Genomic DNA, 57671 nt, shown 5'->3' with positions numbered 1-57671 from the left:
TGGCCGCTCAAAAACGGCGGAATAGAGAGACGGATACTCCGGTGCTGTATGTGCCATAAGTTTCTAGGGGATATGTGGATGAATATGCAATGTGAGTGCAGCGTTGGGTTAGCGCAGAGATAAAACCGAGAGTGAGAATCCCCGTGCTTTGTTCCAGCAGATATATGACTAACGCTTAACGTCAAAGTGTCTGGGATTAGAGGTTGTAAACCCGTTTAATGTAAGCGCCGTAGAGCCTGCGGTAGAGCGCCGGGCTGACCTTGAGGAGCAGGCCCGCAGCGCCAAAGACGGGGCGGCGGCGCAGGGCGAGGAGCGTATCGCCGAAGCTGAAACCGGCACGGCAACCCGCCAGCACAGCCGGCGCGCTTTCACCGCCCACAATCAGCGCCTGCTGCGCGTTATTCAGGTACGCAATAACCCGGGCAATCGTCAGCGCCTCCTGACCGGCAGACAGATGATACGTACTCGTACGCTGAAGGGATTTCGCGAAGTAGTCAAGAAGGCGACGGGTCTCAGACAGAGGAGTAATACGGCTCCAGGTCAGGCTTCCCGCGCTCACCGCGTACGCGTACAGCGGCTCATCAATGACGGTCACGCTCTGCGCTCGCAGGTAGCAGTCCAGTAGCGCGCATTCGTCCTCAGCACGTTCAATCTGGGGGTACCTGACGTTCTCAAATAGTTCGCGGCGAATAATCTTATCCCAGGCGTAAGGAGACAGCTGGTCCTTGAGCAGGGCGAATGCCGCTTCCTGGCCGGTCAGCGTGCCGGGGGTGCCCTTGAGGCGCTGGGTGGTCGAACCGTCGGTCGCCACCATGTTGTGGGCGCAATTGACCACCTGCGCCCCCGTACGCTCCGCGTGGTGGTGCAGGCGCTCCAGGAAAGTCGGGTAGAGAGCATCATCAGAATCGGGGAACGTCACCCACTCGCCGCGCGCCTCGTCCAGGCCCTGGTTACGCATCGCGGACAGGCCCTGATTCTTGGGGTTATTGAACACGCGCACGCGCTCATCCGGGTTCTGCTGCAGATACTCTGCAATCAGTTGCGCCGAATGATCCGGGGAGCCGTCAATCATGACCAGAAGCTCAAAATTGGGGTCGGTCTGCGCCAGCACCGACTCAATCGCCGCAATGACGGTGGAGGCGGTGTTGTAGACCGGCATGATAACGCTAGTGCGGGGGACAGAAGTCATCAAGAGCTAAGACCTTTTGAGAGAACGATAAGAGAACGAGTATTACATTCCGTAGGTGCGTTTAATATAGGCCCGATAAATGGGGTAATAGATTGCGGGTAGGTACTTGAAGAGTGCTCCCGCAATCCCAAAAACAGACCCGGAGGAAATCGCCAAATACAGGGTGCGGGGCGTGATTTCTTGACGGCATTGACGTAGGAATTCCTGACCGCCTGAAGGGTTCTGACGTAGAACGCTATTGCCGCTATTGACAAAATTAATGATGCGCGAAATCGCGAGGGCGGACTGGACCTTCCTACTAACGTGGGGGAAGCCTACCGTTGCATCCACGTAATCCATGAAGGCGACTAAATCTTCGAAGGGAGGAGTTGAACCCCAGGTGATAGATTCGGGGTTCACAGAGTAGAGGTTGAGGGAATCGGGGATAACCTTCAATGCGCGGGCTACGGTACAGGCTGCAATGCTGTATCCGGCGTCTTCCACTCGGTTAAAGAGAGGAAATTGGATGTCTTTGAGAGGGGCACGACGAAAAATTTTGTCCCATGCAAAGGGCGCGATGCGGCTGCTAAGAACCCGTGCTAGCGCGTCATCACCGCTAAAGGTGCCTACCTCGCCCATGAGACGGTACTGGGTTGATCCGTCAGGGTAGTAGATGTCGTGGGCACAACCGACGACATCGACATCGTCGGTAGCTGCAGCGTGCATGACTTCTAGGAAGTTGGGCTTGTATGCGTCGTCAGAGTCGAGGTAAGCGAGCCATTCGCCGGTCGCATGGCTAATTCCAACGTTGCGTGCACCGGCCAGCCCAAGATTTTTTTCATTAAGGTGGTACGAGATGCGTGGGTCCTGGAGTTTCTGGAGATACTCCTGAATTACACGGTGAGAATCATCTGGGCTTTGATCGTTGATGATGATGAGTTCAAAATCCGGGTCGGTTTGAGAGAGTACGGAGTCGATAGCCCGAACTACAGTGTTTGCGGTGTTGTAGACCGGCATGATAATGCTGGTGCGGGGTGACGGCATAGTACCTCTTCGAAATGCGGCGGATGGAACTACATACAGGTACATCATACGGTGGGGGTGGTGGGTAATCGAAATATGTTCCACCACCCCCACGATATATGACGGACCTACTGGTGGGGAGGAATATGCGTAGTATTGTGGGGCTTGCGAGTATGGTCGGTGTTAGCCCAAGCCATCCACAAACCCCAGAGGGCTATCGCGAGACCAGCCCACACACTTGCCTGCTCCTGCGTAAGGATTCCGTATGTCTGCAGGACGGCAGTGGTAGCCGGAATAACCGCGTATAGTTGCTTACGCCATCCTGGACGGTGTCTAAGCACGGCGCTTTGACTTTGCGAGCTTCTCGATATCTTCAATACGCTTAGCAATGAGAATCATCTGATGATCGAACCATTCCACAACGGTTCGAGTGTTGACAGTAGCGTTGCCAAATTTAGCAACCGCAAGATTACCTTCTCGAACAAAGGGCTCGTTATACACATCGGTTAGGGCTCGATGTGCTGCGCGGTAGGCGGATGCTTCAGAAATAGGTGCCATGATAATCTCCTTGGCGGTTGGGCAGCTATGATAGCTGCGGTTTAACAGATAACCCCGCCAGGATAAAACTGACGGGGTGAACTACAGCAGTGAAATAACAGCTTCCTACGGTAGCTTTATCTGCCCGGGAAAATGATGTAATCCTACTGGAACGGTTACCTATTTTCACAGGCAGAAGTTTAATGGGGACGATATTAGTCCTGGCTATGAAGTAGCAGGGCTAGGGCCTTCATGCCTTCTAGCCCTTCCCACACAGCAGAGCAAGAACGACAAGATGCCCTTTCAGTGGTGTAATACAGTGCGGATCGGCGTATTGATGTTGAACCGTCGCAGCTTGTTTTCATGACTTCCTGCTCCCCGCAGTTAGGACAAAATCCCTGCAAATCATGACTGGGATGGCGCAACGCAACAATGGCCCGAATCCAACTGGTCGTCGTAGCCAACGCCTCATCATGAAGCTCCTGATGTAGGTGATTGCGAATCCATGCAGAAACCTGATTTTTCAGCGGTGCACCTGGGAATGAGGGCATAACAACGGAACGAATAGACTCTTGAACTTCTAACGCATTAGCAGAAATAGGTATGCGACATCCAAAGCGGCTGGCGCTAGATGCTCCTCCAGTACGTGAACCACCGGCGACATAATCTGCCAACTCGTCCAATAATGCCTGGTGGCGTGGAATACGGAACTTTGCGCGGTGCAGACATTGACGGTCTGCGTCCTTCACTGGCGTGCCCACGGTTAGAGCGATCAGATGCTGTTGTAGCTGATCGCTAGACGAAATGGTAGCCATAATGATGTAGCCTCTCTGCTAAATGAGTGAATTATTGATATCCGCTACAGTGCGGAAGGTGTGTGGACCATAGTGTTGGTCATACATGGATTTGCCCTGCTTCTGCTTCGTGGCAGCGAAGTTGAAGCATGCGACAGACGCTTTCTCCGTGTGTGTAGGAATGATGCTAGGCTGGCATCATGGACGACCAATTCATCTTGTTCGCTCTTCTTACCGATTGGAGCTACTCCAGTGTCCTGGTGCTCGTTCTGTCGCTTCAATTGCCGGTAGTGCTTGCGGCACAAAGGATACCCAGCATGTCGAGAATCCTCATCTATTGGCTTCTCACAACGCGTGCAATGAGAAAGCGGAAGAAAAAGAACCGGATTTGCTCGCGAAGGGTAAATTCGCTGCTTTGAAGTTCGTCGAGCTCTAGGATTGACAGGAAGATAGACCCGCGGTGAATCAAGAGGGACAGTGCCTCGTGGAGCGTGAATACATGCACGACAGATGGAATAGATAGGATTCCACTGATTCTCTATTACGAGCGGTTGCCCGTAGTTCTCCGGGCGTACACTACTTGCCGGTAGAGAGAGACCTGCCGTACGCCAACACCGAGGGCATATTGAACGCCCCTGCATTAGATAGGGACTATCGTGCGTCTGTATAGCACGGCGCCGCGCCTGGCAGGTGCGGCAGTCCTCTCTATAGGAACTGGTTGGCTCCCTGCATCCTGCGCAGGGACGGGGTAGGTGTTTCATGGTTTCTCCTGAATACTATGCCTAGTCAAAAGAGTAAACAGATACTTTTCAATGTTCTAAATCGCCCTTTAATATTTAGGTTAGGGGGGGGGGTGTACTTGAAGGTAGATGAGGCTATTTAATCCGTAAATCAACTTATATTGGTTTATTTATCGATAAATATTCATTAGGTGAAATTTTGTGATTTATTGAATGCGTTATATTTAAAGTTTTGTAGGTGTTTGGGGTAGGGCCTAGAGACCCTACCCCAAACACCCTGATGGTTATCTCTTTTGTTCCAGTAGATAAATCTAACTAGAGCGCACGCACAGCTTTTTCTGCCTCGTCGAGACGCTGCTGAAGGTACAACATGGAGTTGTCGAACCAGTGAATCACGCCGCGCAGGCCAGTGAGGCGGTTGCCGAATGCCTTTTCTGCGAGCTCTCCCTTGCGGATGAAACCTTCATCATAGATTGCATTCATCGCATTCTTAGCTGCGCGATAGATAACCTCTTCTTCGTTCACTTCTGCAGGGGGACGATAAATCGTGATTGCAGGAGAACCGTTATACACCCAAATCGTGTCGTGCGGATTGATGGAAATGCCATTGTGGCCAGCGTTGCAATGGATAATCGTGTCGTGGTCATCATAGAAAATGCCGGTGTGACCAGCTGCGCCGTTGGTGTATCCACGGCGACCCCAAATAAACACGTCGCCACGTCGTGCCGGGTAATTACCCGATGCATCCGGTCGAACCTGAGTCCAGCCGTTACTCTCCAAATCGTGGAAAAGCGTTTCGGTATTACCGATGGCAATATTCTGCGGGAGCAGGCCAGCATCTCGCAGTGCAAAGTAAACTGCAGATGAGCAGTCATAAGAATGCGGGCCAGTTCGATAATTCATCGAATAGGTCACCTTGCCCTTACGCTGCTCCATCCATGCAATCGCCTGATCAATCTTGGACATAATAAAATCCTTTCGGATAGGCAGTAGCCCCGCACTATGAACCTCCCGGGAAGTCCATAGTTCGGGGCTACCGCAAATGAATTGGACACTAAAAACGCCGACCAGCTTTATCTTGGTCGGCGTGACTGCTCGGTAGGCACACTCCTGCCGAGGTGATATTCACTTTACGTGGGTTGGGATGCGAAAGTCCTGTCGCGCATTTTTGAAATTACAAATTTCTTTATCGCTTATGAACTGACTGGGGTTGGAGCTGGAGGTGTCCGTCCGCTATTACTACTTCAAACCTTGGGAACTTAGGTAACCCTATGGAAAACAGGCGGTGCGCTCCCTACACTGGAAGGGCACATTGACAGACCGCACAGGCCGCCTACACCGCGGCCCCACCCCTCCCAACGGGTATATCACCGAAGGAGCCACCCCATGAGCCGACGCACCGACGCGCCCGCCCGATCACCACGACGAGCCGCCCTCGCCAGCTGGATAGGCTCCGCACTCGAATACTACGACTTCGCCGTCTACGGCACCGCCGCGGCCATCGTGCTCAACCGCATCTTCTTCCCCGAAGACACCGCCGCCATCGGCATCCTCAAGTCCATGGTGGTTGTGGGCGTCGCCTACGTTGTGCGCCCCTTCGGCGCCATGATCGTTGGACCCCTCGGTGACCGCTACGGCCGCCGATTCGTCCTGATGCTCACGCTCTTCCTGATGGGCTTTGCCACCTTCGCAATCGGTTGCCTGCCGACCTACAGCGAGGCGGGTATCCTCGCCCCCACCCTGCTGGTCATCTGCCGCATGATTCAGGGCCTCTCCGCCGCCGGTGAGCAGGCAAGCTCCATCTCCATCTCCCTGGAGCACGCCAATGAGCATCAGCGCGCCTTCACGACCAGCTGGACCCTGCAAGGCACCCAGTTCGGCTCGCTGCTGGCAACCGCCGTGTTCATTCCCTTCGCCGCTCTGCCGGACGAGCACCTGCTCAGCTGGGGCTGGCGCGTGCCCTTCTGGCTCTCCGCCTTCGTGGTGGTGACCGCTTGGCTGATTCGCCGCACCCTCTCCGAACCGCCCGCCTACCTGCAGCGTGAAAAGCTCACCGAATCCCCGCTCATGCTGGTCTTCAGGCACTACAAGCGCGTCGTGCTCACCATCGCCGTGTGCGCCATGGTCAACACTGTGAACATGGTCTTCACGACCTTCGCGCTGTCTTTCGCCACCAAGGGTTACGGCCTTGACCGCAGCACCATGCTGCTGGTGCCGGTCGCCTCCAACACTCTCGGCCTGATTGCGATTCCGCTCGCTGCCATGCTTGCCGACCGGATTGGTCGTAAGCCCGTGTTCATTACCGGTGCGGTTGCTTCGTCCCTGGTGATGTTCCCGTACCTCGGCGCGATTACCGAGGGTAACTGGGTGGGTATCTTCACCTACGGCGTGCTCATGCACGGTGCGCTGTACTCCATGGCGAACGGCGTGTGGCCCGCCTTCTACGCGGAGATGTTCCCGACCCGCGTGCGCGTGACCGGCCTGGCGTTGGGTACCCAGATTGGCTTCGCAATTTCTGGAGGCGTGGCGCCCGCCGTGGCGACGAGCCTCGCCGGTGCCGACCTGCATAACGCGGTGCTGCCCGCCGTGTTCACGGTCGCCATGTGTGTGCTCGTGGCGTTGGGTGCGCTGACGGCTCGTGAGGGGTACAAGAAGTCCCTGGCTGAGCTGGATGCATAACCCGAACAATATATTCCGTATATAGAATAAATACAGGTGGGATTGGATAGTTAGCTATCCAACCCCACCTGTATGTTTAACCTTCTAAGCCCCCTGCTGAGCCGCAATCAGCGCCTCAAAATGCGCCGCCATACGCTCAGCGTTCGGTTCCAGCCCGGTGAAGAGACGGAACGCATCCACCGCCTGACCCACCGCCATATAGCCGCCCGTCAGCACCTCGCACCCGGCGGCACACGCCGCGCGCACCAGCTGCGTCTGTTGCGGCAGGTAGATGACGTCCGCAACCCACAAACCCTCATGCAACACCCCGGCGCTCAGCGCCGACTCGCTCAACGGCATACCCGGATGCACGTGCATACCCACCGGGGTTGCGTTCACCAAACCCTGAGCTTGTAGTAGAGCTTCAATCAAGCGTTCATCGTCGCTCAGCACCTCGATTCGGGTCTGCGGGAAGAGCCCACCCAGCTGCTCCGCAAGCCCCTGCGCCTTCGCCGCGTCACGCTCAAAGAGACTCAGGCAGCGCACCCCCAGGCGGCACAGGGCGTACGCCGTGGCGCTACCGGCACCGCCAGCGCCCAGCTGCACCACGTGCTCCAGGCGCGCCGGATTCTCCGCCACCTGCGGCAGGCCGCGCTTCAATCCCGCAATGAACCCGGAGTAGTCCGTGTTATCGCCGTAGAAGCTGCCGTCCTCGCCAATCACCACGCAATTGACCGCGCCCAGGGCGCGTGCCGCATCCGACAGCTCGTGCAGGTGCTCCATGACCGACTGCTTGCACGGGTGCGTGATATTGAAAGCGTTAAAGCCGAGCAGTGCCGCCGCATCCAGAAGCGCCGGGGCGGAGGAGCCATCCAGGTTCAGGGCGTCCAGGTCGACGGGGCGGTACAGGTAGCGCACCCCGTGCGCGTCCGCTTCCGCCTCATGCATGGGAGGGGTCAGGGAGGAGGTGATGCCGTCACCAATGAGACCCACCAGGAAAGATTCAGTACGCAAACTCATAGTTTCACTGTACGTGTCCATCCCTCAAGATGCACCTACTTTCTTGAACCCGTACCAAATGCGTGCTGGATTTGGGAAGAAGATAAAAATAATTTCTACGCCCACAAGAGCGATATGTCTGACAGAAACATCTCGAAGGTATAAGCTTGGTATAAGTGCTCGCGCGCCACGGCGCGCACATGAGACCACACAGACACCGTCACAGTGAAGTGATACCGATATTCGGAGGATAGATTGTCAATGACTGACAAGGCTATGGCACACTTCGCTGGCGCCGATGCATGGGTCGAGCAGTATTTCCTGAACAGCCCCGAAGATGAGCGTGAAGAGTTCACCCCGGCAGAGTTAGAGGATTTGGCTCGCACCCACCGTGCGCTGGCTCAAATCCGTCTGCCCAAGACCGCTGTCGTTGCCGCACGCAACGACGAGTACAACACCACCCTGTACGTCGCGACCGACGACATGCCGCACATCGTCAGCTCCCTAACCGCATGCCTTGCCGCGCACTTTGGTGGTTTCGTCACCATTCTTCACCCCACCTTCCTCGCTGAACGCGGCCCGGACGGTACCCTCCTGAGCCTGCGCGGCACCGGCATGCGCGGCAACCTCGCCAGCGGCGACCCCGCCACTCTTGGCGTGCCCTCCCTGAAGCTCAGCGAGAACGCCCCGGCGGATACCACTGTCGCTATTGAATCCTGGATTGCGGTTCGTCTGACCCGCTACCTCACAGAGGAAGAGCAGCGCCGCTGCGAGAAGGAAGTTGAGCGCGTCCTCGCTGACGTTCGCGCCTGCCACACCGACCTGGATGCCATGGTCACCCGCGTTTTCGACCTGGCGCAGTCCATGTACGACCTGCGCGGCGCAACCCTGGGTCACGGCGAGGAATCCTACGCCGCCAACCCGCGCGGTGTGGAGCCTGCCTCCCGTGTGGAGGTGGCACAGGACTTCCTGCGCTGGCTGACCCGCGGCAACTTCGTGTTCATGGGCGTTAAGGAGCGTGTGCTGGACGGCACCTCCGGCGCTATTTCGCTGGTGGACCGCCCCGGTTCGGCGCTCGGTATTCTGCGCACCACGGAGGGTAAGAGCCGCATCCCCCTTTCGGGCGAGACCCTGGAGCGCGCCCTGTTCCCGCGCCCCCTGTACATCACGAAGGCGAATTCCCGCTCCACCGTCGCACGGAACGACTACCTGGACTACATTGGTGTGCGCCGCTTCGACCTGAACGGCCGCGTGATTGGTGAGTACGTCATTCTGGGTCTGTTCACCCGTCAGTCGTACGCGCTGCCCGCCATTGAGACTCCGCTGGTGCGTGAGCGTATCGCGATGGTGCGCCGCCGCCTCGGCTACCACCCCGGTTCTTACTCTGACAAGGCGCTTCTGGGTGCCTTGGAGGATTACCCGCGCCTGGAGCTGCTGCACGCTTCTGCTAATGATCTGACCGATACGTTCGGCGGCATCATGGGCCTGGAGGAGCGCCGCAAGACCCGCCTGTTCCTGCGTGCCGACCAGTTCAACCGGTTTATTTCCGCCGTGGTGTATCTGCCTCGGGACCGCTACAACACGAACGTGTGCTCCCGTATCCAGCAGGTGTTCCAACAGGAATTTGATCTTAGTGCCATCGACCATGAGGTGTACCTGTCCTCCTCATCGTTGGCGCGTCTATTTTTCCGCATTCGGCTCACCAACCCTAATGATGTGCCGAAGACGGATCATCAAGCTCTCGAAAAGCGACTGCAAGAAGCCGCCCGCTCCTGGGTGGAAGCAACCGCAGCTGCTATTGAGGCATGGAAACCCGGAGCGGCAGGCCGCCGACTCGCATCAGCCTGGGCAGATGCGACTAGTGCAGCCTACCGAGCCGATTACACAGTAGAACAAGCAATCGAGGATATCGTGATTCTTGAATCTCTCTCGGGCCAGAAGCCCGCCGCAATCAAGGTTGAAGCCGGCGAAGCCAACACTACCCGACTGAAGACCTACCTGTCCGCACCTCACACCCTCACCGAGCTTCTGCCGGTTATGCAGAATATGGGTCTGGTCGTTGTTGATCAGAAGCCCTACGAGTTCAAGCCTGAGGATGGCGAAGACTACGGCTACCTCTATGACTTCGGAGTTGAATTCCCCGAGGGCGTGGACGCAAACACTGTGGCTTCCCTTTACGAGGATGCCCTGAACGCCTACCTGCTCGGTGAGCGCGAGTCCGATACCCTGGACCGCCTGATCCTGGCTGAGGGCCTGACCTGGCAGGAAGTACGCCTGTTCCGTGCCCTGAACCACTACCTGATTCAGCTGGGCCTGGGCTACACCCCGTCCTTCATGTCGAACACCCTGCTCGCTAACCCGGCCATCACCAAGCACCTGGTCGAGTTCTTCGAGATCAGCTTCGACCCGAACAACGGCCTGAACGACGAGCAGCGCAACGCACGCCGCGAGGAAATCGAAGCAGCACTGGCTGAGGAACTGAACCAGATCCCCACCCTGGACGCTGACCGCTACCTGCGCTCCCTCGGCAAGGTTATCCGTGCTATCCTGCGCACCAATGCATACCTTACTGACCGCCCCGCACTCGCATTCAAGGTGGCACCGCAGGAGATTGACTTCGCACCCCTGCCCCGCCCCAAGTTCGAAATCTTCGTCTACTCCCCGCGCGTTGAGGGTGTTCACCTGCGCTTCGGTAGCGTCGCACGTGGTGGCCTGCGCTGGTCCGACCGCCGAGACGACTTCCGCACCGAGGTTCTGGGCCTGGTCAAGGCACAGATGGTGAAGAACTCCGTCATTATCCCCACCGGCGCGAAGGGTGGCTTCTTCCCCAAGCAGTTGCCCGACCCCGCTGTGGATCGTGACGCATGGATTACCGAGGGCCGCGAGTCCTACAAGGTCTTCATCGGCTCCCTGCTGGACGTCACCGACAACCTTTCCGTTGGCGCTGACGGCTCCGAGACTGTTGTCCGCCCCGAGGGCGTTGTAGCACGCGACGCTGACGACTACTACCTGGTGGTTGCAGCGGATAAGGGCACTGCAGCATTCTCCGACACCGCAAACGCAATCAGCCTGGAGCGCGGCTTCTGGCTGGGCGACGCCTTCGCATCCGGCGGCTCCGTCGGCTACGACCACAAGGCAATGGGCATCACCGCACGCGGTGCATGGGAGTCCGTCAAGCGTCACTTCGCTGAGCTTGGCCACGACGCTCAGACCGAAGAGTTCACCGCAGTCGGCATTGGCGACATGTCCGGTGACGTGTTCGGTAACGGTCTGCTCCGGTCCAAGGCAACCCGCCTGGTCGCAGCATTCGACCACCGCGACATCTTCCTGGACCCGAACCCGAACGCGGCAGTGTCCTTCGATGAGCGTCAGCGCCTGTACAACCTGCCCCGTTCCTCCTGGCAGGACTACAACCGCGACCTGATTTCCGCCGGTGGTGGCGTGTACTCTCGCGGCCTGAAGTCCATCGAGATCACCCCCGAGGTGCGCGAGGTTCTGGACCTGGACGAATCCGTCACCGAGCTGGCACCGACCGAGCTGATCTCTGCCATCCTCAAGGCACCGGTCGACCTGATCTACAACGGCGGTATCGGCACCTACGTGAAGGGCTCCACCGAGACCAATGCACAGGTAGGCGACAAGGCTAACGACGCACTGCGCGTCAACGGCAAGGACCTGCGCGCCAAGATTGTTGGCGAGGGCGGTAACCTCGGCTTCACCCAGCTGGGTCGTATTGAGGCTGCACTCAACGGCGTTATCCTCAACACCGACGCAATCGACAACTCCGCAGGTGTGGAAACCAGTGACCGTGAGGTCAACATCAAGATTCTGGTGGACCGCCTCGTTGCACACGGCGAACTGCCCGTTGAAGAGCGTGCTTCCTTCATTGAGTCCCTGCAGGACGAGGTCGGCGGCAAGGTCCTCGAGACCAACGTTGAGCAGAACGTGCTACTGCAGGGTGAGTTCCACGGTTCCTTCCTGGGCCTCAACCTGTACAAGCGCCTCATGCACGACCTGGAAGAGCACGCCGGCCTGAACCGCGCCGTCGAGTTCCTGCCCACCGACGAGGAGCTGGATGCACGCCTGGAGAACACCGGTGAGCGTCTGACCCGCCCCGAGCTGTCCGTACTGGCTGCGTACGTGAAGATTTACCTCACCCACGCACTGGAGCAGACCGACTTCGCGGACGACCCCTACCTGGAAGGCGTTCTGCGCAGCTACTTCCCGGCAGCACTGGTTGAGCGTTTCGGTCAGCACCTGGACTCGCACCCGCTGCGTAAGGAAATCATCTGTACCCGCGTCGCTAACGAGCTGGTCAACATCGGCGGTATCACCTTCGCATACCGCGTGATGGAGGAGTTCAACGTCGGTATCGATTCCGTCGCACGCGCCTTCATCGTCGCACGCGAGCTCTTCGAGCTGGGCACCGCAGCTAAGCTGCACCGCGAACTGCCCCCGAAGACCCCGCTGGATGCATGGTTCACCGTTCTGCGCGACAACCAGCGCATTATGGACCGTGCAGTCCGCTGGTTCATCACCGAGCGTGGCGTGGTTGCTGGCACCAGCATCTCTGAGCTGCTGGAGATCTTCGGCTCCGTTGTCGAGATGCGCCGTAACTTGCCCGAGTACCTCTCCGGCGCCTCCCGCGACCGTGTTCGTGCAAAGCGCGACGCAGGCGAGGCATGGGGCCTGCCCGAGGAACTCATCGTTATCTGGATCCGCGGCTTTGAGGGCTACGCCCTGCTGGACGTTATCCGTGCGGCACGCGACCATGACTTCGAAGCAACCTCGCTGGCACCGGTCTACTTCGCAACCTACAACCGCTTCACCGTGGACGAGCTGCTCGGCCTCATCTCCGACCTGCCCCGCAACGACCGCTGGGAGATCCTGGCACGTCAGGCACTGCGCGGCAGCCTCTACGAGACCGCAGCAGAGCTGGCACTGTCCGTAGCAGAGGGCGCCAAGGGCGACTTCTCCACCGTGGAAGGTGCACAGCAGGCTCTGGAAACCTGGGTTGAGGAGCACCCGACCCGCGTCGGCAACATCGACCGCGTTCTGAAGGAGATTCGCGAAGCTGCTCCCGACGCATCCGGTCACCCGCGCCTGGCTGTAGTGTCTGTGGCACTGCGTACTCTCTCGAGCGCATCCTAATCAGCTAAGACCCTTACGGGTCGCCGCTTAGAGCATCCCGGTTCCCTCCAATCGGAGGGGCCGGGATGCTTTTGTGCAGGGGGGAAGATGCCGCAAACTCTGTGCAGAAAAACCTCCTCTGACAAGGAGCGATACGTTTTTACACTAAATGCAGTGTGGGAATGTGCTCTAAATTCCGCCAAATATCAAGTAGAGGGTTAAGGAAACCAAAGGTTTTAGTTGATATATGCCGTATATTGATTCACGGCGGCATCAGCGCAAGCCATGGGGACCCGGCACTTCTTGGCATGACGAGTCTTCCCCTGGCGTGTCACACGGTGCTGTTCAAACACACTGCCCCTAATCTTTACGATTATCGACTGAAAGTCTGCAAGATTGTCTACCAACCACGGTACTGAGGAAAAAAGCAACAGCGCATGGCGCCTCCTCATTAACTTTCTGCTTTACGTCTCTCCGGTCGTCCTGCTGACCACCGTCTTCCCCATGGTCACCCCGACCATTAACCGGTACAACCTCGACGGCGTGCCCCTAATCCAGGTGATTCTGGCAGCGTCCATTACCGTTCCTTGGCTCAGTCAGGCAGCCTACCTGCCCCTTTACCGTGCTATCCAGATGGAGCACAAGAAGATTGCGGACGCCCGCGAAGGCCTGCGTATTCATGCTGAAACCTTTGAGCACCAGCTCAAGCGCGCCGAAGCACGAGCCGTACGCGCACGCATGTCCGAACCGCAGTTCCAGGACATTACCGACCTGACCGGGTTCACCCGCAACTGGCTCTACCTCTTCTTCATGACCATGCCGCTGGTGCTGCTCTTCGCCGTGCCGGTCGCCCTCGTCCTCCACTGGACCCCGACTGCATTCGGTGCGTTCTTCGTCCTGGGCGTTCTCAACATTGCGTTCGCGCAGCTGCTGGTCATCCCGAACCTCGCGAAGAACCGCATCATCTGGTTCATCGCGTGGCTTGGCTACACTCTTGCGCTGTTCTTCTTCCCGAAGGAATGGTTCCTTCCGCCGCTGGTTGGTTCGCTCATTCTGCTGGTGAGCCTCGGTAAGGACCTGGTGCACCTGTTGCACTTCGCGCGCATCCCGCTCAAGGACATTGCGCTCGATGCCCTGCGCGGCTTCTTCACCGGCTCCATCATCTGGGCTGATAAGTACATGCTCTTCCTGGTCACCGGCGGCGAAATCAACGTCGTGGCAATCTATCTGAGCCTGATCCCCTGCGTTATCGCCTACAACTACTTCTTCGTGGTGGAGGCAGACCGCGTCAACGCAAGCATCCAGCACCTGTGGACCATCTTCGACCGTCTACCCTACAAGGGCGTTCAGGAGGAGTCCTCCAAGGCTCTGCGCGCCTCCAACCACGCTATCCGCAACTCCCTGCTGATTTACATCGCCAGCGCTATCGTCACCGGCATCCTGATGTACATCTTCCTGCCGCAGTCCTACCCGCTGGCGCTCTCCGGCCTGGTCGTGGCGTTCCTCTTCGTTGCTGTGGCAGTGCTGATCTACCAGATCGAGTACATGACCATGTACGTCACCGTGCAGCTGTTCTCCGTAGTGCACCTGGTGCTGCTCTTCATCTCCTTCATGATTCTGCCCAACGAGACCGGCTACCTGCCCGTCATCGTGGGTGAGGCAGTGCTCGCCTTCGCATGCTACCGCGTCTACCGTCAGGCGTGGGCAGCCCCCGAGTACTCCCTCTTCTGGCGTCGAGCCCTCGCCTGGTAAGAACCGCACGGTCCGCGAAAGATACATACGACAATGACTGAACAGATGTACCGAAACCACTACGCGCCGCTGCAGCTTCCGGCTCCTGGCCCCCACTACAGCGACCCCGAATACCCGGACGTTGACGTCGCCATCATCATGGAATCCACCTACCCCTACCTCAAGGGTGGTGTTTCCGCGGTGGTGCACGATATTGTCTGCGAAAACCCGGATCTGACCTACGGCATTATTCACATCGCCTGGGATAAGAACTCCCCCCACGAAGACCTCTACGGCATGCCCGAGAACGTCAAGTGGGTCAAGGTGCTGTACCTGAGCCTGGAAGTCAACCGCGACGCCTTCGCGGAAGCCTGCGACCCCTCCGCACTGCGCATGAACTTTGCGCAGCGTCAGCAGCTCACCCAGCGCCTCATGGACGGCTTCAGCGCCCTCATCGCCGGTGACGTGAACCCCCTCTGGAAGCTCTACGACGAGGGCATCAACCCCGCAACCCGCAGCTACAACCTCTTCGGCCTCTTCGGAACCCGCGAGTTCATGCAGGCGATTGCAGGCCTGGGCTTCTTGTCCGAGGTGCCCTTCGGTGAGCTCTTCTGGAAGGTACGCGACTTCGTCTCCATCCTCTTTGCGCTCTTGCGCGAGCGGATGCCGCACGCCCGCGTCTACCACGCCCACACCACCGGCTACGCGTCACTCATCGCCGCCGCAGCCGCACGTGACCACGGCACCAGCTTCCTGCTGACCGAGCACAACCTGTACATTCGCGACACCGTGAACACCAAGCTCGAACGCAACATGGCGAAGCCCGTCACCACCGACTACGCCTTCCTCAACGAGGAGCGTGAGCACCCCGGCCTGGGTCCGGTCACCCTCGACGAGCGTGCCTGGTCCGTCTGGTTCGTCGAACTGGGACGCTTCTGCTACCCCAGCGCCGACATGGCAACCTACCTGTACCCCAAGGCTCTGGAAGAGGCACGCGGTATTGGCGCGCCCATCGACCAGATGAACGAGGGCGAGAAGGACCGCGCAATCATCCTGCCCAACGGCATGCTCATCGAGTCCGTGGCTGAAGCCTACTACGCCCGCCAGACGGCGCGTGCCCGCATCCTCGCTGAGGGCCGCGGCCACGTGTGGCGCTTCGTGTTCATCGCCCGCGTGGTGCCCATTAAGGGCCTGACTGACCTGATTCGCTCCCTCGCGGTGCTGCGCGATCAGGGTCTGGTGAACTTCCATCTGGATGTGCTCGGCCCCAAGGATCACCTGCCCGAGTACTACGAACTGTGCCTGCGCACCATCGAAGAGCTCAACATGGGTGAGTACATCACCTTCCACGGCACCGTGAACGTGCGTGCGATGCTCGACCGCTTCGACCTGCTGCTCATGCCCAGCTACAATGAGGGTCAGCCGATTGTGGCGCTCGAGGCGATGGCTGCGTCCATCCCGCTGGTCAGCACCGACGTGGGCGGCATGTCCCAGCTTATCGACGATGTGCTGGTCGCCCCCGATGGCCACGAAATCGGTAACTGCGGTATCTTGACCATCCCCGGCGATATTCACGGCTTCGCGGCGGCACTGCGCATCCTCATGGAGGAGCCCAGCATCTACGAACGCTACTGTGTGAACGCCTACGACCGTATCGTCAGCTTATTCCAGCTGCGACTGGTCATGGACCGCTACAACACGATCTACCGCGAGCTGGGTAAGCTGCCCCTCGCAGAAGAAGGTGACGATTCTGCGTACCCCGCTCAGCGACCGCAAGGCTCCGACTACCGGCACGGATGAGAATTTCCTCTACGGTTTGGTGGGCTTCTGGGTGTTCGGTGGAGGCGCCTTCACCGGCATCAGCGCAACCCACCACGACGCCTACGACGAGATTCCGCACGCCCCGGAGCTCTCCTATTACCTGGGGGATCCGGTCGGCGGCATTATCGCGCAGAAGACGCTCAGACTCGTGCCTTTACGCGTGGCTGGGCTGCTCTGAACACCGGCTCGAAGGATGTGACCGTGAAGGTTCCCTCCGGCCTGGTGGATGCGGCAAATCGCCCGGTGCCCTCGAGCTTCACGCTGCGGGCGCATCAGGGTGTGGTGTACCGCCGTAAGGCGTAATTTACTGCTCGCGTAGCTCTTCTGAGCTTCTGCGCGGCACCGCTCATCTGCGTATATAACCTTATAAACAAACCCACCGGAAATATAGCCAAATGGCTATATATACCGGTGGGTTTGTTATATGTGTGCTAGATGAGCTGGGGTAGCTTACTTAGCGGGGTAGGAGGGCACTTCGTAGCCGCCCATGCGCTCCAGAACGCGAATCACCTGGCAGGAGTAACCGAACTCGTTGTCGTACCAGACGTAGACAATTGCGGAGTCATCGGTCACCACGGTAGCCAGCGAGTCCACAACACCTGCGGTGCGGGAACCCACGAAGTCGGTGGAAACAGCCTCGGGGGAATCCGAGTAGCCCACCTGGCGGCGCAACTCGCCGTCGATGGACTCGCGGCGGAACATCTCGTTCAGTTCCTCAGCGGAACCTGCGGGCTTGGTCAGCTTCACGTTCAGGATTGCCATGGAGACGTCCGGGGTGGGAACGCGGATAGCGTTACCGGTCAGCTTGCCTTCCAGCTGCGGCAGAGCCTTAGAAACAGCCTTAGCTGCACCGGTCTCGGTGATGACCATGTTCAGCACAGCGGAGCGACCGCGGCGGTCACCCTTGTGGAAGTTGTCGATCAGGTTCTGATCGTTGGTGAATGCGTGAACGGTCTCAACGTGGCCGCGCTCAACACCGTATGCGTCATCCAGAACCTTCAGTGCCGGAGTAATCGCGTTGGTGGTGCAGGATGCTGCGGAAACAATCTTGTCCTCATCGGTGATGACGTTGTCGTTCACGCCGAACACGATGTTCTTCATGTCGCCCTTACCGGGAGCGGTCAGCAGAACACGAGAAATGCCGGGGCAGTTCAGGTGCTGCTCAAGGCCCGGAACGTCGCGCCAGCGGCCGGTGTTGTCCACCAGCAGAGCGTCCTTGATGCCGTACTCGGTGTAGTCGACAGTGGTCGGGTCAGAGGAGTAGATGAAGCGAACCGGAACACCGTTAGCGATGATGGTGCTGTTCTCTTCGTCCACCTCAATAACGCCCTTGAAGGGACCGTGAACCGAGTCGCGCTCCAGCAGGGATGCACGCTTGACCAGGTCCTGATCTCCGTTCTTACGGACCACAACAGCGCGCAGGTTCAGGCCGGAACCCAGCGGCGAGGAGGAGCGCTCCAGCAGAATACGAGCCAGCAGGCGACCAATACGACCGAAGCCGTACAGCACAACGTCCTGCTCCTTGGGCTGGTCGCCCTGGTGGTTCACGGAGGAACCCAGCTGCTCGGGCAGCCACATGGACAGCTCGGGGGAGCCAGCCTCGTGGTGTGCCTTGTGCAGGGCAGCAATGTTGATCGAGCACGCGCCCAGGTTCAGCTCAACCAGAGCACGAACGAGCTCCAGGGAGTGCGCGGGGTTCAGGGGTGCACCATCAATCTGGGATACGAAATCGTGCAGCTTCAGCAGCTCAATGACAGACTTGTTGACCAGGCTGCGGCCGTGAATGCTCAGCACCACACCGTTTTCGCGGTGCAGCTTACCGATGAGGGGAATCAGCTCCTCTGCGGTAGCCTCACGGTTAACCCAGGTAGCGGTTGCAGTCGTCACGTATGACCTTCTTCCTAACTTCGTCGTTGGAGGGTAGGCGCGACGGTGCTGTCGCGTCAATACCGTGCCGGGCGTTAAAGACCCGGCGTCGGTTTAAGTCTAACCCGTGTGAACCCCTCCGGAGCCTCAAAATTAGTGTTATTGGGGCTAAAACTCAGAAGAGGTAGAAGTCAGTTCCCGCACCCGCCTGGCAAGCCAACACAAGCCCTCAAAAAGAAAAGTAAAACCACTTTAAATACCCACAAAAACACACTCCATGCCCCGGAAAACATAGGTAGAATTGAAACCATGTTGACTGTAATCGGTGAAGCACTCGTAGACGTCGTCCACCAGCACGACGGAGAAACCCGCGCCTACCCCGGCGGATCGCCCATGAACGTAGCCGTGGGTGCACGCCGCCTCGGCCACCTCACCAACTTCGTCGGCCACTACGGCCCCGACGCCTACGGCAAGAGCATTGACGCGCACCTGGAAGCATCTCAGGTGACTCTGCCCTTCGAGCACAGTGCTGAACGCACCTCCGTCGCTCAGGCAACCATCGGTGCCGACGGCGCAGCAGAGTACGAATTCGACATCACCTGGTCCCTCGACTCCATCGCCGAGAAGCTCACCGAACTGGCACGCACCTCCGATGCAGTGCACACCGGCTCCATCGCCGCTATGCTCGAACCCGGCGCGCACGTGGTCGCCGCAGCCTTCGAAGCAGCCCGTGACAGCGCCCTGCTCAGCTACGACCCAAACTGCCGCCCCACCCTCATCCACAACGTTGACGAGGGCCGCGCCTGGGCGGAAAAGTTCGTGTCCCTCTCCACCGTCGTGAAGGCATCCGACGAGGATCTGCAGTGGCTCTACCCCGACCGTTCCCTCGACGACAGCGCACGCGCATGGCTTGACCTCGGCGCCGAGCTGATGGTCATCACCCGCGGCGAGGACGGCCCCATCGCCTTCACCAAGAAGTACCCCGAGGGCATCAGCCAGCTCGCACACCGCGTTGAGGTTGCGGATACCGTCGGTGCCGGCGACTCACTCATGGCGGCACTCATCGCGGGTCTGCTCGACCGCGGTATCGCTGGTGCTGAGGCGCGCACCAAGGTCGCCGCACTGACCGCCGAAGACATCGCCGACCTGCTGCGTTTCTCTGCAACCGCAGCCGGCATCACCGTCTCCCGCGCGGGCGCTAACCCGCCCACCCGCGAAGAACTCGACGCCGTACTCAACGGCTAAATAATCTACGCCTCGCCGGCGGATAGCTCACTCTGTCCGCCGGCGTCGCCATATCCACCCGCACCCCAACGCTGAGGAACATCATGACCAACATCGGTACCGCACCCCTGCCCCGCGAACCCTACGCGGGCCTGCCCGAACTGCCCGAATTCACCCTGACCTCCACCGACATTCAGGACGGCGGCACCGCCCCCAAATGGATGCTCTCCTCCCTCTTCGGCGTGGCGGGCGGTCAGGACCGCTCCCCGCAGCTGTCCTGGAGCGGATTCCCCGAGGGCACCAAGTCCTTCGTGCTGACCTGCTTCGATCCGGATGCGCCGGTCCCCAGCGGCTTCTGGCACTGGACTGTCTCCAATATTCCCGCCACTGTGACCAGCATTGACACTGACGCAGATGCACCCGCCGGCGCCCTGACGCACCGCAATGACGCCGGTGTGGCGGGCTTCCTGGGTGCTGCCCCTCCGGCTGGTCACGGCCCGCACCGCTACATCTTCTGCGTCACCGCAGTGGATGTGGAGAAGCTCGACATTGACGAGAACGCCAGCCCCGCCGTCGTGAACTTTAACCTGCTCGGCCACGGTCTGGGTCGTGCGTTCCTGACCGTCACCTACGCGGAACCGGCGGCATAGCGGTACACCGGCACAGTCTCACCAGACCCGCACCCTGCCAGCCCTGCACCCTGACCAGCACCGATACACCCCACCACTGAAGGCATATCTGCATGATTAAACTCATCGCCAGCGACCTGGACGGCACCCTCATCGGGCACGACTTCCGGTTCCGTCCGCGTACCTTGCGCGCCCTTGAGGCCGCCCGTGCCGCCGGGATTGATATCGTCTTTGTCACCGGCCGCCCGAGCCGCTGGCTCACGCCCCTGCGCGAGCAGACCGACTTCGACTCCTACGCCATCTGTTCCAATGGTGCCGTGGTGTACCACCTGGGCGCGAACGAGGTGGAAGAAGTCAACGGCGCTGATCCCGCGGTGATTGCCCGTACTCACGAGCTGCTGGAGCCCATGTTCCCCGACGCCACCTACACCCTCGAAACCGTGGACACTGTCTACGTTCAGGGCCCTCACGAGGGCGGTGAGGTGCTTGAGGGTGCCCGCGTGGTGGAGGCGAAAATCGCCGATGCGCTCGAACGTATTGGTTCAACCCCGGTCATTAAGTACCTGATTCGTGTGCCCGACATGGACCCGGATATTCTGCAGGCGCGCGTGCATCAGGCGGTGGGTTCGCTGGTGTCGGTGACCCGCGGCGTGGTCGGTGAGCCGCTCATCGAGATGGGCTCTAAGACCGTGAATAAGGGGCGGATTTTGGAGAAGTTCGCGGCACGCCACGGCATTGAGGCGCACGAGGTGATGGCGTTTGGTGACATGCCGAATGACGCGGAGATGCTCTGCTGGGCGGGAGAGGGCTTCGCCATGGCCTCGGGTCAGCCGGCGCTCATTGCGAAGGTGGGCCGTACCTGCCCGCCCTTCCATGAGGACGGTGTAGCGCAGACGATTGAGGCGATGCTCGCCGAACGGTCCTAGCCGCCTAGCCCTAGCTATCCAGCACGAGCCATCCGGTGCTAGCTATCCAGCGCTAGCGGCTGGGTGAGCCTCCGCAGACATAACTCAGACATAAACTTTTATGTCTACACATAAAAAATTTGAGTCTGATTTATATCTGATTTGTGTTTAAGCAGGGTGGCAGTTGTATGTAACGTCCAGAAGAGGCAAAAGCGGCCCGGATGGAAACCAATCCATCCGGGCCGCTTTTTTACACCCTACGCCTCAGGAGAGAATCACTCCCAACGGACGTAAGCGTGAGGAGCTAAAACCTAGTGTCCTTCAGACTTCGACGGGTCAAAAGGCTCCAACGGATCGCCAGCAGCCTTCGTGTACTTCGCGATGAAGGTCATCAAGTGGAAAACAATCAGAGTCGTTGCGGTACCCAGAGCAATACCTGCGAAGGACAGTTCTTCAAAGACCCAGGTGTAGTCCGCAATACCAACAATCAGTGCCACAGCAGCGGTGGTCAGGTTGATCTGGTTCGAGAAATCAACACGGTTCTCGCTCCAAATACGAACACCGAGCATACCGATCATGCCGTACAGAACGGTTGCGGCACCGCCCAGAACGCCCGCCGGGACGGTAGCAATAGCGGCACCGAACGCGGGGAACATGGACAGGCCAATTGCGAAGATAGCCGCCACCCAGTACGCCGCAGTGGAGTACACCTTAGTCGCTGCCATCACGCCGATGTTCTCAGCGTAGGTGGTGGTACCCGAACCGCCACCGAAACCGGCGATGGTGGTTGCCAGGCCGTCCGCCATGAGGGCACGGCCGGAGTAGTCGTCCAGGTTGGTGTCAGTCATCAACGCAACGGACTTCACGTGGCCAATGTTCTCAGCCACAAGCACCAGAATCACGGGGATGAACAGGCCAGCGAGCTCCCAGTGGAACTCGGGGGTCTGGAAGTGCGGCAGACCAATGATGCCCTGAGTCTCAACGGTCTTGTGGATGGTGGAGAAGTCCACCTCGCCGCGAATCACAGCGGTGATGTAGCCGATGCCCACACCCAGCAGGATGGACAGGCGACCAATGATGCCCTTGAACAGCACCGAAATCAGCACGATAGAGCACAGGGTCACCAGTGCGGTAATCGGTGCCTTCATGAAGTTGTCCTTAGCGCTGGGTGCCAGGTTGAAGCCAATCAGCGCCACAATTGAACCGGTCACAACCGGGGGCATGAGCTTGGTCAGCCAGCCGGTGCCAGCGAACTGAACAATCAGACCGACCAGGAACAGGGCGATACCTGCCATGACAATGCCGCCGAGCGAACCCGCCGGGCCGTGCGAGGAGCCCGCAGCGGCGAGGGGTGCAATGAACGCGAAGGAAGAACCCAGGTAGGAGGGGACGCGCCCGCGAGTAATGAGCAGGAACAGGACCGTGCCGATACCCGAGAAGAACAGGGTGGTTGCCGGCGGGAAACCGGTCAGTAGCGGCACGAGGAAGGTTGCGCCGAACATAGCAACCACGTGCTGCGCGCCGATACCGATGGTGATCGGCCATGCGAGGCGTTCGCTCGGTGCCACAACAGAACCGGGCTTGACGGTGCAGCCATCACCGTGAATCAACCAGTCAAAGCCGAGAAGTTTAGAGATGCTCAAAGGGAGCTCCTGAGGTGAATGTGGTGGTGTATAAAATTCCACATAATTCTACGCGTATGCGGGTGTGGGTCACAGCTAAACGGCTATAAATATGAGCAGGGATACGTTGAGTGGGGCATATATTCTCTTATAATGAGCCCCAAACCCCTAATATATAGCCCAGAATGCATTAATACCCCGTATATGCAGTTCTAGGCATATACGGGGTATTGATGCAAAGAGCGAATAAAAACACTCGCTACACACAGCTCAATGGCTTAGAGAGCGTCACGCAGGTTATCCAGGTGATCGTAACGCGCCAGCTCATAACGCAGGTGACCCTCAGTCGGGGAATCAGCCACGTAACCGGCGCCTCCAACAACCTGCAGCTCAAAGTGAGTAGCAGGAGTGCTAGGAGGGTCGTGAATTGTGCTGGGGTCAGGCAGGTAGTACGGTGAGAAGGCAACGGTTCCTACCTGTGCGTGTATGGTTGGTGGTTGGTTTTTTGTATTTCACCATCATACGTGGACAAGAGGTGAGGGGCCGTTGTTTTTCGGTGTGGTGAAGAGTGGTTAGGCGGTTGGGGTGTTATACCCCTAATGAATAACCCTCCTTAATCCTCCTTTGACCTATTGGCGTTACGTATAGTCTCGTACGCTCGTGAGCTATCTGAGTTTTTATTGAAGAGAGCCCAGATAAGCGAAATGAGGCCGATTACTGCGAATACGAAACCGACTTTCGCAGGGTCTACTACACCCCATGAAATATTCTGCATGGTTAGCCAGGCTACTCCGCCTACGAGAATTGAGATGATGCTCCAGAAAATTTCTTTCGATTTTTCGGTTTTCATGATGCCTACCTTCCTTATGAAAAAGCTTTCATTCTTAAATATATATAGGGGTAAAAGTATGCGAGTTTCAAATTAAATAGGCGGGGAGAATCAGCTAGAAGAATTTACTGCCTTCGGCACTGGCGTAGCAGGCGGGAGGCAAGCGCATCCAGAATAATGTCGAGCAGTCCGATCACCAGGGTCGCTGTGAGCATTTCAGCGGGCGTTGAGAATCTCGTAGCCCAGGCCGGTGGAAATACCGAGCATTTCAACCCGGACAATAATAACCCAGCCGATACCCAGCGCTAGACTCGCCGGGTTCAAGGGTCAGGTTTACCCCGTGCCGAACCCGGGATGCTCCTACTGGATATATCTTCACAGCATTGCGAATAGGTAAAGCAAAGAATTCATGATGTATACACGTGTGTAAAAAATGGATAAATAGGCTCTTGGTGTGAATAAACGGATTTTCACCGCTTTATTCACACCAAGAGCCTATTTAGCAAAGGGGAACCGCTACAGCGCTGCCTGCAAATCCTCTAAGTGGTCGTACTTTGAGAGCTCATAACGCAGGTGACCCTCAGTCGGGGACTGAACCGGCAGGAACGACGCCTCACGCAGGCGACGAGCAGTCGGGGAGTCAGCCACGTAACCGGCGCCTCCAACAACCTGCAGCTCAAAGTGAGTAGCAATGGTCGCAAAGTGCGAAACACCCAGACGCAGGCTCAGCAGGTCACGACGCTCAGCACGCTCCGGCTCAGAGGCCAGGCGAACCAGTTCCTCACGCAGGCTCTGGTACTCCGCCAGAATCAGCGGGAACTCAGGACGGAACACGCCCTGCGAGACGTCCAGGTGCTTAGCAGCCTCCTGCAGAGCACCAGCAGCAAGACCCAGGCAGAACGACGACTGAACCAGCAGGAACGGTGCGGTCACATCGTGCAGGAACGCCTCAATGTTGTCGCTCAGAATGTCCTCGCTCGGAACGAAAACGTCCTCGAACTTCAGGGTGCCGGACTCGGTGCCGTTCAGCGCCAGCAGGTTGCGGTGGTAGTCAATGCTCAGGCCCTCGACGTCCTGGCGGACAGTCACAATGTAGCGGTTCGGGTGGTTCTCCGGGGCGTTCTGCACAGCCACCGGAAGAACAATCACGCCGCCCGGGTACAGGTTCGACGCCCACGACACGGAACCGTTCAGCTTCAGACCGCCCTCAACGAGGGTACCCTCCACCTTGATCGGTGCCAGGCCCGAAGCCTCCTTGTACGCCGCCGCCATGGCGGTGGTGCCGCTGACGGTCGCATCCGCCAGACCGGCGGGCAACTCGCGGCCCACAGCGTCAAAGAACGCGATGGTCGAGCGGTGAGCCCACAGGGAGAACGCCGTGGAGGCGTCCTCGGTGGCAAGGTCGAAAGCCACCGAAACCTGGGGGACCAGGGAACCGCCGTCGCGGCCCAGGGTAATCAGGTCGTCCTTGGCGATTTCGTGCAGGTTTTCGAAGGGGGAACGCTCGCCGCGGTCAACAGCATCTGCGTGGGTTCGGGCGAGTGCGAGCACCTGCTCGCGCTGGGGGTAATCGTAGAGGGGTTCGAGAGTGAACTCGGACATGGGGTTTCTCCTAAGCGGGGAGCATCGCGTCTATGCGTGCAGCTTGAACAGTCGGTCAATGGGGGTGCTGACGGCCTTACGGGCGCGAACAACAGCTTCTTCGTCGGGTGCGTCGTAGAAGCAGAGGCACTTTGCGGTGTCTTCGCGAACGTAGGTGCGCAGGAAGGAAACCTCGGGTACTTCCGCGTACTTGGGGGAGTTCGCCTTCTTGCGGGTCAGGTACTGTTCCATAGTAATCTCTGCAGGGATGTCCCACTCAACCAGGTAGTCTGCGTCCTTCTTGAGCTTCTTGATGTCTTCGAGCTCTGCGCCGACCAGGCGGACTGCGTCGGGGCCTGCGACGGTTGCGCGCTCACCGATTGCTGCGGCGAGGTCGGGGCCGAATGCGGTGTTCTCGGATTCGACGATGACGAAGACAATCTTGTGGTCTGCGGAGACCTGGGTTTCGATGAGCTCGGCGCCGTTGGTCAGGGACGAGCTGACGGTCTCGATGAGTGCGGTTGCTTCGTCCTTGGACGGCTGTGCGGGGGTCAGTTCTACCAGGTAAAGTGCCATGATTTTCTCCTCGGCTAAGGGTTGAAGGGGCGTGCCGGAAGGTTTTCCGGCTCGTTATGGATTCACCTTAGACCTGTGGTTGAGGGCTGTCTAGTAGATTTCTGTTCGTGGCTTAATGCGTCCCTTTTTGACCCTGTGTTTCGTCACGCGCGTTCACGCGGAGACATAAATCGTCACAGTTCCGCGCGCGGCAACCCGCCTGCGGCCGCAGAATTTTCGCGGGGGTTATCGAACCCGATGGCGCATCTATCCGCGTCGTCCTGCTCGTGCCGCAAAGTCGTCGAGGGCGCGGTTGAGAGCGGGGACAGTCCACACTTTTTGCCCCTGAATTTTGGCGCGTTCTTCACGCAGAATCTGCAACTCCACCATGCGGTTGAGGAGGCGATACACACTAGCTCTGGACCCCTGCGTGTGCTCCTCCACCATGTGCGCGGTGAAGGCGGGCTCGGTACAGCAAAGGCCGGTGAGGGAACGCAGGAGAGGGGTTTTACGCTGGGCAATGGACAGGACCTTATCGCACAGGGTTTCAATGTCGTGCGCCAGGATTTCTGCGTTGATGATTGCCTTCTGTGTGGCGTCGATGAAGAGCTCGATGATGGGCTCGGCATCGCCTGCACGGTAGTCGGTGAGCGCCTGAATGTACCCATCGGTATCGTGCAACAGCCCGGAGGAGACGGGCAGAATCACGTGGCGGGTGACGCCGCAGGCGAGCAGGAGCGCGGAGATGAGGGCTCGCCCGGTTCTGCCGTTGCCGTCAGTGAAAGGGTGAATCGTTTCAAATTGGGCGTGCGCGATAGCCGCCTGCGCGAGGGGGTCAATATCGCGGCGGTTCATGAAGGCTACAAGGTCTTCGAGGGCGGCAGGAACCCTCTCGTGATGCGGCGCCACATAGTCGGCGGTTACCGGCGAATCGCCCTTAATCCACACCCACTGGGTGCGGAGTACGCCGGAGTCCTGCTGTAGGCCGCGGGTCAGTTCGCGGTGCATCGCGAGGATGTTATCGACGCTAATGTTTTCTGCGGTGTTCAAGGCTGCACGCATGGCGTGAACGTTGCGTGCCACCAGCTCGGCGTTAACGCCAACTTTCGACCCGCTTGCACCCAGGACAGCCAGTGAGAGCTTGCGGGCACTAACGGTGAGGTTTTCGATCTGCGAGCTGGAGGCGGATTCGCCACGCAGAAGAACCGCAGAGAAGGGGATGCCGCCGATGTGGTGGAGCCGCTCATCGAAGCGGGTCATTGCGGTGGCGTTCTCCTGGAGGCGCGCTCGCAGTGCGGGGCTGAGTTCGACGTTGAGTGCGGCAATGGAAGCGGGTACGGCGCTGGAGAAGGTGCCGGAGTTGCGGCGCGTTGCGCGTCGGGAGGCGAGGGCGTCCCGGTGAACCCAGGGGGTTTGCGGCTCCCATGTGAGGGCGGGCCAGGTGGTGGCTGAGGGCATGGTTCCTCCTCCTGGGTGTCGTTAATGCTGGTCGTGCTTGAGGGGTCTTAATAAGACAATACACTTCAATTTTCTTATTAAGGCGCTTAATAAGAAAATCTGCGCGGATTGTCTCATTAAGGAACATGCTCCGAACGCCCCTCCTGAACCCCCCTCGACATTCCGGGGCTCCGACTGCCGGGAGCATACACCGGGGCATACACTGGAGCATGTACCAGGGCGTACAGCAAGGGCCCTGAACCCTTGGTAATTCAAGGATTTGGGGCCCTCACATCTACACGCTCACGCTGCCCGAAGCAGCGAGTTGGCAGTGTAGATAAGCAACTTTGTGGCTACTTCACGCCGCGCATCATCTTCTGAACCGGCTTGTGCACCAGGAACAGCAGCACACCGGTCGCGATGGTGATAATACCCATCCAGGTGAAGTAGGGAACTTCAGTTTCCATGCTGTAGAACTGAGCCAACCAACCCGACAGCACGGTACCCATTGCCACGGAGGTGAAGTACAGCGCCATCATGTTCACGCGGTGCGCCTTCGGTGCGAGCTTGGTCGCCAGCGAAATGCCCACCGGGGAAATAATCAGCTCAGCGATGGTGCAGACGAATAGAATCAGCACAATCCAGCCGACGTTCACGCTCTGAACGCCCGCCTGAGCGAGGAAGATCCAGAACGCCAGGCCAATAATAATCAGCGCTGCGGAGAACTTCAGGGTGGTGACCGGCTGGCGGTCACCCCACTTGGTCCACAGGGCGGAGAACATCATGCCGAAGACGATGATGAAAATCGGGTTGATGGAGTTGACCAGGTTCGGGCTCAGTTCCATGCCCAGGATGTTCCAGTTGAGGCGCTCATCCGAGTACACCGCCATGACGGTGAACTGCTGCTGGTACAGTGCCCAGAACACGGCGTTTGCAATCCACAGGGGAATGAATGCGGTGACGCGGGAACGCTCATCAGCGGTGACGTCCTTAGCGGTCAGCAGCTGAGCGAACAGGGCGATAGCGCCGATGAAGATGAAGCCCATGACCCAGTTCTTGAGGTTGTCTGCGGTCATCAGGCCGGTTGCCAGCAGGATACCGAGAACGACCACGATACCCACCAGTGCCAGGAAGAAGTTACGCTTCTGAGCGCTGGTGAAGGGGGTGCCCACGTGGTGTACGGAGGCGGGCAGGTTCTTGCGGGTCAGCGAGTACTGAATCAGACCTGCTGCCATACCGATAGCAGCCAGGCCAAAGCCGAGGTGGAAACCGCCGGTGCTCCAGCCCCAACCGGTCAGAATCGGGCCGATGAGTGCACCGGTGTTCACGCCGATGTAGAAGATGGTGAAGCCCGCGTCGCGGCGGTGGTCGTTGTCCGAGTAGAGGGAGCCGACCAGCACGGAGGCATTACTCTTCAGACCACCGGAGCCGATAGCGACCAGCAGCAGACCAATCACCACACCCGGAATGCCGGGGATGAGGGAGAGGGAGATGTGGCCCGCCATGATGCCGATAGCGGAGTAGAAGAGGGTACGCTCGGGGCCGAGGAGGCGGTCACCGAGGATGCCGCCAAGAATTGCCATGAGGTACACGACTGCACCGTACGCGCCGATAACGCCGGTGGCGAGGGCCTGGTCGAGACCCAGGCCGCCCTTGTCGGCGGTGTAGTACAGGTAGTAGATCATGATGCCCTGCATGCCGTAGAAGGAGAAGCGCTCCCACATTTCTACGGTGAACAGGTTTGCGAGCATACGCGGGTGGCCGAAGAAGGTCTTGGTTTCCTTGGGTTCGGCACCTGTGATGGTGTGAGACATGGCGGAAATCTTTTCTGTGTAAGCCTGGGGTTCTGTGTGACCCGGACAATATGTATTTAAGTCTATACCCTTATAGGTGTATATGTATACATGAATGTTCTTGTATTACGTATGATTACCTCCTAAGTAGTGCATGAAAAACCATTTCGATTTTTTCGTATGCACCACTTCCGAATCTCACACACCCCCACATACCGGGCTAGATGCGCCACGCACCCCCAAAGCGCTAGAGTAGAACCACAACTATGCCCACCCGGCACCCCGCCGTGCCGACCGGCTCGTTCTAGTTCAATTCAAAGGAGAAAATCATGACTGCTGTACCCCAGGTTGACCCCCGCGACGTTCCCGAAGGCGCAACCATCATCGACGTGCGTGAAGACTACGAGTGGGAGGGTGGCCACGCGACCGGCGCCAAGCACATCACCCTCGGCACCATTACTGAGCGTCTGGCTGAGCTGCCCGCACCCGGTGAGGACTTCTACGTCATCTGCCACGGTGGCGGCCGTTCGAACCGCGCGGCAACCTTCCTGCGTGAGCACGGCTACGCCGCACACAACATTGCAGGCGGCACCAGTGCGTGGTTTGCTGCCGGCCTGCCGATGACCAGCGAAAACGGCGAAGCACCCGCAGTCGTTCACTAAACCGCCAATTCGTCTGCACGCCATACAATGGAGTCCGTGACTGAAACTTCCGCGGACCGTATTTTTTCTACCCCGAACGCTCCCGCTTCTGCGTCCCCTCATGCCCTGCCGAGTATTCTGCAGAGCATCCCGTGGGATGCGCAGACGCGGGAGCTTGTCGTGCGCCCGCTTCCTTTCGCGGTGAACTGCGAGGAGGCGTACCCGCTGCTGAGCGGTGGTGCCGAGTATTCCTTCTGGCTGGATTCGGCGCGCGAGGAGTCGCCCATGTCGGTCGCCTCGTATGTGGGTGTGGTTCCGGCGCAGCTGTCGCCCCTGCGCGTGGATTCGGCGCGTGCGGCGGCTGAGTCTGGTGGGGAAGACCCCTTCGCCCAGTTGGAGGCGGCGCTCGCCTGCGCACCGCGCGTGCACCCGGATACCGCGGCGGCAACCGGTCTGCCCGAGGGTTTGCGCGGCGGTTACGTGGGCTATTTCGGCTATGAGGCGCGTGCCGCCATGGGCATGGAGCACGGCCACCCGGTGCCCGGCTACCTGCCGGCGCATGAGGCGCTGACCCCGGATTCTCTGTGGTTGCCGGCGGTCCGCTACCTGGTGCATGAGCATGCCCGCCCAGGGATTGCGGCGCGTAGCTGGCTGGTGGGCGATGAGTCGTGGTGTGAGGCGGCGGAGCGGCTGCTGAGCGCGGCGGGGGAGTGCGCCTCCGAAAATGCCCCTGAGCTCGCTGAGCTCCTGCTCTTCCCGGCACCCGCCGCGGAAGCCTACATGGACTCCGTTCGCGCTAGTCAGCACGAAATCTACGAGGGTAACAGCTACGAGGTGTGCCTGACCGCGCAGACGGTCGCGCGCATCCCCAATCCGAGCCCGGAGCTTTTCTTTGAGCTGTACCGCCGCCAGCGCGCCCACAATTCGGCGCCGTATGCGGCGTATTTGCGGTGCGGTGATTTTTCGGTGCTTTCTTCTTCGCCGGAGCGTTTTTTGAGCGTGGATACGCACCGCAACGCGCAAACCAAGCCGATTAAGGGCACGATTGCGCGCGGCGCCACCCCGGAAGAAGACGCCGCAGCAGCGGCATGGTTGCGTACCGATGAGAAGACCCGCGCTGAGAACCTCATGATCGTGGATTTGCTGCGTAATGACCTGTCTACGGTGTCTGACCCGGCGTCCGTGCGCGTGCCCGTGCTCATGGGCGTGGAGAGCTATTCGACGGTGCATCAGCTGGTGTCTACGGTCAGTTCGCGTCTACGTGAGGGCGTGAGCGCGGTGGCTGCCGCGCGGGCGTGCTTCCCGGGCGGTTCGATGACGGGTGCCCCGAAGCCTTCGACCATGCAGATTATTGAGGGCCTGGAGGGTCGCGCTCGCGGCGTGTATTCGGGTGCTCTGGGCTTTGTGTCGGCGGATGGTTCGGCGAACCTGTCGATTGTGATTCGCACGCTTGTGGCGCACGATGACGGCGCGGTGACTCTTGCCGCCGGTGGTGCGGTGGTTGCCGATTCGGATCCTGCCGCCGAGTATGAGGAGATGCTGACGAAGCTGCGCGCCGCGTTGCCGCCGTCGGTGGGCCGCGTGGTGGAATAGCCTAGCGCTGGAATAGCACAGGGAATAGCCTGCGCCGCCTGCACGTGAGCCGCTACACTTGAACTATGACTAAGCTTTCTGAAAACCTCCCCATTGAAGAAGCCCGTGAACGCCTGCGCCAGCTGATTATGGAGCTGGCTGTGGTGCGCGGGCACGTGGTCCTCGCCTCCGGCAAGGAAGCCGACTACTACGTTGACCTGCGCCGCATCACTCTGCACCACGAGGCTTCTCGCCTGGTGGGTCAGGTCATGCTGGACCTGCTGGATAAGAACGGCATCGAGTTTGAGGCTGCTGGCGGCCTGACCATGGGTGCTGACCCGGTGGGTACCGCGATTATGCGTGCCGCTGGCGATCAGGACCGTGCGATTGACGCGTTTGTGGTGCGTAAGGCTCAGAAGTCTTACGGCATGGGTCGTCAGGTGGAGGGCCCGAGCGTTGAGGGTCGCCGCGTGGTTGCTGTTGAGGACACCTCCACGACCGGTGGTTCTGCGCTGACCGCTGTTGAGGCGCTGCGTAAGGCTGGCGCTGAGGTTGTGGCGGTTGCTGTGATTGTTGACCGTGCGACCGGCGCTAAGGAGCATGTGGAAGAGGTTGCGGGCGTTCCGTGCCTGTACGCGTACTCGAAGGATGAGCTGGGCCTGGACTAGTCTCTACTGGTTTGGACTAGGACCTCGTGAATTTTTAAGACGTTCCCGTTGCGGCGGGTGAACCCGTGCCGCTGGCTACTGTGTGTGGCTGGTGGTGCGGGTTTTTGTCTGTAAGATGGCTCTGTGGGCGCCGGAGTGGTGCTGGTTGTTGGCGTGAAGGTGGTTGTGATGGTTGAGAATCGTGAGGCGGCTGAGGCTGTACCTGCGGAGGCGGCTGTAGCTGAGGCTGTTGAGGGTACTGAGCAGGGTACTGCCCGTTTTGAGGTGGGTGTGGGCCCGTGGGAGGGCCCGTGGCCTGAGGGCGACCACTGGGATGAGGAGCTGCTGCGTGAGGGCGACCGCCGTAACGTGGTGGATAAGTACCGTTACTGGTCGATGGACGCGATTATTGCTGACCTGGATACGCGCCGCCATGATTTTCATGTGGCGATTGAGAATTGGCAGCATGATTTGAATATTGGCACGGTGGTGCGTACTGCGAATGCGATGTTGGCGAAGGAGGTCCATATTATTGGGCGTCGCCGCTGGAATCGTCGTGGTGCGATGGTGACGGATCGTTATCAGCATGTGCGTCATCATCCGACGATTGGGGATTTTGTGGCGTGGGCGCAGGCTGAGGGCCTGGAGATTATTGGTATTGATATTTTTCCGGATTCGGTGCCCCTGGAGACCTATGACCTGCCGAAGAAGTGTGTGCTGGTCTTTGGTCAGGAGGGCCCGGGCTTGTCGGAGGAGTTGCATGCAGCGGCTAGGGATACTCTGTCGATTGAGCAGTTTGGGTCAACGCGTTCGATGAATGCGGCGACGGCTGCGGGTATTGCGATGCATGCGTGGGTTCGCCGCCATGTGTTTGGCCAGATTCCGTCGTAGCCTGGCGGCTGTTTATGAGGTGTTTAAAGGTTCCGATGCGTTGTGTGCGCGTCGGAACCTTTTTTGTTGGGGGTTGGGGTGGCTTAAACCACGCATGGAATTACCTAGGCGTGTTAGTGTTAACGCAAATCACAGGAGATGTGAGAATCGCACTCTCAATTTCGGTTTAGGGTATGCGATGGATTTCCTGGCTTCGGCTCGCCAATGGTTGCGGGTTGTGCATATGAATGACCGCGACGTCATTCCCCTGAAAGGAGTCGGTAACAATGAAGAAATCTGCTGCTCTGTTCGCCTGCTTTGCTTTAGCTTTAAGTTCTTGCGCCGCTGCGCCTAAAGATACTAGCCTCAAAGCCCAGCTGGATTTTGAAAATAACTATATTACTCTTCCGCTCGACGAATACGACATGAGTGACCAGGCCCAAGATATAACATATAGAGCGCATTTGTTGATTCGTAAAGAGTGCTACGCGAAAAAAGGATACGATTTTGAAATTCTAGAAAACGGCTGGGTTTCTGGCAAGGCCGCCCAGTACGGCCTCTGGAATGTGAAGCATGTGGCGAATCATTTTACGTTCCTCAAAGTCGGAGAAGAGCAGGATAGGATTTATAAGAGCATCCCTGAAGACGTCAGGGCCAGCTGCCGCGAAGAGCATCGGGAAGAGCTGGATATGCTCTATTTTGATGTGGCTGATGAGGAAAAGTACCGCCCTGTCGGTCGTATCCGTAGTGAAGCGTACCTGCGTGCGCAGGGTGACCCTGAATGGAAGAAAGCCCGCTCAGATTGGTGGGACTGTCAGCGTGAGGAAGGGTTGACGCCTCGCACCGGGGACGGTGAATGGACGAGTAAAGAATTGGCCAGTCTGAATGCTGATGATCCCAAAGTGTTGGAGGAGGTTATCCGCCTGGCGACCATTGAAGCTCAATGTAGTGAGAAGGTGAGGTTGGCTCAGCGTTTGGGTGATATTGAGGCGTCCTATCAAGGTCCTTTGATTGAGAAGAATCAGGCGCTGCTGAATGATTTGAAGGCCTATCGTGATGCGAAGATAGCGAAGGCGCGTGAAATTATCGCCACCCACCAGTAGATATCAGCAACAAGCAGATAGCAGCCCTTGGGATAATTGGGGTAACTCCGTTTGAACGCTACAACGAGGTATGGAGGAGGAAAAGCCTATGCGTAAGGCTCTCTCTGCGGTAGCAGTATTCTGCCTGCTGGGGGCGTGCGTGTCCTGCTCCAACAGCGCCGAGCGGGACACCTCACGAAAAGCTGTTCTCGATTATTCAAAGAACTATATACATCTTCCACTGGACGAGTATGCCTTCGATGAACTAACAGTCCGTACGGTGAGCACGGCGTGGCACACGCTCATGTCCGAATGCTACGCGCACCACGGGCAGTCCTACGCTGTGCCCTCAATAGACACCCCGCAACCGGGAGGCCTATACGGTAGCTGGAACGTCGAGTACGCCAAAAAGTACGGGTACTCCCAGAAGGAATCCCGAGGCCCAGACGATTCAGCATCTCCCGAGGCCCAGACGATTCAGCATCAGACGACATCAACGCCCGGTGCCAAGAAGAGGTGAAAACCGCATTCTCTGACGTCGAACTGGACGAAAAAGAATACCGGTTTGTAGGAGAGCTAAACTCACAGGCATACACCTACGCCTCCCAAACCGATGAGTGGAAAAATATTCGCTCAGAATGGTGGATCTGCCTGCGTGAACGCGGGCTAACCCCCAGAGAAGGAGAAGGTGACTGGATGTCCGAAGAAAGCGCACATCTCATGGCTTCCTCCCAAGATAACGAAGAATCTAAGCCGGAGGAAATTCGCCTCGCAACCATCGAAGCTGAATGTAACCAGAAAGTGGGTATGGCTCAGCGTCTGGGTGATATTGAGGCGTCCTATCAAGGTCCTTTGATTGAGAAGAATCAGGCGCTGCTGAATGATTTGAAGGCCTATCGTGATGCGAAGATAGCGAAGGCGCGCGAAATTATTGCCACCCGCCAGTAGCCACACCCGCTGAAGGGTAGAACGGGCGAACCAGCCGCAGAATGCCTACAAGTTGCCCACAAGAAAATCCGCCCACACAAAAATTGCATAAGAAGGAGCCGGGGAGTGTCACCACTCCCCGGCCCTCACTTTATTCACTCTCAACCTCGCAGCCCATGCTGGCGCACCTACAGGCTCGCCAGCTCAAGGCCACTCAGCGTCAGGCTGCTTAGCCCTTTAGCCCACCGGAACGTTAACGTTCACCAGCGAGTACAGATCCTTCGGATCATCCGGGCTAGCAACCAGGTCAATGAACTGCTGCAGGTCGGTGTCCTGCGTAGCCGCACGGGCATAACGCAGACCCGAGAAGTCAGCAATCGCGAAGCCCACCGAATCAAACAGGGTAATCTGCTCATCCGACACGCGGCCCGGCTCCTCACCGGTCAGAACCTTCCAGAACTCCACCACGGGGAAGTCCGGGTCCTTCTGCTGAATCTCGCCCTCAATGCGGGTCTGCGGCGGGAACTCAACGAACACGGTGGAACGGTCCAGAATTTCGCTTTCCAGCTCAGTCTTGCCGGGGCAGTCGCCACCAATAGCGTTCAGGTGCACGCCGGGCTTCACCTGGCGGTCCAGCAGAACCTTCGCCTGCTGCTTATCGGCGGTGCAGGTGGTAATAATGTCTGCACCCTCAACAGCCTCATCCACGTCCTTAGCCAGGTGGATGCGGAAGCCCAGCGGCTCCAGGTTGCGGCGGAACTTCTCCATCGCGTGCGGATCAACGTCGTAGACGGACAGGTCCTCAATACCGAGCACAGCGCGCATACCCAGCGCCTGGAACTCAGACTGCGAGCCGGTACCAATCATCGCCATCTTCTTCGAATCCTTGCGTGCCAGGTGCTTAGCAACCATGGCGGACACGCCAGCGGTACGCAGCGCGGTCAGCAGGGTCATCTCAGCCAGGAACACGGGGTAGCCGTTGTCCACGTCAGCGAGCAAACCGAACGCGGTCACGGTCTGGAAGCCGCGTGCCGGGTTCGACGGGTGGCCGTTCACGTACTTGAAGGAGTAGGTGATGTTGTCGGAGGTGGGCATCAACTCAATTACACCGAAGGGGGTGTGGGAGGCGACGCGCGGGATCTTGTCGAAGCTCTGCCACTTCTTGAAGTCTTCTTCGAGGAAGTCGACCATGCCGGCAATGATGTTGCCTACGCCGTCCTTCTGAATCCACTTCGCCATCGAGGCGACGTCAACAAATTCCACCGCGTGTGCGCTAGGACGTTCAGTCATGATTTTCTCCTTTGAATATCTGCACAAAACTTCTTTGTGCATCTGGTGGTCACTGCGGATATCTATTATCTCAAAATATATTGCAGGACACACCGTATTAGAAATGCTGTAGATATGTACTTTGCTTTATGTATTACACGGATGTAATACGGAAGCGAACACGAAAAGACGTGCAGGGAGGGGGCTCTAGAGTCTAGGGCTAGGGTCTAGAACCCCCTCATTCGCCTTCACCGGGATTTCACTGGGATATCACGGGATCGGAGGTTGCCGTCGGGTTAGTTGCCCTTCGGCTTGCCCTCGTCCTCAAGGTCACCCAGGTCAATGTGGGTACGAGGCTCCGAAACGAGCTTCTTCACCACGGGGCGGGCAGCAATCACGGGCACGGAACCGGTGTAGCCTTCACGGACGCGAGCAATCTCGTTGACGCGGTCACGAACCGTGTACCAGCCGATAATCAGCAGCGGGATAACCAGCAACAGCGATGCCAGGGTGTAGGTGCCGACCGGGTAATCCAGTGCCATCAGCACCAGCACAACAGCCAGGAAGACCATCACAGCCCAGTCGCTGAAACGACCGCCGGGTGCACGGTAGTTGGGGCGCTTGTACTTGCCCTCGCCGACCAGCTTCAGGTACTTCTGGTGCGACATTGCGATAGCCGCCCAGCTAGCCATGGTGCCCACCGAGGCGATGTTCAGCACGACCTCGAACGCCTGCTCGGGAACGAAGAAGTTCAGCACAACACCGAAGAGGCCAATCACACCGGTCAGCAGAATACCTGCCACCGGAACGCCGGAGCGGGACACCTTAGTGGTGAACTTCGGTGCCGAACCTGCAACACCCATCGAGTGGAGGATACGACCGGTGGAGTACAGGCCAGCGTTCAGCGAGGAAGCAGCCGCGGTAATAACGACCAGCTGCATAATCGGTGCGGTGCCTTGAATACCGATAGCGTCGAAGAAGGTCACGAACGGCGACTCTGCGTCCTTGTATGCGGTGTAGGGCATGAGCAGGCAGAGCAGAACCACGGAGCCAACGTAGAAGATCGCGATACGCCAGATCACGGTGTTGATAGCGCGAGGGATAACCTTCTCAACGTTCTTGGTTTCACCACTGGTGGTGCCGACCAGCTCAATACCGGCGTAGGCGAACACAACGCCCTGAACCACGATAAGAGCGGGAAGAATGCCGTTGGGGAAGAAGCCGTCATTGGCTGCAATAAGGCTCAGGCCGGGGGTGACGCCGTTGATGGGCTCACCGAAGACCAGGTACCAGATACCTACCGCCATGAAGGACAGCAGGGCAAGAATCTTAATGAGTGCGAACCAGAATTCCAGCTCACCGAAGAGCTTCACGGAGATGAGGTTTAGAGCCACGGTGATGATAACGACGATGAATGCGCTAAGCCACTGGGGAATGTCTGCGAAGAACTGGTTGTATCGACCGAACCAGCTGATGTAGATGGCGATAGCGGTGGCGTCTGCAACGGCGGTCATTGCCCAGTTCAGCCAGTACAGCCATCCGGATACGAATGCGGCCTTTTCGCCGTAGAATTCGCGGGTGTAGGAGACGAAGGAGCCCGAGGAGGGGCGGTGAAGGATCAGCTCGCCGAGGGCTCGAAGGATCAGGTAGCCGAAGAAGCCGATGACGGCGTAGATGACGGCGAGCATGGGGCCTGCGTCCTGCAGGCGGCTACCGGTGCCCAGGAACAGGCCGGTACCAATAGCGGAACCGATGGCAATCATCTGGAGCTGACGTGCGCCAAGCCCCTTGTGGAAGCCTTCCTGCTCGTGTGCGAACGGGTCATCTGTGGGGGGCTTAGTGTACTGATCCGCTGCAGAAGTCTGCGGGTTCTTGTTCGGTGAGGTGCTCACGCTATACCTCCTTGGATAGTTACGTCTAAAGCACGTGCTACACGAAATGTGGTTGGGAACACGTCTATGGGTTGTAATGACTATAGCACGGTAATTTAGGTAAATATAACTCACATCACGTAATAATTTATATACATATAATGCATATCTTATGAATATATTTGGTTCATGTTGTATTGTGTGGTTTTCATTGTTTTGTGAAATAGATTAATTGAACTCTGAGTCCAAAAAATCAATTCCCCCACCAGTACACAGCACAAGAGCACCCACAACGGGGTGCTCTCACAACCTATTCAGAACGGAGGTCTAGCCATCCATGAGGCGATCAATCTTCGCCCGCAATGCACGCTCGCGACGATTCAACCACCACCAGCTTGGCCAACGCATCAACGACTTACGGCCCACCTGCACCACCGAGGGGAGCTTCGCCTCCGCAAGCGCCACATCAATCTCGTGGTCACTCGCACCCTCATCACGCATTTTCTCCATCAACTCAAGGGATTTCGCCATATCGCCATGCCCCAAAACATGCAGACTCTTACGCTCCAGAACCTCATCCAACTGGGCGCGCACCGGGGCAATAGCCGCCGCATTCGGATGCTCACGCTCAGCACGACGCTGTGCCTGGCGGGCACGCTTCTCACGTTTTGCGTCGAGCTGTTTCGGATTATTTTTAGCGCTCGCCTTGCTCATAGGAGGATCCTTTCGTCGCGTCCGGGTGATGTGTACGCTGGCCTGCACGCACAGAAGACATCAAGTCATTAACACCTCTACTTTACCGCGGTATTTCGCGGAAATTTCGCTGCAGTAAACCCAAAAAAACCCACAAAAAATTAACGATAAATAAGTCGTATCTTGGTAAAATAGTGCGAGTAGGAGGCGTCTCGCGCGCCAACAAAAAATGGTGAACCGGCCCAACATCGGTAACCGGTCGCATCTATCCAAGGAGTCAGCATATGGCTATTGCAACCCCCGAAGTTTACGCAGAAATGCTGGAGACCGCGAAGGAAAAGGGCTTCGCGTATCCCGCAGTGAACGTGACCTCCTCCCAGACCCTGAACGCTGCTATCCGCGGCTTCGCAGAGGCTGGCTCGGACGGCATCATCCAGGCATCCACCGGTGGTGCAGCATACTGGTCCGGCGCTTCCAAGAAGGACATGGTCGTTGGCTCCCTGGCCTTCGCAGCATACGCACGCGAAGTTGCTAAGCAGTACGACGTGAACATTGCACTGCACACCGACCACTGCCCCAAGGACAAGCTGGAAGGCTTCGTCCTGCCCCTGCTGGCAGAGTCCGAGAAGGCTGTTGCTCGCGGTGAAGACCCCATCTTCAACTCCCACATGTGGGACGGCTCCGCAATCGACCTGGACGAGAACCTGAAGATTGCTGCTGAGCTGATCGAGCGTACCTCCAAGGCAAAGCTCGTTCTCGAGGTTGAGATTGGTGCCGTTGGTGGCGAGGAAGACGGCGTTGAAGGCGCTATCGACGACTCCCTGTACACCACCGTTGCAGACGCAATCAAGACCGTTGAGGCAATCGGCCTGGGCGAGAAGGGCACCTACATGGCTGCTCTGACCTTCGGTAACGTTCACGGCGTGTACAAGCCCGGTAACGTTCACCTGCGCCCCGAGCTGCTCAAGGAAATCCAGACCGAGGTCGGCGCTAAGTACGGCAAGGGTGACAAGCCCTTCTACCTGGTCTTCCACGGTGGCTCCGGCTCCACCGAGCAGGAGATTGCAGACGCAGTGTCCTACGGTGTTATCAAGATGAACATCGACACCGACACCCAGTACGCATTTACCCGCCCCGTTGCTGGCCACATGTTCAGCAACTACGACGGTGTGCTGAAGGTTGACGGCGAGGTCGGCAACAAGAAGACCTACGACCCCCGCGTTTGGGGTGCAGCTGCAGAGGCAGGCATGGCCGCACGCGTGGTCGAGGCTTGCCAGCAGCTCGGTTCCGTCGGTACCTCCATCAAGTAAGGTGCTGTTCGCCCGCCGCAGCTCCCGTAGGTGCTGCCGGGTGTGAACCTAAGCTTCGTTAAGCGAAAGCGGTGCCCGCTTCCTCTTCGTGAGGAGGCGGGCACCGCTCTTTGCTTATGTAGTTTAGAACCGGGTGAGTCGGGCGCTCGTTGCCGGCGGGGGCGGGTTTACTTGCCGCCGCAGCCGCAACCACCGCATCCGCAGCCGCCGGACTTCACAGCCACCGAACCGGAGGTGGGGATACCGTCGCCGGTGTCGCCACCCATGAGGTTCACGCGGTTGCCAATCTCGGGGCCGCCGACCGGCTGGGGTGCCTTACCCGCCAGGGTTGCCGCGAAACCGGCGGGTTCGCCGCTCAGGTTCGGGATCATCGACGCCGCCGGGGAACCGGACGGGCCGCACGCAGCCGCTGCCGCGTTCGCCTTCGGCTGGGCGACCAGGTGTGCGCGGGAGAATCGCTTAATCTGCTCGGCAGTCGGGTAGGAGAAGGACACCTTCACCTCACCGTTGACGAGCATGAGCGGCAGAACCTCGCGGCCGTTCATCTCAATCTGCTCCGCCACGGGTGCGCACTCTTCAAATGCGGAAGGGTAGGAGTCGGTGGAGTACACCTCAATGTCCACGCCCGAATCCAGCGCCTCCTGCGCGGCACCCAGGAACTCGGAGCGCTCCATATCCTGCGGATCCTCCGGGTTCTCGCCGGGACCCGGAATAAATACTTCAAGAACGGTCTCAGCCGCTTCAGTCATCAGTTTCAGCCTTTTCTCTCTTATGGGCACCGGCTCGGGGGAGGGGTGCCAGTCCTTCACTAAGTGTACTCGCGACCTCAAGAGTGCAGAAGTGTGAGTTGAAGTTCCAGATTTGCGGAATATTTGCAGAATTCGAGTCGAATGACCCTCAGCTCGTGAGCTACGGGTTTAGGTGTTGTATTCTGAGTGCATATGCACCGGAGTGTGCGAACCCTGCAATTCAGGCAGGCGCCGCCCGGTGTGAAACCAAGAAGGCAACGACGCCCGCATCCGACGCGGACGCATCAGCGCTACAAATACACGCTATTCATAGCGCAACACGACCAGAAGGAGCATACATGTTCGGTTTCGGCAAGAAGAAGAAGGAAGCTGCCGCACAGGAAGCATCGTCCGCAGACGTCTACGTCGCACCTGCTACCGGCGAGTACCTGCCGCTGAGCGAAGTCTCCGACCCCGTTTTCTCTCAGGGCGTTATGGGCGACGGCTACGCAGTGAACCCCACCGCAGGCACCATCGTCGCACCCGTTGCAGGCACCATCGCACTGATTCAGGACACCCTGCATGCGTTCATGCTCCGCACCGAAAACGGCGGCGAGGTACTGGTCCACATAGGTATCGACACCGTTGAGCTCGGTGGCGAAGGCTTCACCAAGATTGCTAACGTAGGTGACAAGGTTGAGGCAGGCGCACCCATCATCGAGGTCGACTGGGCAGCTATCGAGGGCCGCATCCCCTCCAAGGAAACCATGGTGATGATCACCAACACCGCAAAGTTCAACATCTCCAAGGACTCTGAGGCACGCCGCCCCGTCGCAGCCGGTGACCGCGTCGCTCAGGCATCCAAGAAGTAAGCTGAACCAGCGAAAATAGCTCAGCTTCAACAGCGGTGAAAACCTGCGAAAAATGTTTCAACGCAAAAGGTCGCGTCCTGCAGGCTCAATCGGGCTGTGGGCGCGGCCTTTTTCGTTACACGAGAAATTTTTAACGACGTATGAAAATGCCGCTATTAAAAGCGGCGGAAAAGGAGGAACACATTCACCCGCATTACACAGCGGGTAAGAATGAGGCGCATATAATACCCTATTTTCCTGTAAACGCAGTGAATCACCGATAAAAAATCGTTATCCTACTTAGAGTTGTAGTTTGAGTTGAGAGAATCCGGACCCTCAGCTATAAACCAAAACTTCAATGAACAACCACACACATTACGCTCAACTCATAAAAGAAAAAGGACTACTACGGTGACTGCATTCCCGAAGACCTCTAAGAATCTGAGCCGCCGCGGCTTCATCGGTGCCTCCGCACTGGCACCCGCCGCCCTCATGCTCCAGGCAGGGGAAGCCCACGCCGCAGCCAGCACCCGCGCACAGCTTGCGGCAGTACACAGCGGCTCCCCCGCACATCAGCTGCTCTACAAGACCGATGAATTCTTCATCGCCCACCGCGGTGCCGGCAACATCAGCCCCGAGCACACCGCCTACGCCTACGCAGAGTCCGTACGCCGCGGCGCCCTCGCCGTCGAAATTTCCGTACGCACCACCAGCGACGGCCAGTTCGTCTGCATGCACGACACCAACATCAAGCGCACCACCGGTGCGTCCCTGGACGTGCGTGGCCACACCCTCGCCGAACTGCGCCAGTACAAGGTCAACATGCGCAAGAACCTGGGCGAAAAGACCGACCTGTACAACATCCCCACCCTCGAAGAGGCCATCGCCGCGGTTGACGCCGTACCCGCAGGCGGCGAATACGCCTCCGTCGGCGGCAAGAAGGTCGTACTGTTCCTCGAAGCGAAGGACGGCCCCGCACAGGCAGGCCTCGTCAAGTTCATCACCGAACGCGGCCTGCAGCGCCGCACCGTCATCAAGATGTACCGCGACGGCAGTGGCGGCTTCAAGCCCACCTCCCGCTACCTGAAGCTTGCCAACTCCGCAGGCTGCGCCACCTGGTGCTACTTCGACGGTGGCGACCCCATCGACAAGATCTCCGCAATGGCACGCCACGAGAACGTAGACGCCATCGGCGTACCCTACTACGAGAAGCCGACCGGCGCTTCCCAGGGCTCCATGAGCGAAGAGAACGTACGCGCCCTCACCGGCCTCGGCAAGGCAGTCATCGTCTGGGAGATCCACCGCCGCTCCGCCTACGAAAAGTACAAGGCACTGGGCGTGAAGGGCTTCATGTGCCCCGACCCCTACTGGGTAATCGGTGACCCCTTCGACTCCAGCGTCAAGATCAAGACCGGCAAGCGCCCCCACGGCATGCTGCCCGCCGACCCCTCCGTCGCAGCGGACATGCCCGACCTGACCGGCACCGCCATCGTGCACAACCAGCGCTACGACGAATCCGTACTGCTCGGCCCGCTGGCGAACTACACCACCCGCGAAAAGTACACCCTCGACTTCTCCATGAAGTGGACCGGTGCACTGCCGCAGCAGGACGGCCACTACGGCTACGTCGCTTTCGGTCGCGAACACGACGGCCCCTTCGGCATCGGCAAGAAGTTCGCCGCAAACCAGGAAGACGGCACCTACGTGCTCGCCATCCGCCCCAACTACCGCGGCAACTCCGTAGCGCAGATTCTCTGCTTCGAACCCAAGCAGACCAGCCCGCGCGTGCTGCACACCATGAAGCTGCGCCAGAAGGTCACCACCGGCCAGGCACTGAACTGCAAGATTGTGGTGAACAAGAACAGCTTCTACTACACGGTCAACGGCCAATACTCCAGCCCCATCAACCACAGCGCCTACCGCGGCCCGTACGTACACTTCGGCCGCTTCCACGGCACCAACGATGGCGGTCCTCTGGAGCTGACTCGAATCGAGGCACGTCAGTCCTGGATTTGAGAGGACCGGTGGGCCTAGTCCACCTAGGGGCCCGCCTCACCGCCGCTCAGCGGTGAGAACACGGGTACCGGGCAGAGCGGATGCAACACCGAGCATCCCTTCCGGGCAACGCCTTCCATAATCCCCAGCTAGGATTCTCGCGCGCCGAGCGAGAATCTACCCGAAGGGGGTCGTATCCACAGCGGATGCGGCCCCCTTCGACGTGCCCGCGGTCCTCTCAGGGTGTGGAGAGCGCGGACGGTGGCGTGTAGGCGCGCGGGGTAGGGGAGCATGCAGGACTAGAATTAAAAGCGTCAGAGTCGACCGCACCGGCCGCCCCAATCCGAAAGGCACGCCATGACCACCTCACCCGAAAGCTCCGCCGAGAAGGCCACCGCAAAGACCGCCGCGAAATCCGCCCAGCTACGAGGCCGCACCGAACCTCACATGCAAAGCATCAACATGCCGCAGTGCGAACCCATCGACCCCTACGAGCGGCCCTCCTACCCCTTCTTCTACGTGCCCACCGACCTGCTCCTCGGTGGCAGCTGGGTCACCGGCGACAACGGCTCCTTCCCCGTGCACAACCCCTCCTGCGGCCAAATCCTCGCGCACGTTGCCGACGCCAGCGTCGAACAGGGCATCGAAGCCCTCGATGCCGCCTGCGACGCCCGCACCTCATGGGCGGCAACCAGCGCCCGCGAACGCGCCGACATCCTCAACCGCGCCTACACGCTCATGATGCAGCGCACCGAAGTCATCGCCCGGCTCATGACCCTCGAAATGGGCAAGCCCCTCGACCAGTCCCGCGGCGAAGTCGCCTACGCCGCAAACTACCTGCGTTGGTACGCCGAAGAAGCCGCCCGCAACTTCGGCCGCACCGCCGTTGCCCCCGAATCCGGGCTGCAGATCACCACCGTACGCCGCCCCGTCGGCCCCTGCCTGCTGATTACCCCCTGGAACTTCCCGCTCGCCATGGCGGCACGCAAGGTCGCCCCGGCGCTCGCGGCGGGCTGCACCGCGGTGCTTAAGCCCGCCTCCCTGACTCCGCTCAGCTCCCTGTACTTCGCGTCCCTGATGCATGAGGCGGGCCTGCCGGACGGCGTGCTGAATGTGGTGACTACCTCCCGCACCGGCGAGGTTGTCTCGGCGCTGATGGCTGATGAGCGCCTGCGGAAGGTCTCGTTCACCGGCTCCACCGCCGTGGGCCGCACCCTGCTCGCGCAGGCCTCGCAGAACGTTCTGCGCACCTCCATGGAGCTGGGCGGTAACGCACCGTTCATCGTCTTTGAGGACGCGGACATCCCCGCCGCCGTGGAGGGCGCCTACGCAGCGAAGATGAGGAACATGGGCGAGGCGTGTACCGCCGCCAACCGATTCATTGTGCACGAGGACATTGCTGAAGAGTTCACCCGCGCCTTCGTGGAGCGCATGGAGGCGACCGTCGTGGGTGACGGAGCCATCGACGGAACCGAATGCGGCCCGCTAATTCAACCTTCAGCGGTTGAATCCATGCTTTTTATGGTCGAAGACGCCCTGGGCAAGGGTGCGCTCCTCGCCTGCGGCGGGTACATTCCCGAGCTTGAGGAGAACGTTCCGAGCGATACCGGCGGCATGCCCAGGAACCTCAACAAGGGCAACTTCATTCGCCCCACCGTGGTGACCGGCGTGACCGATTCGATGCGCGTGTGGCGTGAGGAAATCTTCGGCCCCGTCGCCCCGATTGCCACGTTCAGCGGCTACGGCGAGGAGGGCGAACGCACCGCCCTGAAGCTCGCCAACGACACCGAGTACGGCCTGGCGGCGTATGTGTACACGAGCAACCACCCGCGCTTTACGCGCATGGCTGCTGGGCTGGAATTCGGCCTGATCGGTTACAACTCCGGCGTGATCTCGAACGCGGCGGCACCCTTCGGTGGCGTGAAGCAGTCCGGCATGGGCCGCGAGGGCGGCCCCGAGGGACTGGAGGAGTACACCGAGCTGCAGTACATCGGCACGCCGAACCCGTTCGCCGGATAAGCCAGTTTGCCGGGGGCGGCGAGATGTCAGCTACGCCGAACCCTGGATATGTCGAACCCTGAATACGGCGAAGCCTCGGCGGGTACCCGAGAAGGTGCCCGCCGGGGCTTTACGCTGTCTACATCATGCGCGGGTGCTAGAGCTGGGGCAGGGGTTATAGCTGGCACAGGGTTTATATCTGATGCAGCGCGAGCAGCTCGCGGCTGAAAGCATCTGCGGGACCCTTGCCGCACGAGTTGGGGCGCGGCTCAAGGGTGACCCGCTCGAAGAAGGTGACCCAGGTGCGTCCGTCGGTGTGGGAGGTGAGTGCCGCCTCCATGGTGGGGTGCTCGGAGAAATCTTTAGGCGAGAACGCCGCAAAAAATTCAGGGGAGAACTCAGTGCTTGTCTCAACGTTCACATCGATGCCCGCCTCGCGGAGCGCAATGAATGCCTCCCGCCCCGATGTTTCACGTGAAACCAAACCTCCAGAGGTTACTTCTTCGCCCTTTTTCTCCAGCTCGAGGCGTACGGCAACCTCCGCCGCCTGCTCCACTGGAGTATCCGTGCTGCGGCCTCGCAGGCCGTGCAGCGACGGAATGGAGCGACCCGCCAGTGACAGGTACGCCGCCAGTGCCGAAGGCTCCGAGAGGCGACCGTAGGTGTAGCCGGTGGGCAGCATAATGCCGACCGGGGCAAAGCGGTGACCGCCCGTATGCGAGCACTCCCAGACCGCGTTTGCCGGCAGGATATCCGCCAGGTGCGCCGCAATGGGGCGACCGCGCAGGGCACAGCAGCGGTCACGCTTGGAGTGGGTGCACACGAGAATGGCGGGGGAATCAATGAGCTCCGCGCCGGTCACCTGAATCAACTCCTGGGGGTTGCCCAGGGGTAGGTCGAGGAGCTGCTCGGGGGTGCTCACGCTGAACGAGTAGAGCTTCTCTTCACCCGGGGTGCAGAGCGCGTAGAGCACCCGGTGGGTCGGGTTGCCGGATGCATCCGGCGCACCGTGCAGCACGCGGCCCGCCCTGCCCGTCTGGCGGATCAGCAGGAACTTCAGCCCCGCCTGCGAGACTGCCTCACCCAACGCCTCCGAAAGCTCCTCGCCGAGGGCGGAGCCGTCCAGCACGTCGCGGCCCCACTGGCCCACGTGCTCGAGAGCCAGCCAAGCGGTGGCGCGTCCGGCGGTGCCGCCGAGAGCCTCGTCGTCGTAGAGGGAGCAGGAATCCGTCGGGATGCTCGTGGCGCGGGTGCGTGAAGAGAGCTCATCGGCGTGTGCGGCACGCAGGTTGTTCAGCTCGGTGGGGTTGGTGGCGCGCGGCTCGGGGGTTGCGGGGGTGCAGGATTCAGTCATGGTTCCTTGATTCTACGCCTGCAGGATGTGAATGACCTATGTTGCCCCTGTATGGTCTAAATGCTGAAAAACAACCGCTCAAGGGTGATTTTTGGGGACTAGCGGGCGGTCAACTACTCAGGAAGAAGTGCTGAGGCGACGCGGTAGAGGCGGTCCTTTTCCTTGGGGGTGCCGAAGAAGGAGCGGAGCATGTACCCCTGGAAGACCATCATGAAGGCGTCTGCAGTGTCGCGGGCGTAGTCGGCGATGAGCGCCTCCTGTTCGGGGGTGCGCTGCGCTGAATTGGGGTTGATTTCGTGTAGAACGCTGAGCTGTTCGGCTGCCCAGGGGGTGAGGGTCTTTACGATGATGCCCTGCAATAGAGGCATGGTGTCTGCGGTTGCCCTGGCGATTTCGGGTGCGTGGAGCGATTTGGCGCGGATGCGCAGCATGGCGGAGAAATTGTCGTTTACCAGCTGGTTCGTGTGGATGGTTTCGAGAATATCCTGGGGGCCTGCGCCTTCGGGGAGTGTTTCGTAGAGCTCCTTGACGTTGTTGAGGCGCTCGTTGATGGCGGTGATGAGGATGTCTTCTTTGCCGGAGAAGTGCGAGTAGATGGACCCGGAGGACAGTCCGGAGGCTTTGATGATGTCGCTCATGGAGGTGTTGGTGTAGCCCTTTTCGAGGAAGCAGCTAATGGCGGCTTCGATGATTTGGGCTCGGCGTGCGGCTTTGGTGGCGTCTGTTAGTCGGGGCATGGTTCCAGTCTAGGGGGTGGGGCTAAAGAACGCGTAAACACAACACTGATTCTTTTTGTGACTTTACAAACAAAATAGCTATTTTGTTTGCACTCGGTAAAAATCGAGAGTAGAGTTCTGACTCGTAAACGAAATAAGCATTTTGTTTGGAGATTGTCATGAACAACGAAACCGCCACCGCAGTCACCGCAGAAGCAGTGACCGCCGCAGCCACCCAAGCTGCCGCATCCCAGAAGATCGCGGCAAAGAGCATTGCAGAAACAAGCACGCAAGAAACCACCGACCGTTCCTCCTGGCTCAAGGTCATCACCACCTCCGTACTATCATCCTTGGTGGTAGCACTCATCGTCCTAGCTTTCACCTGGCCCACCAAGACCATGGAAGCAAAGAACCTGCCCGTCTCTATCGCAGGCCCCGAGGTGACCGTCAGTCAGTTTGAACAGTCCCTCAAAGACCAAGGTATTGAAACCTTCGACTTGAAGCAGGCATCCTCCCGCAAAGAGGCTGAACAGCAAATCAAGCAGCGCGAAACCTACGGCGCAATCATCTTCACCGAAGGCGCCGCCCCCGAAGTGCTGACCGCACCAGCCGCAAACGCCGCAGCAACCCAGATGCTCAACGGTGTTGCCACCCAGCTGAACGCGCAGATTCAGCAGAAGGCACTCGCCGCTAAGACGGAAGCCCTCACCCAGGCGGTGCAGACGGGCGGTGAACAGGGTGCGCAGGCCGCCGCCCAGCTGGAGCAGATGAAGGTGCAGGCCGAGCAGGCATCCGCAATGGCGGTGAAGACCACCGTCGTGGTACCCCTGAGTGAGAATGACTCCTCCGGTTCCGGTATCGCTATCTCCGCATTTCCGCTGGTCATTGGCGGTATTCTCGGCGGTTCCTTCTCCGTACTGCGCGTGAACGGCACCTGGCGCCGCTTCGCCACCGCAACCCTGTACTCCGTCATCGGTGGTGCACTGACCGCCCTGATTCTGAACGTCTGGTTCGGCATCATCCCCGGCGACTTCGCAACCCTGTGGGCTGCGTTCGGCGCTACCTACCTGGCGACCGCCTTCTTCATTGTGGGTGTGGGTGCACTGTCTTCGCCGCTGATTGGTCTCGCAGTAGGCGCGGTCATCACCATGTTCATTGGTAACCCGATTTCGGGCGCAAGTATGCCGAGCGTGTTCCTGCCCGGTGTGTGGGGGCAGATTGGTCAGATGTTGGTGCCGGGTGCCTCCTCGACTCTGCTGCGTTCGATTGCGTACTTCCCGGAGGTTGCAACGAGTGACCAGTGGCTGGTGCTTGGTTCCTGGATTGCGTTCGGTCTGCTGACCGGCGTGATTGGCTGGGCTCTCAAGGAGCGCCGCACCGCAACGGTGGAGGCATAACCACCGCGGGTTGGATAACCGGCGCAACGTAGCCGGCACAATATGGCCGGTGCAACGTATGAAGGGTGTGTGCCGTGTTCACTGAACACGGCACACACCCTTTTCTGTCGGCCAACCGGCTGTTATTCGCTGTTACTGGTTGTCGAGGACGTACTGTTTGAACTGCTCGTCCCGGCGTTTGAATTCTTTGAGTTCATTCTCCAGGGCTGCCTGGTTCTTGGCGACGAGCGGCTTCTGGTACTGCGCCTCTAGGTCGTAGAGCTTCTGCGAACGGCCTACATCCTGATTGCACTGCGCCTGGATGGTGGCGATTCGAATTTCCTCTTCTGAGGGGGTGGTGCTCTGAGGAATGTTCTTTTCTTCCTTGACGGTCACCTCACTATCAGGGGTGAGGCCCTTGTCCTTGACGCATCGCTTCCATTCGTCGTCGAGGGATTTTTTGAGCTGTTGATCCCCTGCGGCATTTCGGGCATCGGTTTCCAAACGCCTATACGTGGCGGAGCCGAATGGTATCTCTCCAATTTGCTTCATCTCATCGACGGCGCGCTGATAGCATTCGGTGCGGACATCCTTCCCAGGGTCGGAGGCTGCGGGGGAGGAGAGGTCCAGCGTATTTGAGTCTTCGCGCTCGTGGAGGCCGTATTTTTGGGCGCGCTCAACGTTCCAGATTCCGTAGGTTCTGCCGAGGTTCCTGCCGGATCCTTCGGTGCGGACGAACATCTCGTAGTGTTGCCCGTGTTCGGCAAAGCACTTTTTGCGGGCGAGCTCAAGGGCTTTGGTGAAGTATTCGTCCTTGCCGTCGGTGTTGTATGCGTCCAGGGGCAGGATCACCTGGTCATTTTCTGTGTCGAAGATTGCTCGGGCGCTTTCATCCTTCTCCAACGTGGGACCGAAAGAGCAAGAGGACAGCACAGTGCTGATGAGGGTAGCCGCCAGGAGCTTTTTCAAAGCTGACATGGTGTATATCCAATCTGTTACGGGGAGCCCGTGGCGTCGCGGCCACCCCCCCCGTAGACCACGCGAACTAGGTGGCCTTAAGAACACTTCTTGAGAAGGTGACTTAACAATACCCCTAGTGGATGTGGTTTTGCGCTCAATAGGGAGGTGCGTGCAGCAGAAAATTTTCCGCCGCATGGCGGGTTCGGTGCTGGTTGCGGCGCGGTTCGGTAAAACCATGGTGGAACCCCGCCGAAACCACTGCGAAAACGGCGGAGAGTCAGGACGGGCAGGCGGGCGCACCTGATTTGGTGCCCCGCCCGCCTCGCGCCACAATGAACACATGACCGCAGAAGACACCAACGCACTAACCAGCGCCAGGCTCGACCTCTGGCTCTGGTCAGTGCGCATCTTTAAAACCCGCTCCCTCGCCGCCGACGAATGCAAAGGCGGCCACGTGCGCGTCAACGACGCCCCCGCCAAACCCTCCCAAAAACTCAAAAAAGGCGATATCGTCAAGGTTCGCTACCCCGGCTGGGAACGCGTCTTCAAAGTTGAAAAACTCCTCGTCAAACGCGTAGGCGCGCCCATTGCCGTCACCTGCTACGAAGACCTCTCCGGCCCGCGCCCCGCCTACCTCTCCATGCCGCCGGTCGCCAAACGCGAACGAGGCAGCGGCCGCCCCACCAAGAAGGAACGCCGCGCCCTCGACGAACTACGCGGCCGAGGCGCCTAACAGCGCCCGTCTCGCACGCCCATCTCGTAGAGTGCACCCCGCCCCGCGCGCAGGCACCCGCCGCGGCGGCGGGGAGTAGCCTAGAAGGATGAGCACACAGAAGCACCTTATGGCTGAATCCAGTAGTACCGAACCCGGCGGCACCGAACCCGGTAGCACTGCGCCCGGCGCGCCCGTGAAGAATACTGCCGAGCCTTTGCTGAACCGACGCATCCTCGCCCTCGCCGTACCCGCCTTCGGTGCGCTCATCGCCGAACCCATCTTCGTGCTCACCGACTCCGCCCTCATCGGCCAACTCGGCAAAGCAGAACTCGCGGGCATGAGCATCGCCGCCACGCTCGTCACCACGGTCGTGGGTCTCATGAACTTTCTAGCCTACTCCGTTACGCCCGCCGTGGCGCGCGCCTTCGGCGAGAAGAACCTGCGCCGCGCCTGGCAGATCGGTGTGGACGGCGTGTGGGTCGCCTTCGGCCTCGGCATGCTCCTCATGATCGCTGGATACGCCTTCGCCGACCCGCTGCTACGCGGCCTCGGCGCGACCGACGAAACCATCAGCTACGCCCTCGACTACCTGCACCACTCGCTCTGGGGCATCCCGCCGATGATGATTATCCTCGCGCAGGTCGGCACGCTCCGCGGGCTGCAAGACACCGTCACCCCGCTCAAAGTCGCCACGGTCGGCACGCTCGTGAACATTGTGCTGAACTGGCTGCTCATCTACCCGGTCGGCTGGGGCGTTGCCGGTTCGGCGACCGGCACCTCCCTCACCCAGTGGGGCATGGCTGCCGCCCTCGGCGTGGTCATGATGCGCGGCACCCGCGAGCACGCCGTCCGCTGGGCACCCGACGTAGCCGGCATGCGCTCGGTGCTCTCGCTCGGCTCCTGGCTCATGCTGCGCACCCTATCCATGCGCATCGCCTCCCTGCTGACCGTGTTCGTTGTGGCGCGATTCGGCACCGAACACACCGCCGCCTACCAGCTCGGCATGGGCGTGTTTAACCTCTTCCTCTACGCCCTGGACTCCCTCGCCATCGCCGCCCAGGCGCTACTCGGCAAAGAACTCGGCGAACGCGACCTGAACGTAGAATCCGAGCGCGTGAAGGTGCGTCAGCTGAAAAACCGGCTGCTGCGCATGAGCCTCATCTACGGCGTTATTACCGGCCTGATCTGCCCTCTCATCGGCTTCTTCGGTTCCTGGCTGTTCACTAAGGATGCGCAGGTGGCGTTCCTCTTCACCATCGCCACCGTCATCATCGCCCTCGGCCAGCCCATCGCCGCCTACGTGTTCACCCTGGACGGCATCCTCATGGGCGCGCAGGACGTGAAATACCTGGCGATTGGCTGCTTCATCATGCTGGTTATGTACGTGCCGGTCATGCTCGGCCTGCACTGGGCTGTTGGCGCCGGTGCCATGGATGCGCTCGCCGGGTATTGCGGCTTGTGGGCGGCGTATATTCTGTACTTCCAGGGAATCCGCGCGGTCATTTTCGGCCGCCGCGCCCGCTCGGATGTGTGGATGAAAGCCGGTGCCGAGTAGGGGCATCATAGGAGGTGCTGGGCAGGTGCGCTCTGGGCGCCTTGGGTACCAGCCCACCGGCTTCGTACACCCTGTAATACGACACCGGCAATACGGTCCCGCCGCTCGCGGGCGTATTTCCTGCGGGCGTAACTAATCACATTTTCCGCCGCCCGCACCCTCCGCGGGTGTAGCATGACAGGGTATTGAAACCCTCATGCAAAGGATGAAACCGTGACCGTAACCCGCGAAGAAGCCCTCGAAATTTTCGCCCGCCGCCGCGCAACCCGCGCCTACGACCCCGACCGCCGTATCAGCGACGAAGACTTCGCCGCAATCCTCGAATTTGCGCGCCTGTCGCCCAGCTCTGTCGGCACCGAGCCGTGGAAGTTCCTGGTCATCCAGGACCCCGAACTGCGCGAAAAGCTCAAGCCGATCGCCTGGGGCATGGCGGGCGCCCTCGACGACGCAAGCCACCTGGTCGTACTGCTGGCGAAGAAGGGCCTGCGCTACGACACCCCGTGGATGCGCCGCACCCTCGAAAGCCGCAATCTCACCGAGGAGCAGATGGAGGCCGCACTCGAACGCTACGGTAACTTCCAGAAGAACGACATGAAGGTCCTGGAAAGCGACCGCGCGCTCTTCGACTGGGCATCCAAGCAGACCTACATCGCCCTGGGCAACATGATGACCGGCGCCGCAATGCTCGGCATCGACTCCTGCCCCATTGAGGGTATGAACTACGAGGCAGTGAACGAGCTGCTCACTTCTGCCGGCCTGTTCGACCCGGAGGAGTACGGCGTGTCCGTTGCTGTGACCTTCGGTTACCGTGCCCGCGAGATTGCCCCGAAGAGCCGCCGCTCCATCGAGGACCTGGTGACCTGGGCCTAAGGTTCTGCCCGGTTCTCGGCGAGGTTTTGCCGGGCTGCTGAGCTCGTGCTGTTGAGCTCGGGCTTTCGGGCGAGGCGTTTGAGCCAGGCTTTTGAGCTCGTTGTTCAAGCTAGGCGTTCAAGCCGCCGCCCGTGAAAACTGAATATAAAGAAATGCACCGCCTTTACACGGGCGGTGCATTTCTTTATATCTTTTACCGTGCGAAAAGCACGGCGAGATATGCTTTTGAATTTTTCGTTCAGGCTATTTCAATAGCTAATGTTTGGGCAATTTCGCGTTATGTTTCGCTACTTCCTAAACGCCGTCAGACGCATAGAATTCAGCACCACAAACACCGAACTAAACGCCATTGCCGCACCCGCAATCATCGGGTTCAGCAGGCCCGCCACGGCGACCGGAATAGCCACCGTATTGTAGGCGAACGCCCAGAATAGGTTCGACTTAATGGTGCGCAGCGTAGCGCGGGAGAGGCGCAGCGCCGTCACCACCGAGGCAATATCCGAGCGGGTCAGCACAATATCGGCAGCCTCCGCGGCAACGTCCGTGCCCGAACCCATCGCAATGCCCAGCTCCGCAAGAGCCAGCGCCGGGGCGTCATTCACGCCGTCGCCGACCATCGCCACGCGGTGACCGGCGGCCTGCAACTTCTCAACCACCTGCGACTTACCCTCCGGGGTCACGCCGGCGTACACGTTCTCAGCCGAAATGCCGACCTGCGAGGCGACCGCCTGCGCAACCTGCGGGGCGTCACCGGTGAGCAGGATCGGCTCCAGGCCGAGCTCACGCAGCTGTGCCATGGTCTCTGCAGCCTCCGGCTTGGGGGTGTCGGCAACCGAAATCATGCCGACCGGCTGCAGAGAGGAGGTGGTGTTCGGGGCCTCATCAGGTGCCTCACCGCGGGCAACCACCACGGTCGTCAGACCCGCCCGGCGAGCCTGATCCAGCAGAGCCAACTGGCCCTCACTCAGCTGCGCACCTGCCGCCTGCAGGTACTCGGGAGTACCCACAACAACCAGTCGGGAGGCGCCATTCTCGGTGCTTTCCTTGGCACCGTCACCCGCGCCGCTCAGCACGCCGCGCACGCCTCCGGGAACACCCTCAAAGCCGCTCACACTCGGCGCCGAAGCACCCTCAGCCAGCACACCCTGCTCACGGGCAAAACCGGCAATCGCGCGGGCAATCGGGTGCTCACTCAGCGCCTCCACGGCGGCGGCATCACGCAGAACAGACAGGGAACGCTCATTCTTGGAATCTGCGGATTCCGGCGAAATACCGGCAAAGTCACCCGCCGACTCATAGTCGTCAAAAGTGCCGTAGAACGCCACAGACATCTCACCAGTCGTCACGGTACCGGTCTTATCCAGAACCACACGATCAACCGTGCTCGTCGCCTCCAGCACCTGCGCATTACGAATCAAAATGCCCAACTGCCAGCCGCGACCCGTACCCGCCAGCAGCGCCGTCGGAGTCGCCAAACCCAAGGCGCACGGGCACGCCACCACCAGCACCGACACCGCCGCATTAAACGCCGCAGCACCATCACCAGACACCAGCCACCAACCGACCAGAGTCAGCGCCGAAATCGCCAAAATCACCGGCACAAACACTGCAGAAACACGGTCTGCCAGACGAGCAATCGGAGCCTTCGTCTCCTGCGCGCTCGCCACCAGCTCACCCATCTTCGCCAGAGTCGTCTCAGCGCCCACGCGGGTCGCACGCACCGTCAACGAACCAGACGTATTCACCGTCGCACCCGTGACCGCATCACCCGGATGCACCTCAACCGGCACGGACTCGCCGGTCAGCAGGGACGCATCCACCGCGGAGGTACCCTCGACCACCACGCCGTCCGTGGCAATCTTCTCGCCCGGGCGCACCAGGAACAGGTCATCCGGCATGAGGTCCTCCACCGGAACCTGCACCTGCTTGGTCACGCCCTGCTTATCGGTGCGCAGCAGGGTCGCCTCCTTCGCGCCCATGCTCAGCAGGGTGCGCAGCGCATCCGAGGAGCGGTGGCGGGTGCGGTGCTCAATTGCGCGGCCAATCAGCAGGAACAGCGTCACCATGGACGCCGAATCGAAGTACAGCGGCGCATGGTGGCCGGTAAACATCGACCAGAAGCTGCCGCCCGCATGGTGCACGTGCGCCGTCAACGCCGGGTTCATGAGCAGCTGCGCCAGCGAATAGAAGTACGCCACGACCACGCCGAGGGACACGAGCGTATCCATCGTGGAGGAGCCGTGACGGGCATTGATGAGCGCGGCGCGGTGGAACGGCGCGGCGCACCAGAACGCGACCGGCGCGGTCAGAATCGCCACGACCCAGCCCCAGTTCGGGAACTGGAACGCCGGGAACATGGAAATCAGGAAGATGGGCACACCCAAAATCGCCGCATAAATAATGCGGTCAGTGAAGCCGCCGTTCATGCTCGGGGTGCTGTGCTGGTTGCCGCCGCCGGATGCGCTCGCGTTCGTTCCAGCGCCCGCGCGTGGCCCGTTCTTGAGGTGCGCCGTGTAGCCGGCATTGTTGATGGTCTCAACGATCTGTTCGTCGCTCACACCATCGGGCACGATGACGCGCGCCGACTCCAGCGGCAGGTTCACCGCCGGGTCAACGCCGGGGATTTTGCGGAGCTTACGCTCCACACGACCCACACAGGATGCACAGGTCATACCCTGAATATTCACGTGGATGATTCGGGTTGACTCCGTTGATTTTACGGTCGTTCCGGTGGAATTAAAAAGAGAGCGCTCACTCTGTAATGAGGGCTCACGGGTGGTTGGTGAAGGCTGTGTAGAAGACACAATATTTCCTCAAAACTCAAAAACGGGAGGGTAGAAAAAAGCACGCACCAAGCCGGGGGAGGGGCCCCGAAGGACCCCGCCCCGGACGGTGTATGGTGCAGTATTAGGACGCGGCGTCGAGAGCGCGCGAGGGTGAAAGCTGCGGCGGCTCAGTGGTCGCCGGGCAACCCATCCGGCCTGCTCGTGCGTGGGCGAATACCGGTCACCTTCGCGCCACGATCAGACACGCCGTAGGCACGTTTCACGGCAGCCCGCGGGAACGGCGAAGCATTCGCCTTCTCACGCGCCTTCACGCCCTGCTCGTGCTCGGCGGAACGTTTATTCGCGCTCGTGCCGCTACGTCGTGCCGCACCGGGCGCATCCTCACGCGCCGTATATTCGGGGCTCTGCTTCACCCACGAATCGACCAGCATCGCATCCAGATTCATCTGCCTGGCCACATGGGTGATCGCGTCGCGCAGGTGCATATTTTCGGTGCCGACAAGGGTGCGGACCGCGCCAACAACCATCGCAATGTACTGCGGAGGGTAAGCCATGATGACTCCTAATCGAGCCGACTGCCGCGCTAGACAGCGGGGGTGAAGCCAGCCTCTACGATAGCGTCTGCGACAGCCTGAGTGTTGAGGGTGCCCTCGTGCTCAATGGTCACGGTGGAGACACCGTCCTTGACGACGTCCACGGTCACGCCGGTCACGCCGGGAACTTCGCGGACCTCTTCGCTGACGCTCATAGCGCAGTGGTTGCAGGTCAGGCCGGTTGCCTTAACGGTGGTGGTGCTCATGATGATTTCCTTTCGGTAATGGGTTGAAAACTTGGGGCCGCCCGGTGTTTAGGTATGGGGCGTTTAGCTGCGCATGAGGCGGGAGATCGCGGCGGTTGCCTCTTTGACCTTGGCCTCTGCGATGGTCGGGTCGCCTGTGCGTTCGGATTCGACGGCGGCGCCGGTCACGCAGTGGCCGATGTGCTCTTCGAGCAGGTTCAGGGAGACGGCGTGGAGCGCCTTGGAGACCGCGGCAACCTGGGTGAGGATGTCGATGCAGTACTTGTCTTCGTCGACCATGCGGGCGATGCCGCGGACCTGCCCTTCGATGCGGCGCAGGCGCTTGAGGTGCGCCTCTTTGTTGGAGGCGTAACCGTACTGGGTTTCGGGCGCCTCGCCGCCGCAGCATGCGCTGGTGTGCGCCTTGGTGGGGTCCTCAGTGGGGGCTCCGGATGCGGTGCTGACCTGGGTGGATGTGCTGTGGCAGCACTGGTTGCTAGTGGTTTCCATGGCTTAAGTGTATACCCTAGGGGGGTATACCGCAAGGGGGTGTTACGAGTTGTTACGCGGTGAGGGTTTTCATGCCGAGACTTTTTACGCCGAAAATTTTCGCTATGGGGCTGTAACCCGTGCAGAATTTGTGCCATGGTTTAGTGTCTTCTGCCATGGCTTTTAACTACGACCAAAGACACTAACCTATCGAAAGTTCCCCCGACCCTCCCCTATGAACGGCGAAAAGCCACATGTGTTTCGAGAAGCCACCAAAGAAGTGGCTTTTCGAAACACATGTGGCTTCTCAGCGTAAGACCCACGGGGGCTGATTTACATGTCGGGCCAGTCGCGGTGCAGCGAATACTCCGTATCCCCGTCACCGTTATCGTTCAGGTGCCAGCGCTGGCCGGTACGAATATCGGCCTTGCGTAGGCGCGGGTTCGGGTTATCCTTCTTGCCCATGGTCGGATCGTTCTTGCAGCCCCAACGAGTGTCGTCGTAGCTGCAGTCACCTGCCACGCGTCCAACATCAACCCACCACACACGAATCAGCAGCGGGTCACTGGTCGCCTG

47 protein-coding genes and 1 pseudogene (1 of these 48 cut by a window edge) are annotated in these 57671 nt (G+C 59.5%); 23 read left to right on the top strand and 25 right to left on the bottom strand.

Annotated features, from left to right (window positions below; genetic code table 11):
* The 6 genes from HMPREF2779_RS06840 to HMPREF2779_RS06815 form a co-directional block, all read right to left on the bottom strand.
* On the bottom strand, positions 1 to 57 hold the beginning of the coding sequence (locus HMPREF2779_RS06840; protein ID WP_105361160.1) for an acyltransferase family protein. 1086 nt of this gene lie to the left of the window's left edge; 57 of the gene's 1143 nt are visible here — the first part of the coding sequence; the start codon lies at positions 55 to 57; its stop codon lies beyond the left edge, outside the window.
* Between the two features lie 139 nt (positions 58 to 196).
* Complete coding sequence (locus HMPREF2779_RS06835; protein WP_105361159.1) at positions 197 to 1189, bottom strand: glycosyltransferase family 2 protein; 993 nt, start codon at positions 1187 to 1189, stop codon at positions 197 to 199.
* A 42-nt stretch (positions 1190 to 1231) separates the two neighbouring features.
* A complete protein-coding gene (locus tag HMPREF2779_RS06830) occupies positions 1232 to 2212 on the bottom strand; it encodes a glycosyltransferase family 2 protein (protein ID WP_158676586.1) in 981 nt (326 codons plus the stop codon).
* A 312-nt stretch (positions 2213 to 2524) separates the two neighbouring features.
* Positions 2525 to 2749, bottom strand: coding sequence for a hypothetical protein (locus HMPREF2779_RS06825; RefSeq protein ID WP_105361157.1), 225 nt, complete (start codon positions 2747 to 2749; stop codon positions 2525 to 2527).
* A gap of 194 nt (positions 2750 to 2943) precedes the next feature.
* Positions 2944 to 3543 carry a DUF7340 domain-containing protein gene (locus HMPREF2779_RS08980; protein WP_158676585.1) on the bottom strand — a complete coding sequence of 200 codons (600 nt, stop codon included), beginning with the start codon at positions 3541 to 3543 and terminating at the stop codon, positions 2944 to 2946.
* Between the two features lie 1034 nt (positions 3544 to 4577).
* Positions 4578 to 5228, bottom strand: a complete 651-nt coding sequence (locus HMPREF2779_RS06815) for a peptidoglycan amidohydrolase family protein (RefSeq protein ID WP_105361156.1) — start codon at positions 5226 to 5228, stop codon at positions 4578 to 4580.
* A 420-nt stretch (positions 5229 to 5648) separates the two neighbouring features.
* Here HMPREF2779_RS06815 and HMPREF2779_RS06810 point away from each other — a divergent pair, with 420 nt between their 5' ends.
* Complete coding sequence (locus HMPREF2779_RS06810) at positions 5649 to 6941, top strand: MFS transporter (protein ID WP_105361155.1); 1293 nt, start codon at positions 5649 to 5651, stop codon at positions 6939 to 6941.
* Between the two features lie 84 nt (positions 6942 to 7025).
* Here HMPREF2779_RS06810 and HMPREF2779_RS06805 read toward each other — a convergent pair whose 3' ends face one another.
* Positions 7026 to 7940 carry a shikimate dehydrogenase gene (locus HMPREF2779_RS06805; RefSeq protein ID WP_070684812.1) on the bottom strand — a complete coding sequence of 305 codons (915 nt, stop codon included), beginning with the start codon at positions 7938 to 7940 and terminating at the stop codon, positions 7026 to 7028.
* Positions 7941 to 8180: 240 nt separating this feature from the next.
* On the opposite strand from HMPREF2779_RS06805, the gene HMPREF2779_RS06800 reads away from it, so the two are divergent.
* The 4 genes from HMPREF2779_RS06800 (at position 8181) to HMPREF2779_RS06785 (ending at position 16779) form a co-directional block, all read left to right on the top strand.
* Positions 8181 to 13070 (top strand): NAD-glutamate dehydrogenase, encoded by a 4890-nt coding sequence (locus tag HMPREF2779_RS06800; RefSeq protein WP_105361154.1) that lies wholly within the window; start codon positions 8181 to 8183, stop codon positions 13068 to 13070.
* Positions 13071 to 13445: 375 nt separating this feature from the next.
* Positions 13446 to 14801: a hypothetical protein gene (locus tag HMPREF2779_RS06795; protein ID WP_105361153.1), complete on the top strand. Its 1356-nt coding sequence runs from the start codon at positions 13446 to 13448 to the stop codon at positions 14799 to 14801.
* Positions 14802 to 14834: 33 nt separating this feature from the next.
* Positions 14835 to 16580 carry a GT4 family glycosyltransferase PelF gene (gene pelF / locus HMPREF2779_RS06790; protein WP_105361152.1) on the top strand — a complete coding sequence of 582 codons (1746 nt, stop codon included), beginning with the start codon at positions 14835 to 14837 and terminating at the stop codon, positions 16578 to 16580.
* Positions 16522 to 16779: a putative glycoside hydrolase gene (locus HMPREF2779_RS06785; protein ID WP_233992309.1), complete on the top strand. Its 258-nt coding sequence runs from the start codon at positions 16522 to 16524 to the stop codon at positions 16777 to 16779. Before pelF ends, HMPREF2779_RS06785 begins: the two co-directional genes overlap by 59 nt.
* Positions 16780 to 17051: 272 nt before the next feature.
* On the opposite strand, the gene HMPREF2779_RS06780 is transcribed toward HMPREF2779_RS06785, so the two are convergent.
* On the bottom strand, positions 17052 to 18488 hold the full coding sequence (locus tag HMPREF2779_RS06780; RefSeq protein ID WP_105361151.1) for a glyceraldehyde-3-phosphate dehydrogenase: 1437 nt from the start codon (positions 18486 to 18488) through the stop codon (positions 17052 to 17054).
* A 288-nt stretch (positions 18489 to 18776) separates the two neighbouring features.
* Between HMPREF2779_RS06780 and HMPREF2779_RS06775 the strand changes: the two genes are divergently transcribed.
* From HMPREF2779_RS06775 to HMPREF2779_RS06765, 3 genes are all read left to right on the top strand, one after another.
* Complete coding sequence (locus HMPREF2779_RS06775) at positions 18777 to 19712, top strand: carbohydrate kinase family protein (RefSeq protein WP_105361150.1); 936 nt, start codon at positions 18777 to 18779, stop codon at positions 19710 to 19712.
* A gap of 83 nt (positions 19713 to 19795) precedes the next feature.
* Positions 19796 to 20341 carry a YbhB/YbcL family Raf kinase inhibitor-like protein gene (locus HMPREF2779_RS06770; RefSeq protein ID WP_070684712.1) on the top strand — a complete coding sequence of 182 codons (546 nt, stop codon included), beginning with the start codon at positions 19796 to 19798 and terminating at the stop codon, positions 20339 to 20341.
* 92 nt (positions 20342 to 20433) lie between these two features.
* On the top strand, positions 20434 to 21246 hold the full coding sequence (locus HMPREF2779_RS06765; protein WP_105361149.1) for an HAD-IIB family hydrolase: 813 nt from the start codon (positions 20434 to 20436) through the stop codon (positions 21244 to 21246).
* 290 nt (positions 21247 to 21536) lie between these two features.
* Here HMPREF2779_RS06765 and HMPREF2779_RS06760 read toward each other — a convergent pair whose 3' ends face one another.
* The 5 genes from HMPREF2779_RS06760 to HMPREF2779_RS06725 form a co-directional block, all read right to left on the bottom strand.
* Positions 21537 to 22868 (bottom strand): uracil-xanthine permease family protein, encoded by a 1332-nt coding sequence (locus HMPREF2779_RS06760; protein ID WP_105361148.1) that lies wholly within the window; start codon positions 22866 to 22868, stop codon positions 21537 to 21539.
* Positions 22869 to 24192: 1324 nt separating this feature from the next.
* Positions 24193 to 25278 (bottom strand): acyl-CoA dehydrogenase family protein, encoded by a 1086-nt coding sequence (locus HMPREF2779_RS06740; protein WP_105361147.1) that lies wholly within the window; start codon positions 25276 to 25278, stop codon positions 24193 to 24195.
* A gap of 30 nt (positions 25279 to 25308) precedes the next feature.
* Positions 25309 to 25833, bottom strand: a complete 525-nt coding sequence (locus tag HMPREF2779_RS06735; RefSeq protein WP_105361146.1) for a DUF4242 domain-containing protein — start codon at positions 25831 to 25833, stop codon at positions 25309 to 25311.
* A 246-nt stretch (positions 25834 to 26079) separates the two neighbouring features.
* Complete coding sequence (locus HMPREF2779_RS06730) at positions 26080 to 27270, bottom strand: Fic family protein (RefSeq protein WP_105361145.1); 1191 nt, start codon at positions 27268 to 27270, stop codon at positions 26080 to 26082.
* A 332-nt stretch (positions 27271 to 27602) separates the two neighbouring features.
* Positions 27603 to 29063: a peptide MFS transporter gene (locus HMPREF2779_RS06725; RefSeq protein WP_070616250.1), complete on the bottom strand. Its 1461-nt coding sequence runs from the start codon at positions 29061 to 29063 to the stop codon at positions 27603 to 27605.
* Between the two features lie 308 nt (positions 29064 to 29371).
* Here HMPREF2779_RS06725 and HMPREF2779_RS06720 point away from each other — a divergent pair, with 308 nt between their 5' ends.
* The 7 genes from HMPREF2779_RS06720 to HMPREF2779_RS09240 all read left to right on the top strand — a co-directional run bounded on the left by HMPREF2779_RS06720 (position 29372) and on the right by HMPREF2779_RS09240 (position 34802).
* Positions 29372 to 29704 carry a rhodanese-like domain-containing protein gene (locus HMPREF2779_RS06720; protein WP_012902694.1) on the top strand — a complete coding sequence of 111 codons (333 nt, stop codon included), beginning with the start codon at positions 29372 to 29374 and terminating at the stop codon, positions 29702 to 29704.
* A gap of 27 nt (positions 29705 to 29731) precedes the next feature.
* On the top strand, positions 29732 to 31276 hold the full coding sequence (locus tag HMPREF2779_RS06715) for an anthranilate synthase component I family protein (RefSeq protein ID WP_105361144.1): 1545 nt from the start codon (positions 29732 to 29734) through the stop codon (positions 31274 to 31276).
* A 65-nt stretch (positions 31277 to 31341) separates the two neighbouring features.
* Entirely contained in the window at positions 31342 to 31923 is a 582-nt protein-coding gene (gene pyrE, locus HMPREF2779_RS06710) for an orotate phosphoribosyltransferase (protein WP_005504234.1), read from the top strand.
* 123 nt (positions 31924 to 32046) lie between these two features.
* A complete protein-coding gene (locus HMPREF2779_RS06705) occupies positions 32047 to 32793 on the top strand; it encodes a TrmH family RNA methyltransferase (RefSeq protein ID WP_105361143.1) in 747 nt (248 codons plus the stop codon).
* Positions 32794 to 33059: 266 nt separating this feature from the next.
* Positions 33060 to 33875 carry a hypothetical protein gene (locus tag HMPREF2779_RS06700; protein WP_070684697.1) on the top strand — a complete coding sequence of 272 codons (816 nt, stop codon included), beginning with the start codon at positions 33060 to 33062 and terminating at the stop codon, positions 33873 to 33875.
* Between the two features lie 70 nt (positions 33876 to 33945).
* Positions 33946 to 34374 (top strand): hypothetical protein, encoded by a 429-nt coding sequence (locus HMPREF2779_RS09245; RefSeq protein WP_233992308.1) that lies wholly within the window; start codon positions 33946 to 33948, stop codon positions 34372 to 34374.
* Entirely contained in the window at positions 34371 to 34802 is a 432-nt protein-coding gene (locus tag HMPREF2779_RS09240; protein WP_233992307.1) for a hypothetical protein, read from the top strand. Before HMPREF2779_RS09245 ends, HMPREF2779_RS09240 begins: the two co-directional genes overlap by 4 nt.
* Positions 34803 to 35018: 216 nt before the next feature.
* Here the strand turns inward: HMPREF2779_RS09240 and HMPREF2779_RS06690 are convergent, their stop codons facing one another.
* From HMPREF2779_RS06690 to HMPREF2779_RS06680, 3 genes are all read right to left on the bottom strand, one after another.
* Positions 35019 to 36071 (bottom strand): ornithine cyclodeaminase, encoded by a 1053-nt coding sequence (locus HMPREF2779_RS06690; RefSeq protein ID WP_005504242.1) that lies wholly within the window; start codon positions 36069 to 36071, stop codon positions 35019 to 35021.
* 275 nt (positions 36072 to 36346) lie between these two features.
* Positions 36347 to 37942 (bottom strand): amino acid permease, encoded by a 1596-nt coding sequence (locus HMPREF2779_RS06685; protein ID WP_070684695.1) that lies wholly within the window; start codon positions 37940 to 37942, stop codon positions 36347 to 36349.
* A gap of 306 nt (positions 37943 to 38248) precedes the next feature.
* Positions 38249 to 38635: a cobalamin ABC transporter ATPase gene (locus HMPREF2779_RS06680; RefSeq protein ID WP_070684693.1), complete on the bottom strand. Its 387-nt coding sequence runs from the start codon at positions 38633 to 38635 to the stop codon at positions 38249 to 38251.
* Between the two features lie 263 nt (positions 38636 to 38898).
* Here HMPREF2779_RS06680 and fbaA point away from each other — a divergent pair, with 263 nt between their 5' ends.
* On the top strand, positions 38899 to 39924 hold the full coding sequence (fbaA, locus tag HMPREF2779_RS06675; RefSeq protein ID WP_070684691.1) for a class II fructose-bisphosphate aldolase: 1026 nt from the start codon (positions 38899 to 38901) through the stop codon (positions 39922 to 39924).
* Positions 39925 to 40091: 167 nt separating this feature from the next.
* Here fbaA and HMPREF2779_RS06670 read toward each other — a convergent pair whose 3' ends face one another.
* Positions 40092 to 40673 carry an arsenic metallochaperone ArsD family protein gene (locus HMPREF2779_RS06670; protein ID WP_044150000.1) on the bottom strand — a complete coding sequence of 194 codons (582 nt, stop codon included), beginning with the start codon at positions 40671 to 40673 and terminating at the stop codon, positions 40092 to 40094.
* 338 nt (positions 40674 to 41011) lie between these two features.
* On the opposite strand from HMPREF2779_RS06670, the gene HMPREF2779_RS06665 reads away from it, so the two are divergent.
* From HMPREF2779_RS06665 to HMPREF2779_RS06655, 3 genes are all read left to right on the top strand, one after another.
* The gene (locus tag HMPREF2779_RS06665) at positions 41012 to 41524 is read left to right on the top strand and encodes a PTS sugar transporter subunit IIA (RefSeq protein WP_005507926.1); all 513 of its coding nucleotides are present in this window, start codon (positions 41012 to 41014) and stop codon (positions 41522 to 41524) included.
* 390 nt (positions 41525 to 41914) lie between these two features.
* A complete protein-coding gene (locus HMPREF2779_RS06660; RefSeq protein WP_105361142.1) occupies positions 41915 to 43519 on the top strand; it encodes a glycerophosphodiester phosphodiesterase in 1605 nt (534 codons plus the stop codon).
* Positions 43520 to 43855: 336 nt separating this feature from the next.
* Positions 43856 to 45517: an NAD-dependent succinate-semialdehyde dehydrogenase gene (locus HMPREF2779_RS06655; RefSeq protein ID WP_105361141.1), complete on the top strand. Its 1662-nt coding sequence runs from the start codon at positions 43856 to 43858 to the stop codon at positions 45515 to 45517.
* A 172-nt stretch (positions 45518 to 45689) separates the two neighbouring features.
* On the opposite strand, the gene HMPREF2779_RS06650 is transcribed toward HMPREF2779_RS06655, so the two are convergent.
* Positions 45690 to 46850, bottom strand: a complete 1161-nt coding sequence (locus tag HMPREF2779_RS06650) for a sucrase ferredoxin (RefSeq protein ID WP_070684685.1) — start codon at positions 46848 to 46850, stop codon at positions 45690 to 45692.
* A 113-nt stretch (positions 46851 to 46963) separates the two neighbouring features.
* Positions 46964 to 47587, bottom strand: a complete 624-nt coding sequence (locus HMPREF2779_RS06645) for a TetR/AcrR family transcriptional regulator (RefSeq protein ID WP_105361140.1) — start codon at positions 47585 to 47587, stop codon at positions 46964 to 46966.
* A gap of 158 nt (positions 47588 to 47745) precedes the next feature.
* On the opposite strand from HMPREF2779_RS06645, the gene HMPREF2779_RS06640 reads away from it, so the two are divergent.
* A complete protein-coding gene (locus tag HMPREF2779_RS06640; protein ID WP_233992306.1) occupies positions 47746 to 48963 on the top strand; it encodes an ABC transporter permease in 1218 nt (405 codons plus the stop codon).
* 132 nt (positions 48964 to 49095) lie between these two features.
* On the opposite strand, the gene HMPREF2779_RS06635 is transcribed toward HMPREF2779_RS06640, so the two are convergent.
* Positions 49096 to 49920, bottom strand: coding sequence for a UDP pyrophosphate synthase (locus HMPREF2779_RS06635; protein WP_105361139.1), 825 nt, complete (start codon positions 49918 to 49920; stop codon positions 49096 to 49098).
* A 322-nt stretch (positions 49921 to 50242) separates the two neighbouring features.
* On the opposite strand from HMPREF2779_RS06635, the gene HMPREF2779_RS06630 reads away from it, so the two are divergent.
* The 3 genes from HMPREF2779_RS06630 to HMPREF2779_RS06620 all read left to right on the top strand — a co-directional run bounded on the left by HMPREF2779_RS06630 (position 50243) and on the right by HMPREF2779_RS06620 (position 53042).
* Entirely contained in the window at positions 50243 to 50635 is a 393-nt protein-coding gene (locus HMPREF2779_RS06630; protein WP_005504266.1) for an RNA-binding S4 domain-containing protein, read from the top strand.
* A gap of 88 nt (positions 50636 to 50723) precedes the next feature.
* Positions 50724 to 52172 carry an MATE family efflux transporter gene (locus HMPREF2779_RS06625; RefSeq protein WP_105361138.1) on the top strand — a complete coding sequence of 483 codons (1449 nt, stop codon included), beginning with the start codon at positions 50724 to 50726 and terminating at the stop codon, positions 52170 to 52172.
* Between the two features lie 213 nt (positions 52173 to 52385).
* A complete protein-coding gene (locus tag HMPREF2779_RS06620; protein WP_049332370.1) occupies positions 52386 to 53042 on the top strand; it encodes an NAD(P)H-dependent oxidoreductase in 657 nt (218 codons plus the stop codon).
* A 287-nt stretch (positions 53043 to 53329) separates the two neighbouring features.
* On the opposite strand, the gene HMPREF2779_RS06615 is transcribed toward HMPREF2779_RS06620, so the two are convergent.
* The 5 genes and pseudogenes from HMPREF2779_RS06615 to HMPREF2779_RS09230 form a co-directional block, all read right to left on the bottom strand.
* A complete protein-coding gene (locus HMPREF2779_RS06615) occupies positions 53330 to 55849 on the bottom strand; it encodes a heavy metal translocating P-type ATPase (RefSeq protein WP_070684677.1) in 2520 nt (839 codons plus the stop codon).
* A gap of 146 nt (positions 55850 to 55995) precedes the next feature.
* Positions 55996 to 56382 (bottom strand): chorismate mutase, encoded by a 387-nt coding sequence (locus HMPREF2779_RS06610; RefSeq protein WP_070684675.1) that lies wholly within the window; start codon positions 56380 to 56382, stop codon positions 55996 to 55998.
* Positions 56383 to 56411: 29 nt separating this feature from the next.
* Positions 56412 to 56627 carry a heavy-metal-associated domain-containing protein gene (locus tag HMPREF2779_RS06605; RefSeq protein ID WP_070684673.1) on the bottom strand — a complete coding sequence of 72 codons (216 nt, stop codon included), beginning with the start codon at positions 56625 to 56627 and terminating at the stop codon, positions 56412 to 56414.
* 63 nt (positions 56628 to 56690) lie between these two features.
* Positions 56691 to 57116 (bottom strand): metal-sensitive transcriptional regulator, encoded by a 426-nt coding sequence (locus HMPREF2779_RS09295; RefSeq protein ID WP_070684671.1) that lies wholly within the window; start codon positions 57114 to 57116, stop codon positions 56691 to 56693.
* 312 nt (positions 57117 to 57428) lie between these two features.
* Positions 57429 to 57671: pseudogene (locus HMPREF2779_RS09230) on the bottom strand (peptide ABC transporter ATPase); the annotation flags it as partial.

Origin of the sequence: Rothia sp. HMSC069C03, assembly GCF_001811075.1 — a bacterium.
GTDB lineage: Bacteria > Actinomycetota > Actinomycetes > Actinomycetales > Micrococcaceae > Rothia > Rothia mucilaginosa.
The sequence above is the reverse complement of the archived record's forward strand: the minus strand, read 5'-3'. Positions and strand labels throughout refer to the sequence as shown.

Coding starts and splice junctions, on each gene's coding strand:
- HMPREF2779_RS06835 (WP_105361159.1), bottom strand. CDS start 1,189: ATGACTTCTGTCCCCCGCACTAGCGTTATCATGCCGGTCTACAACACC.
- HMPREF2779_RS06830 (WP_158676586.1), bottom strand. CDS start 2,212: ATGCCGTCACCCCGCACCAGCATTATCATGCCGGTCTACAACACCGCA.
- HMPREF2779_RS06825 (WP_105361157.1), bottom strand. CDS start 2,749: ATGGCACCTATTTCTGAAGCATCCGCCTACCGCGCAGCACATCGAGCC.
- HMPREF2779_RS08980 (WP_158676585.1), bottom strand. CDS start 3,543: ATGGCTACCATTTCGTCTAGCGATCAGCTACAACAGCATCTGATCGCT.
- HMPREF2779_RS06815 (WP_105361156.1), bottom strand. CDS start 5,228: ATGTCCAAGATTGATCAGGCGATTGCATGGATGGAGCAGCGTAAGGGC.
- HMPREF2779_RS06810 (WP_105361155.1), top strand. CDS start 5,649: ATGAGCCGACGCACCGACGCGCCCGCCCGATCACCACGACGAGCCGCC.
- HMPREF2779_RS06805 (WP_070684812.1), bottom strand. CDS start 7,940: ATGAGTTTGCGTACTGAATCTTTCCTGGTGGGTCTCATTGGTGACGGC.
- HMPREF2779_RS06800 (WP_105361154.1), top strand. CDS start 8,181: ATGACTGACAAGGCTATGGCACACTTCGCTGGCGCCGATGCATGGGTC.
- pelF (WP_105361152.1), top strand. CDS start 14,835: ATGACTGAACAGATGTACCGAAACCACTACGCGCCGCTGCAGCTTCCG.
- HMPREF2779_RS06775 (WP_105361150.1), top strand. CDS start 18,777: ATGTTGACTGTAATCGGTGAAGCACTCGTAGACGTCGTCCACCAGCAC.
- HMPREF2779_RS06770 (WP_070684712.1), top strand. CDS start 19,796: ATGACCAACATCGGTACCGCACCCCTGCCCCGCGAACCCTACGCGGGC.
- HMPREF2779_RS06765 (WP_105361149.1), top strand. CDS start 20,434: ATGATTAAACTCATCGCCAGCGACCTGGACGGCACCCTCATCGGGCAC.
- HMPREF2779_RS06740 (WP_105361147.1), bottom strand. CDS start 25,278: ATGTCCGAGTTCACTCTCGAACCCCTCTACGATTACCCCCAGCGCGAG.
- HMPREF2779_RS06735 (WP_105361146.1), bottom strand. CDS start 25,833: ATGGCACTTTACCTGGTAGAACTGACCCCCGCACAGCCGTCCAAGGAC.
- HMPREF2779_RS06730 (WP_105361145.1), bottom strand. CDS start 27,270: ATGCCCTCAGCCACCACCTGGCCCGCCCTCACATGGGAGCCGCAAACC.
- HMPREF2779_RS06725 (WP_070616250.1), bottom strand. CDS start 29,063: ATGTCTCACACCATCACAGGTGCCGAACCCAAGGAAACCAAGACCTTC.
- HMPREF2779_RS06720 (WP_012902694.1), top strand. CDS start 29,372: ATGACTGCTGTACCCCAGGTTGACCCCCGCGACGTTCCCGAAGGCGCA.
- HMPREF2779_RS06715 (WP_105361144.1), top strand. CDS start 29,732: ATGGAGTCCGTGACTGAAACTTCCGCGGACCGTATTTTTTCTACCCCG.
- pyrE (WP_005504234.1), top strand. CDS start 31,342: ATGACTAAGCTTTCTGAAAACCTCCCCATTGAAGAAGCCCGTGAACGC.
- HMPREF2779_RS06700 (WP_070684697.1), top strand. CDS start 33,060: ATGAAGAAATCTGCTGCTCTGTTCGCCTGCTTTGCTTTAGCTTTAAGT.
- HMPREF2779_RS09245 (WP_233992308.1), top strand. CDS start 33,946: ATGGAGGAGGAAAAGCCTATGCGTAAGGCTCTCTCTGCGGTAGCAGTA.
- HMPREF2779_RS06690 (WP_005504242.1), bottom strand. CDS start 36,071: ATGACTGAACGTCCTAGCGCACACGCGGTGGAATTTGTTGACGTCGCC.
- HMPREF2779_RS06680 (WP_070684693.1), bottom strand. CDS start 38,635: ATGAGCAAGGCGAGCGCTAAAAATAATCCGAAACAGCTCGACGCAAAA.
- fbaA (WP_070684691.1), top strand. CDS start 38,899: ATGGCTATTGCAACCCCCGAAGTTTACGCAGAAATGCTGGAGACCGCG.
- HMPREF2779_RS06670 (WP_044150000.1), bottom strand. CDS start 40,673: ATGACTGAAGCGGCTGAGACCGTTCTTGAAGTATTTATTCCGGGTCCC.
- HMPREF2779_RS06665 (WP_005507926.1), top strand. CDS start 41,012: ATGTTCGGTTTCGGCAAGAAGAAGAAGGAAGCTGCCGCACAGGAAGCA.
- HMPREF2779_RS06655 (WP_105361141.1), top strand. CDS start 43,856: ATGACCACCTCACCCGAAAGCTCCGCCGAGAAGGCCACCGCAAAGACC.
- HMPREF2779_RS06650 (WP_070684685.1), bottom strand. CDS start 46,850: ATGACTGAATCCTGCACCCCCGCAACCCCCGAGCCGCGCGCCACCAAC.
- HMPREF2779_RS06645 (WP_105361140.1), bottom strand. CDS start 47,587: ATGCCCCGACTAACAGACGCCACCAAAGCCGCACGCCGAGCCCAAATC.
- HMPREF2779_RS06640 (WP_233992306.1), top strand. CDS start 47,746: ATGAACAACGAAACCGCCACCGCAGTCACCGCAGAAGCAGTGACCGCC.
- HMPREF2779_RS06635 (WP_105361139.1), bottom strand. CDS start 49,920: ATGTCAGCTTTGAAAAAGCTCCTGGCGGCTACCCTCATCAGCACTGTG.
- HMPREF2779_RS06630 (WP_005504266.1), top strand. CDS start 50,243: ATGACCGCAGAAGACACCAACGCACTAACCAGCGCCAGGCTCGACCTC.
- HMPREF2779_RS06625 (WP_105361138.1), top strand. CDS start 50,724: ATGAGCACACAGAAGCACCTTATGGCTGAATCCAGTAGTACCGAACCC.
- HMPREF2779_RS06610 (WP_070684675.1), bottom strand. CDS start 56,382: ATGGCTTACCCTCCGCAGTACATTGCGATGGTTGTTGGCGCGGTCCGC.
- HMPREF2779_RS06605 (WP_070684673.1), bottom strand. CDS start 56,627: ATGAGCACCACCACCGTTAAGGCAACCGGCCTGACCTGCAACCACTGC.
- HMPREF2779_RS09295 (WP_070684671.1), bottom strand. CDS start 57,116: ATGGAAACCACTAGCAACCAGTGCTGCCACAGCACATCCACCCAGGTC.